The 42035-nt window shown below is 40.3% G+C and carries 52 protein-coding genes and 2 pseudogenes; 22 read left to right on the top strand and 32 right to left on the bottom strand.

The features are described from left to right. Positions 1-919, top strand: a pseudogene (locus CJU60_RS12515) (alpha/beta hydrolase); the annotation flags it as partial. 318 nt (positions 920-1237) lie between these two features. Here CJU60_RS12515 and CJU60_RS12510 read toward each other — a convergent pair. The 3 genes from CJU60_RS12510 to CJU60_RS12500 form a co-directional block, all read right to left on the bottom strand. Further along, positions 1238-1498, bottom strand: a complete 261-nt coding sequence (locus CJU60_RS12510) for a YnfE family protein (protein WP_059291729.1) — start codon at positions 1496-1498, stop codon at positions 1238-1240. A 76-nt stretch (positions 1499-1574) separates the two neighbouring features. Next, positions 1575-3074: a cellulase family glycosylhydrolase gene (locus CJU60_RS12505; RefSeq protein ID WP_024121598.1), complete on the bottom strand. Its 1500-nt coding sequence runs from the start codon at positions 3072-3074 to the stop codon at positions 1575-1577. 333 nt (positions 3075-3407) lie between these two features. Next, on the bottom strand, positions 3408-4805 hold the full coding sequence (locus CJU60_RS12500; protein ID WP_024121597.1) for an alanine/glycine:cation symporter family protein: 1398 nt from the start codon (positions 4803-4805) through the stop codon (positions 3408-3410). 457 nt (positions 4806-5262) lie between these two features. On the opposite strand from CJU60_RS12500, the gene CJU60_RS12495 reads away from it, so the two are divergent. Beyond that, positions 5263-5613, top strand: a complete 351-nt coding sequence (locus CJU60_RS12495; RefSeq protein WP_044155717.1) for a hypothetical protein — start codon at positions 5263-5265, stop codon at positions 5611-5613. Positions 5614-5637: 24 nt separating this feature from the next. Next, the gene (locus CJU60_RS21865; protein WP_010334426.1) at positions 5638-5763 is read left to right on the top strand and encodes a hypothetical protein; all 126 of its coding nucleotides are present in this window, start codon (positions 5638-5640) and stop codon (positions 5761-5763) included. Positions 5764-5813: 50 nt separating this feature from the next. On the opposite strand, the gene parC is transcribed toward CJU60_RS21865, so the two are convergent. From parC to CJU60_RS12475, 3 genes are all read right to left on the bottom strand, one after another. Continuing rightward, the gene (parC, locus tag CJU60_RS12490; protein ID WP_095713929.1) at positions 5814-8231 is read right to left on the bottom strand and encodes a DNA topoisomerase IV subunit A; all 2418 of its coding nucleotides are present in this window, start codon (positions 8229-8231) and stop codon (positions 5814-5816) included. Between the two features lie 3 nt (positions 8232-8234). Next, on the bottom strand, positions 8235-10202 hold the full coding sequence (gene parE, locus CJU60_RS12485; protein ID WP_095713928.1) for a DNA topoisomerase IV subunit B: 1968 nt from the start codon (positions 10200-10202) through the stop codon (positions 8235-8237). A 390-nt stretch (positions 10203-10592) separates the two neighbouring features. Further along, positions 10593-11000, bottom strand: a complete 408-nt coding sequence (locus CJU60_RS12475; RefSeq protein WP_024121592.1) for a CoA-binding protein — start codon at positions 10998-11000, stop codon at positions 10593-10595. Positions 11001-11168: 168 nt separating this feature from the next. Between CJU60_RS12475 and plsY the strand changes: the two genes are divergently transcribed. Both plsY and CJU60_RS12465 read left to right on the top strand, forming a co-directional pair. Further along, complete coding sequence (gene plsY / locus CJU60_RS12470) at positions 11169-11750, top strand: glycerol-3-phosphate 1-O-acyltransferase PlsY (protein ID WP_024121591.1); 582 nt, start codon at positions 11169-11171, stop codon at positions 11748-11750. 93 nt (positions 11751-11843) lie between these two features. Continuing rightward, positions 11844-12131 carry a HesB/YadR/YfhF family protein gene (locus CJU60_RS12465; RefSeq protein WP_024121590.1) on the top strand — a complete coding sequence of 96 codons (288 nt, stop codon included), beginning with the start codon at positions 11844-11846 and terminating at the stop codon, positions 12129-12131. A 31-nt stretch (positions 12132-12162) separates the two neighbouring features. Here the strand turns inward: CJU60_RS12465 and CJU60_RS12460 are convergent, their stop codons facing one another. The 7 genes from CJU60_RS12460 to acnA form a co-directional block, all read right to left on the bottom strand. Then, on the bottom strand, positions 12163-12462 hold the full coding sequence (locus CJU60_RS12460) for a hypothetical protein (protein ID WP_010334420.1): 300 nt from the start codon (positions 12460-12462) through the stop codon (positions 12163-12165). A gap of 14 nt (positions 12463-12476) precedes the next feature. Continuing rightward, the gene (locus tag CJU60_RS12455) at positions 12477-12893 is read right to left on the bottom strand and encodes a YbgC/FadM family acyl-CoA thioesterase (RefSeq protein ID WP_024121588.1); all 417 of its coding nucleotides are present in this window, start codon (positions 12891-12893) and stop codon (positions 12477-12479) included. 80 nt (positions 12894-12973) lie between these two features. After that, positions 12974-13225: a small acid-soluble spore protein Tlp gene (tlp, locus tag CJU60_RS12450; protein WP_024121587.1), complete on the bottom strand. Its 252-nt coding sequence runs from the start codon at positions 13223-13225 to the stop codon at positions 12974-12976. 35 nt (positions 13226-13260) lie between these two features. Further along, on the bottom strand, positions 13261-13407 hold the full coding sequence (gene sspN, locus CJU60_RS12445) for an acid-soluble spore protein SspN (protein WP_024121586.1): 147 nt from the start codon (positions 13405-13407) through the stop codon (positions 13261-13263). A gap of 64 nt (positions 13408-13471) precedes the next feature. After that, the gene (locus CJU60_RS12440) at positions 13472-13597 is read right to left on the bottom strand and encodes an FbpB family small basic protein (RefSeq protein WP_003244964.1); all 126 of its coding nucleotides are present in this window, start codon (positions 13595-13597) and stop codon (positions 13472-13474) included. A gap of 80 nt (positions 13598-13677) precedes the next feature. Next, positions 13678-14187 (bottom strand): redoxin domain-containing protein, encoded by a 510-nt coding sequence (locus CJU60_RS12435; protein WP_024121585.1) that lies wholly within the window; start codon positions 14185-14187, stop codon positions 13678-13680. A 70-nt stretch (positions 14188-14257) separates the two neighbouring features. Next, positions 14258-16987, bottom strand: a complete 2730-nt coding sequence (acnA, locus tag CJU60_RS12430) for an aconitate hydratase AcnA (protein ID WP_095713926.1) — start codon at positions 16985-16987, stop codon at positions 14258-14260. Between the two features lie 227 nt (positions 16988-17214). On the opposite strand from acnA, the gene sspO reads away from it, so the two are divergent. The 4 genes from sspO to CJU60_RS12410 all read left to right on the top strand — a co-directional run bounded on the left by sspO (position 17215) and on the right by CJU60_RS12410 (position 18670). Next, complete coding sequence (gene sspO / locus CJU60_RS12425; protein ID WP_003221239.1) at positions 17215-17361, top strand: acid-soluble spore protein SspO; 147 nt, start codon at positions 17215-17217, stop codon at positions 17359-17361. 31 nt (positions 17362-17392) lie between these two features. Beyond that, the gene (locus tag CJU60_RS12420; protein ID WP_003221237.1) at positions 17393-17539 is read left to right on the top strand and encodes a small acid-soluble spore protein P; all 147 of its coding nucleotides are present in this window, start codon (positions 17393-17395) and stop codon (positions 17537-17539) included. Between the two features lie 78 nt (positions 17540-17617). Continuing rightward, positions 17618-18010, top strand: a complete 393-nt coding sequence (gene cotM / locus CJU60_RS12415) for an outer spore coat protein CotM (RefSeq protein ID WP_095713925.1) — start codon at positions 17618-17620, stop codon at positions 18008-18010. A gap of 231 nt (positions 18011-18241) precedes the next feature. Next, positions 18242-18670 (top strand): DUF2621 domain-containing protein, encoded by a 429-nt coding sequence (locus CJU60_RS12410; protein ID WP_024121582.1) that lies wholly within the window; start codon positions 18242-18244, stop codon positions 18668-18670. Positions 18671-18700: 30 nt separating this feature from the next. Here CJU60_RS12410 and CJU60_RS12405 read toward each other — a convergent pair whose 3' ends face one another. The 3 genes from CJU60_RS12405 to CJU60_RS12395 all read right to left on the bottom strand — a co-directional run bounded on the left by CJU60_RS12405 (position 18701) and on the right by CJU60_RS12395 (position 20432). Further along, a complete protein-coding gene (locus CJU60_RS12405) occupies positions 18701-19192 on the bottom strand; it encodes a CcdC family protein (protein ID WP_082687905.1) in 492 nt (163 codons plus the stop codon). Positions 19193-19272: 80 nt separating this feature from the next. Next, the gene (locus tag CJU60_RS12400; protein ID WP_010334411.1) at positions 19273-19635 is read right to left on the bottom strand and encodes a response regulator; all 363 of its coding nucleotides are present in this window, start codon (positions 19633-19635) and stop codon (positions 19273-19275) included. 89 nt (positions 19636-19724) lie between these two features. Continuing rightward, the gene (locus tag CJU60_RS12395) at positions 19725-20432 is read right to left on the bottom strand and encodes a cytochrome c biogenesis protein CcdA (RefSeq protein ID WP_095713924.1); all 708 of its coding nucleotides are present in this window, start codon (positions 20430-20432) and stop codon (positions 19725-19727) included. Positions 20433-20652: 220 nt separating this feature from the next. Here CJU60_RS12395 and ynzD point away from each other — a divergent pair, with 220 nt between their 5' ends. Beyond that, the gene (gene ynzD, locus CJU60_RS12390) at positions 20653-20826 is read left to right on the top strand and encodes an aspartyl-phosphate phosphatase YnzD (protein WP_024121579.1); all 174 of its coding nucleotides are present in this window, start codon (positions 20653-20655) and stop codon (positions 20824-20826) included. 73 nt (positions 20827-20899) lie between these two features. Here ynzD and CJU60_RS12385 read toward each other — a convergent pair whose 3' ends face one another. The 6 genes from CJU60_RS12385 to yneA form a co-directional block, all read right to left on the bottom strand. After that, positions 20900-21118 (bottom strand): YneF family protein, encoded by a 219-nt coding sequence (locus tag CJU60_RS12385; protein WP_003221221.1) that lies wholly within the window; start codon positions 21116-21118, stop codon positions 20900-20902. Between the two features lie 85 nt (positions 21119-21203). Further along, the gene (gene sirA, locus CJU60_RS12380) at positions 21204-21650 is read right to left on the bottom strand and encodes a sporulation inhibitor of replication protein SirA (RefSeq protein WP_095713923.1); all 447 of its coding nucleotides are present in this window, start codon (positions 21648-21650) and stop codon (positions 21204-21206) included. A gap of 152 nt (positions 21651-21802) precedes the next feature. Beyond that, positions 21803-23806 carry a transketolase gene (tkt, locus tag CJU60_RS12375; RefSeq protein ID WP_024121577.1) on the bottom strand — a complete coding sequence of 668 codons (2004 nt, stop codon included), beginning with the start codon at positions 23804-23806 and terminating at the stop codon, positions 21803-21805. 174 nt (positions 23807-23980) lie between these two features. Then, complete coding sequence (locus CJU60_RS12370; RefSeq protein WP_024121576.1) at positions 23981-24214, bottom strand: DUF896 domain-containing protein; 234 nt, start codon at positions 24212-24214, stop codon at positions 23981-23983. A 63-nt stretch (positions 24215-24277) separates the two neighbouring features. Next, on the bottom strand, positions 24278-24931 hold the full coding sequence (locus CJU60_RS12365; RefSeq protein ID WP_024121575.1) for a YneB family resolvase-like protein: 654 nt from the start codon (positions 24929-24931) through the stop codon (positions 24278-24280). 17 nt (positions 24932-24948) lie between these two features. Next, positions 24949-25260 carry a cell division suppressor protein YneA gene (gene yneA, locus CJU60_RS12360; RefSeq protein WP_059291742.1) on the bottom strand — a complete coding sequence of 104 codons (312 nt, stop codon included), beginning with the start codon at positions 25258-25260 and terminating at the stop codon, positions 24949-24951. 156 nt (positions 25261-25416) lie between these two features. Here yneA and lexA point away from each other — a divergent pair, with 156 nt between their 5' ends. Continuing rightward, on the top strand, positions 25417-26034 hold the full coding sequence (gene lexA, locus CJU60_RS12355) for a transcriptional repressor LexA (RefSeq protein WP_010334405.1): 618 nt from the start codon (positions 25417-25419) through the stop codon (positions 26032-26034). A gap of 393 nt (positions 26035-26427) precedes the next feature. Here the strand turns inward: lexA and CJU60_RS12345 are convergent, their stop codons facing one another. Further along, complete coding sequence (locus CJU60_RS12345) at positions 26428-26856, bottom strand: hypothetical protein (RefSeq protein ID WP_095713922.1); 429 nt, start codon at positions 26854-26856, stop codon at positions 26428-26430. Between the two features lie 81 nt (positions 26857-26937). After that, on the bottom strand, positions 26938-27360 hold the full coding sequence (fosM, locus tag CJU60_RS12340) for a FosM family fosfomycin resistance protein (protein WP_095713921.1): 423 nt from the start codon (positions 27358-27360) through the stop codon (positions 26938-26940). Positions 27361-27556: 196 nt separating this feature from the next. On the opposite strand from fosM, the gene CJU60_RS12335 reads away from it, so the two are divergent. Genes CJU60_RS12335 through CJU60_RS12325 form a run of 3 tightly spaced genes read left to right on the top strand, consistent with a single transcriptional unit; the run spans position 27557 to position 28517 of the window. Next, on the top strand, positions 27557-27760 hold the full coding sequence (locus tag CJU60_RS12335) for a DUF892 family protein (RefSeq protein ID WP_024121571.1): 204 nt from the start codon (positions 27557-27559) through the stop codon (positions 27758-27760). Further along, positions 27757-28056: a spore coat protein gene (locus CJU60_RS12330; protein ID WP_059335692.1), complete on the top strand. Its 300-nt coding sequence runs from the start codon at positions 27757-27759 to the stop codon at positions 28054-28056. Before CJU60_RS12335 ends, CJU60_RS12330 begins: the two co-directional genes overlap by 4 nt. An 8-nt stretch (positions 28057-28064) precedes the next feature. Then, complete coding sequence (locus tag CJU60_RS12325) at positions 28065-28517, top strand: YndM family protein (RefSeq protein ID WP_095713920.1); 453 nt, start codon at positions 28065-28067, stop codon at positions 28515-28517. A 22-nt stretch (positions 28518-28539) separates the two neighbouring features. On the opposite strand, the gene CJU60_RS12320 is transcribed toward CJU60_RS12325, so the two are convergent. The 6 genes and pseudogenes from CJU60_RS12320 to CJU60_RS12295 form a co-directional block, all read right to left on the bottom strand. Beyond that, positions 28540-29298 (bottom strand): poly-gamma-glutamate hydrolase family protein, encoded by a 759-nt coding sequence (locus CJU60_RS12320; protein WP_095713919.1) that lies wholly within the window; start codon positions 29296-29298, stop codon positions 28540-28542. A gap of 239 nt (positions 29299-29537) precedes the next feature. Further along, a complete protein-coding gene (locus tag CJU60_RS12315; RefSeq protein ID WP_095713918.1) occupies positions 29538-29849 on the bottom strand; it encodes a hypothetical protein in 312 nt (103 codons plus the stop codon). A 110-nt stretch (positions 29850-29959) separates the two neighbouring features. Next, positions 29960-31591 (bottom strand): YndJ family protein, encoded by a 1632-nt coding sequence (locus CJU60_RS12310; RefSeq protein WP_095713917.1) that lies wholly within the window; start codon positions 31589-31591, stop codon positions 29960-29962. After that, positions 31585-32204, bottom strand: a pseudogene (locus CJU60_RS12305) (DUF4166 domain-containing protein). The gene CJU60_RS12310 and the pseudogene CJU60_RS12305 overlap by 7 nt, the downstream one beginning before the upstream one ends. Positions 32205-32208: 4 nt before the next feature. Further along, the gene (locus CJU60_RS12300; RefSeq protein WP_095713916.1) at positions 32209-33009 is read right to left on the bottom strand and encodes a hypothetical protein; all 801 of its coding nucleotides are present in this window, start codon (positions 33007-33009) and stop codon (positions 32209-32211) included. Positions 33010-33078: 69 nt separating this feature from the next. Continuing rightward, positions 33079-33267 carry a hypothetical protein gene (locus tag CJU60_RS12295; RefSeq protein WP_059335696.1) on the bottom strand — a complete coding sequence of 63 codons (189 nt, stop codon included), beginning with the start codon at positions 33265-33267 and terminating at the stop codon, positions 33079-33081. 367 nt (positions 33268-33634) lie between these two features. Here CJU60_RS12295 and CJU60_RS12290 point away from each other — a divergent pair, with 367 nt between their 5' ends. Further along, the gene (locus CJU60_RS12290) at positions 33635-34069 is read left to right on the top strand and encodes an SRPBCC family protein (RefSeq protein ID WP_095713915.1); all 435 of its coding nucleotides are present in this window, start codon (positions 33635-33637) and stop codon (positions 34067-34069) included. A gap of 91 nt (positions 34070-34160) precedes the next feature. On the opposite strand, the gene CJU60_RS12285 is transcribed toward CJU60_RS12290, so the two are convergent. Further along, positions 34161-34559, bottom strand: coding sequence for a hypothetical protein (locus CJU60_RS12285; RefSeq protein ID WP_059291751.1), 399 nt, complete (start codon positions 34557-34559; stop codon positions 34161-34163). 262 nt (positions 34560-34821) lie between these two features. On the opposite strand from CJU60_RS12285, the gene CJU60_RS12280 reads away from it, so the two are divergent. The 3 genes from CJU60_RS12280 (at position 34822) to CJU60_RS12270 (ending at position 36504) form a co-directional block, all read left to right on the top strand. Continuing rightward, a complete protein-coding gene (locus CJU60_RS12280) occupies positions 34822-35010 on the top strand; it encodes a twin-arginine translocase TatA/TatE family subunit (RefSeq protein WP_024121563.1) in 189 nt (62 codons plus the stop codon). Positions 35011-35204: 194 nt separating this feature from the next. Next, positions 35205-35408 (top strand): spore coat protein CotC, encoded by a 204-nt coding sequence (locus CJU60_RS12275; protein WP_024121562.1) that lies wholly within the window; start codon positions 35205-35207, stop codon positions 35406-35408. A gap of 364 nt (positions 35409-35772) precedes the next feature. After that, the gene (locus CJU60_RS12270; RefSeq protein ID WP_141243781.1) at positions 35773-36504 is read left to right on the top strand and encodes a YrpD family protein; all 732 of its coding nucleotides are present in this window, start codon (positions 35773-35775) and stop codon (positions 36502-36504) included. Positions 36505-36630: 126 nt separating this feature from the next. Here CJU60_RS12270 and CJU60_RS12265 read toward each other — a convergent pair whose 3' ends face one another. Then, positions 36631-36936 carry a hypothetical protein gene (locus CJU60_RS12265; protein ID WP_024121560.1) on the bottom strand — a complete coding sequence of 102 codons (306 nt, stop codon included), beginning with the start codon at positions 36934-36936 and terminating at the stop codon, positions 36631-36633. Between the two features lie 532 nt (positions 36937-37468). On the opposite strand from CJU60_RS12265, the gene CJU60_RS12260 reads away from it, so the two are divergent. The 4 genes from CJU60_RS12260 to CJU60_RS12245 all read left to right on the top strand — a co-directional run. Continuing rightward, complete coding sequence (locus CJU60_RS12260; protein ID WP_095713913.1) at positions 37469-39889, top strand: peptidase G2 autoproteolytic cleavage domain-containing protein; 2421 nt, start codon at positions 37469-37471, stop codon at positions 39887-39889. A 565-nt stretch (positions 39890-40454) separates the two neighbouring features. After that, positions 40455-41129 (top strand): SOS response-associated peptidase, encoded by a 675-nt coding sequence (locus CJU60_RS12255; RefSeq protein WP_095713912.1) that lies wholly within the window; start codon positions 40455-40457, stop codon positions 41127-41129. Between the two features lie 323 nt (positions 41130-41452). After that, complete coding sequence (locus CJU60_RS12250; protein ID WP_095713911.1) at positions 41453-41935, top strand: DUF2975 domain-containing protein; 483 nt, start codon at positions 41453-41455, stop codon at positions 41933-41935. A 10-nt stretch (positions 41936-41945) separates the two neighbouring features. Beyond that, positions 41946-42035 (top strand): helix-turn-helix domain-containing protein (locus CJU60_RS12245; protein WP_176471081.1); only part of this gene is annotated, 90 nt, incomplete at its 3' end.

Below are 42035 nucleotides of genomic sequence, written 5' to 3'. Positions count from 1 at the left end.
GGGAAGGATGTTTTCTCTATAGATATCAAGACCCAGTGTTACGACGACATTGCTCTCTCCGGGAAGGAAAAGCGCTATCCGGTGTTATTCTATGTTTGCTGCGGGGGCGGTTCTCCAGAATGGGGTACAGTGATCTGTACAGACTTGGCAAGCATGGGATATGGTAAGCATCGGCCATCAGAATAGCACGATGTATAAGCGTAAAGATGGGCGCCTGTTTAATGTTTCAAAGGATTTTTCGGATGTCATTATGGCGTTTTCTGAAGATCCAGAGATGCTGGCGTTGGCTGGTAAGATGGAGATGCGGCCTGACGATGAAACTGCCATTGAGATGTGCCATAACTTGCTTACACTGCCGATACTTGCCAAGTTAACAGAGTATAGTGAATTACAGGCAGAAGATGTAAGGTATGTAGCCGATTATCTTTACAAACTGGACTCTGGAGAGCTGAATTCCATCTTTAAGGGCAGATTGTTGCTTGACATCGGCATGGGCATAGTCGGACATTCTTATGGAGGGCCTACGACGGCGATTGTTTGCCGGGACGACGACCGGTTCGCCTGCGGGATTGGCTTGGATAGCGGTGCGTTCGGCCTTCTCGACAGCGACCTTAAGAAACCCTTTTTGCTACTGTTTTGTGAACCTAACTATAACATGAATGCGATAATTGGCGATAACAATAGCATGGAAACCTATTATTTCTCTGTTGATCGTGTTGCGCATTTAGATTACTGCGACATCGTGTTTACCAGTGTTAATGAGGAACTCAGAGGCGAACGGGATGCTATAGAGATGCGAAATCTTGTTACAGACTATACGAAGAACTTTTTTGATCATTACATACTGCAGAAGGCTGCAAGTGTGGAGAGTCTGGCATACGATGGCGTGGACTTGATCAAGAAGACCAGCAACAAGTGACATAACCGAATTGGGCATTGGAAGCGGCAAAACAATTAAAAAAATCAACTGACGAAATAGATTATTATTACAAGCTCAAAGGTGCAATGATTTGTCAAATTTCATTGCACCTAAACAATTTGTGGATTTACGACTTATTTTAGTTAACATAATATATATTCTAGGAAGTAATTAATTTCAAAGAAATTCTGTCTCAATAACAAAGTATACTTAAGTTAGTGAGACAGAATAAGAAAATTACTTGCAGGTTGGCCAATTTCGATTGCTTTTATTTCAAGTGTCAAATGCCTGAGCTTCAGCAAGTCTTATTAAGAAACTTTAAAATGGCGAAGTCAACCCATAATATACGGCTTCCAGCTCTTCCAATGTCATATCACCGTATGCGCATTTGATCACCGAATCAGCAAACTCATCATAATCATAATCGCTGGTAAAGCCTTGCTGCAGAAGTTTTTCGTAGGCTTCAATCTGTTCTTTTTGGTTTTGGATATCTTTTTCCTTTCCTGGATAGTCCGGTCCGTTAACCAAGTCGCTGTTTTGTTTGAACAGCAACATATACTGTTTCAATGTTTCGTCCACAGCTTGTACCTCCTTGTTCTGCCGCTGATTAGATAATGAAAACGGACACCAATTGTGATGTCCGTCAAAACAGTCACTATTTGGGTTCTGTTCCCCAAATCAGTTTTCCGTTATTATATAATGTGATTTTTTTTGTATCTTTAAACGTATTTGACTGGAAAAAAGAATAATCACCGGCTTGTGAATAATTGCTCCAGTCCTCATTGTGAAGACGAATTTGAATTTCTCCGGTGCTTGCTCCCGGTGACAGCGTCCCGTTTCTAAACCCAAGTTCCAGATAGGCATCTGCACCTTTTACAGGTTTATGTAATGTCACAAACTTGTGCGTCACATTGCTGCATCCGATCTTCGCGTAATCACAGTCGAAGTTTTGGCCTTTGTTTTTCGTGTTATACCAGTAGCGGACAGTTACATTTTTTAAGTTAACGGTGGTCTTGCTGTTGTTTTTCACATTGATCTGAGGACGGATTTGGTTGCTGTTCACACTTCCATCCCCTGTTCTGTATTGCACAGAGATGCTGTTTTCCTGTGCGGGTTTCTCTTGCTTTGGCGTCTCAGATCTGTCTTCACTCGAATTTTGGGAGCCGCGGATGTTTTCTCTTACAAATGTCCCTGAAGCGGATAAATCTGATAACGGCCAGCCGCCTGTTTTAGATGCCCCCGGCTTTAAAGCTGAGGATGATTCCTGCTTATCAGAAAGGTTCCAGTTTACCCAGCTGATTTTCTTGCTGTCGAGATAATTCAGCCATTCCCTCGACTGGTCAAGGTATACCCCTCCATTTCCGGAAGCGTCACTCGTCCCCCATTCCGTTACAAAAATCGGAGCTCCTTTGCTGAGCGCATAGTCCGCTTTATCCCTTAAAAACTGGCCGTGTGTACCGGCATAAAAATGAAGCGCGTACATGACGTTTGCATCCTTAAGCTGATCATCCGCAGCATCGTTGACATCCTGGCTCCAAGTGCCTGTTCCGGTAATAATGATGTTATCCGGGTCATTTTTACGGATAACGGAAATCACTTCTTCCGCATACGGTTTGATATCGCGCTTCCAATTTACATCACCGTTCGGTTCATTAGCAATTTCATATATAACGTTTGGTGAGCTTCCGTAAAGGCTTGACATTTCCTTAAAGAATTCTTTTGCCTTCTCTTTATTTTGATTTGGATTGCCATCATTTAAAATATGCCAGTCAATGATGACATATATTCCGAGCTCTTTTGCCGCTTCAACAGCTTCTTTGACTTTATTTTTCACAGACGGATTCTCTATATAACCGCCGTCAGCCGTGTACATTGCCGCCCGGAAGACGGTAATTCCCCAATCGTCTCTTAGCCATTTTAAAGTGTCTTTATTGACATAATCGCCGAACCACTGCAAACCGTGTGAGCTGATTCCTTTTAGCTGCACCGGTTTTCCGTTTTGATTGACTAGCTGAGTACCTTTAATGCTAAGCTGGCCATTAAGGGCTACAGGCGTTTTCGCCCCTGCTGCAGATGCTTCTGGTGCCGCGACACCGCTAATTGTTAATACTGTCATTAATAAACATGCGATAAAGATAGAGACTGAACGTTTCATATAGCATTCTCTCCTCCTTCAAATAATCATGTAAAACGTATGCCTAATAGCTGCCGCTCTCCCTCCCTTTCTTTTTTTAAACACGCACTCATTGTAAAAATCTTTCTCATGATTGTCTATCAACCTAATCTCTTGTTTTTAGGCGGCTTAAAAGCCTGTCTATTGACTCTTTTTGTGTTGCTTCCTATACAGCTGACACGTGTATATCAGGGATAAAAGTGTTTGATCAGGACTTTACACGTTATTTTTTGATGAAATCAAAAGATTCCGCTTTTTTTCCGGCAAATAAAAAGCTGCATTCAAGTCATTGAATGCAGCCGTATTCTTTATAAATTATGCTTCTTGTTTCTCATCTTCCCAAGTTTCAGCGTGTTTCAATCCTGGGATATTTTTTGCTTTAAACACAGGATCAAGTCCTTGTTTGCGCTGTTTCGCGTAATCTTTATAGACTTTGTATGCTACATTTGACAGCAGTGTGATCACAACTAAGTTAATCAGCGCCATGAGCCCCATAAAGAGATCCGCCATGTCCCAAACAAGTTGAAAGTCTGCCATACATCCGTAAACAACCATAAAAATAACCGCGATACGGTAAATATTCAGCCATAGCTTGCTAGTTTTAATAAATTCAATATTTGTCTCACCATAATAATAGTTTCCGACAACTGAACTGAATGCAAACAAGAACATTGCGATGGCTATAAATGTCGGCGTCCAGCTTCCAATATGGTGATTTAATGCAGCCTGTGTTACTTGAATACCGTCACCTTTTGGCGTTACGCTGTAAAGTAATACGATAAACGCAGTGGATGTACAGACAATAAATGTATCGAAAAATACACCCAATGTCTGAATAAGACCCTGTTTTGCCGGGTGCGAAACATGAGCTGTCGCAGCTGCATTCGGCGCGCTTCCCATTCCTGCTTCGTTAGTGAATAGTCCCCGTTTTGCGCCTGTTATAATGATGCCTCCTAAACCGCCGCCGACAATTTGTTCGAAGCCGAAAGCGTTCTTGACAATTGTTGCGATAATTCCTGGGAATGCAGAAATGTTAGTAATCACTACATATAAAGCAATAAGAATATAAATGCCTGCCATTACCGGAACAATTAATTGTGATACCGCCACAATACGTTTTAAACCGCCAAAAATAATAAACGCAGTTAAAACAGCAAGAATGATGGCTACTGCTGTTTTATTCACATGAAAAGCGCCATCTAAGGCACCCGCTATTGTGTTAGTTTGAACAGCGTTAAAGATTAAACCGAACGATACAGTAATTAAAACAGCGAATACAATGCCGAGCCATCTAGCTCCAAGCCCCTTTTGGATATAGTAGGCCGGTCCGCCGCGGAAATCCTCCCCGTCTCTCACCTTATAAAGCTGCGCTAACGTACTCTCAACAAAGCTTGAAGCCATCCCTACAGCAGCTACAACCCACATCCAAAATACAGCTCCTGGTCCGCCTGTCGCAATTGCTAAGGCCACACCAGTCAAATTTCCTGTACCAACTCGGGATGCCGCAGAAATAAAGAACGCCTGCATAGATGAAACGCCTTTATTTCCTTCAGGCTTCTCACCTACTATTCTAAACATTTCAATAAAATATCGGAATTGGATAAAACCAAAGCGAATTGTAAAAAATAATCCAAGTCCTACTAAAATATAGACTAAATAATCCCAAATAAAGGCACTTGGAATATTAATCATTTTGCTGAAAAAAGACTCCATACTTACCTCCCGTTTTTGCAATTCATGCTGAATTCATTTTTGATGTTAGATTTTTTAACACAACGAGTATTATTATATCACAATATGTCGAATTAGAAAGTTTTTTCGGAAGAATATTATGTTAGTTTGATTTTTTATTTTCTATGAATAAAATCATTAGAAATCAATAAAAAGAGTCTCCCTTTCTATTCATTCTCCGCTTGTTTCTCCCTAACCTTAGGGTGTATATCGTGATAATGTTTGAGCTGCAAACATATCTTTAAAATATGTTTTGAATCACACCCTAGATCGGGTATACATATACTAATAAAAGACATTTCACTTTAAAAAGGAACTGAAACGATATATACTTAACAAAGTGAATTTTATTTTTAAATTTAATAAATCAGGTTTACTTTTAAGATGGTCTGGGGTATCATTATAAAAATATTCAGTAATATCGAAGGGGGGAGATCATTTGAAAAAAGTAACGATACTTAAAGCGTCCATCTTATTTTTGGCGATTGCCAGTTTTCATTTGTTCTCAATTCCCCACGCCTTTGATATTGGCCATCATTATAAAGCGGTAGCCGACCAGCAGGAAATGCATGAGATGAAAGCTGGCCAAAATGCAGATGATGAAAAGAAATCCATCACCGGAGCTTTTGCGCTGACTGCCTTCTCAATGGCTGTGCTGCTGATGACCGCGGAAAACAAAGATATATGTTACTCCCGGAGACGGCAGCGAAGAAAAAGCTTTATACTGGCCAAATTTTATCAATCGTCTTATTTCGACAAACTTCATGTTCAACATCACCCGAATATATAACGAAAATATGAGGAGGCTGTTAACATGTTGTTTATCTTAAGAATGGTGATTTTAGGCTTGTTCTCTTTCACAGCGCTGAACTTATTTGTATGGCAAGGTATTGAAGTCATTCATGCCGTGACAGACTTATTCACCAGCCATGAAAGCTGATGAAAAACAAAATATACCCGCTCACGATATGTGGGCGGGTTTTTTAATGATTATTCAGTTGTAAGACGCCAGACAGCTGTGACCTTGCCTGATTCTTCTTCATCAATAAAGAATGAACCATTGCTGTATCTGTCGTTTGTTCGCAGCTCTTTAGCCTGCAGTTCTTTTCTGTCCCCTTTTTCCGTTTCTGCCATAAACCATTCATCTAGTCCGCACGCGAACAGCGAAACGACACGATGCGGATTTTTCTTCAGTTCACGCAGCATAACGACTCCCCGTTTTGCACGGGAGGTCTTTTCAAACTCAGAAAGACTCATACGTTTGACCGCTCCCCGCTGTGTAAACAATACGAGAGAATCAGACTCATTCAGAATTTCTCCTGACACGACAAAGTCTCCATCTTTCAAGTTAATTCCTTTAACGCCAGCTGCACGTGCGCCCACAACATTTACTTCATCTTCTCCAAACCATAGGCCATATCCGAGATGTGTCGCCATCAAGATCTGACTGTCACCATTTGTCACATGTACATCAATCAGCTCGTCTTCACCCTTTAGATTTAACGCCACAAGTGCTTTAGAATAACGCTGTGCTTTGTAATGGGTGAGTTCTGTCTTTTTCACCATGCCGTTTTTCGTGAAGAATAAAAGATAAGCAGATGGATCAAACTCTTTTATCGGTATGGCCTTTACAATCGTTTCGTCACGTTCAATCGTGATTATGTTAGAAAAGTGCTGGCCCATGTCCTTCCATCTGATATCAGGCAGCTGGTGAACCGGACAATAGATATAGCTTCCCTTATTCGTGAACAGCAGCAGCACATCTGTCGTATTCATTTCAAACTGGTGCAGCATCCTGTCTGTGTCCTTCATTCCAAAATCCTGTCCGTTTGAAGCGGCAAAGGAACGCTGGCTTGTGCGCTTTAAGTAGCCATCTTTTGTAACGGTCACGTATACATCCTCAGAGGCAACCATGACTTCAAGATTAATTTTGATTTCCTCAATTTTTTCTTCAATGACAGAGCGTCTCGTGTCCGCATATTTCTTTTTCAGCGCTTTTAAGCTGTTTGTAATGACCTTTAACAGCTTTTTATCATTGCTCAAAATCGATTCAAGCTCTTCAATATTTTTGCTGAGCTCTTCAGCCTCTTCCTTGAGCGCTGTGATATCGGTATTTGTTAAACGATATAGCTGCAAGGACACGATAGCTTCAGCCTGAGGCTCAGTGAATTCATATTTCGCCATTAAATTGTTTTTGGCGTCACGTTTATCGCTTGAGGAGCGAATCGTTGCGATAACTTCATCCAAGATCGATAAAGCTTTCATAAGACCTTCTACAATGTGATGTCTGTCTTTTGCTTTTTGAAGCTCGTAAACGGATCGGTTTGTCACAACTTCTTTTTGGTGGCCGATGTATGCATCTAAAATAGATGGCAGACTCATCAGCATTGGACGGCGGTTGTGGATCGCCACCATATTAAAGTTATACGTAATCTGTAAATCAGTATTTTTATATAAGTAATTCAAAATTCCCTTGGCATCTGCTTCTTTCTTTAGTTCTACGACCACTCTAAGGCCGGTTCGGTCTGTTTCGTCTCGAACCTCGGAGATGCCCTCAACCTTTTTATCAATACGGTACTCGTCCATTTTTTTCACAAGGTTGGCTTTATTGACTTCAAACGGAATTTCTGTAATCACAATTTGCTCACGTCCGCCTCTGATCGTTTCGATCTCAGCTTTTCCGCGGATAATAATTTTCCCTTTTCCGGTTTCGTAGGCTTTTCTAATGCCATCAACGCCCTGGATAATTCCGCCTGTCGGAAAGTCAGGCCCTTTGATCACTTCCATGAGATCGTCTACAGAGCATGACGGCATTTGAATGCGTTTAATAACAGCATCAATGACCTCTCCTAAATGATGAGGCGGTATATCAGTCGCGTATCCTGCAGATATACCGGTAGATCCGTTGACCAGCAAGTTAGGGAACATAGCCGGAAGTACAACAGGCTCCTTGCTTGTATCATCAAAGTTTGGGACAAATTCAACAGTATTTTTGTCAATATCCCGCAGAAGCTCTGATGCAATCGAAGACAACTTCGCTTCTGTGTAACGCATGGCCGCCGGAGGATCTCCATCTATACTTCCGTTATTCCCGTGCATTTCAATTAATACATTCCGCACTTTCCAATCCTGGCTCATCCGCACCATTGCTTCATACACCGAACTGTCACCGTGCGGATGGTAGTTACCGATGACATTACCGACCGTTTTGGCCGCTTTTCTGAAATTTTTATCAAATGTGTTTCCGTCCGTATGCATCGCATACAGAATTCTGCGCTGTACGGGCTTTAAACCGTCGCGCGCATCAGGCAGCGCCCTGTCTTGAATAATATATTTACTATAGCGTCCAAAACGGTCGCCGATCACCTCTTCTAATGGTAAATCATGAAATAATTCTGGCTGTGACAATCATTAAACCTCCTCAGCGACCGATAAGTTTTCATTTTCTAAAATATTGCTTTCTTCATCCAAGCCGAAAGCTACATTTTTCTCAATCCACTTTCTGCGCGGCTCTACTTTATCGCCCATTAATGTCGTCACGCGTCTCTCAACACGTGCCGCGTCGTCAATTTTGACCCTTACAAGCGTACGGGATTCCGGATTCATCGTCGTTTCCCACAGCTGATCTGCGTTCATCTCACCAAGACCCTTGTATCGCTGGATTGTATAGCCCTTGCCGACTTTTTTCAGTACATCATCCATCTCTTCATCAGACCATGCATATTCAATGATTTCTTTTTTCCCGCTGCCTTTGCTGACCTTATATAAAGGAGGCAGTGCAATAAATACCTTTCCATTCTCAATGAGCGGCTTCATATAGCGATAGAAAAAGGTTAAAAGCAGTACTTGAATATGAGCGCCGTCAGTATCGGCATCCGTCATAATGATGATTTTATCGTAGTTAATGTCGTCAACTGAAAAATCAGCCCCGACACCGCCGCCGATGGCATGAATGATCGTATTAATCTCTTCGTTTTTAAAGATATCAGCAAGCTTTGCTTTTTCCGTGTTAATGACTTTACCGCGCAATGGCAGAACCGCTTGGAATCTGCGGTCTCTTCCCTGCTTTGCTGAACCGCCCGCAGAGTCACCCTCAACGAGATACAATTCATTTTTTGCCGGATTTCTCGAACCCGCAGGTGTCAGCTTACCGCTTAATGTCGCTTCTGATTTTTTTCGTTTTTTGCCGCTTCTGGCTTCTTCCCGGGCTTTACGTGCCGCTTCTCGCGCCTGGCTCGCCTTTATTGCTTTTTTCACAAGAAGAGTAGCGGTGTCCCGATTTTCCTCTAAAAAGTAAGCAAGCTGTTCTGATACGATTGCGTCTACAGCAGATCTTGCTTCGCTTGTGCCGAGTTTTCCTTTTGTTTGTCCTTCAAATTGAAGAAGTTCTTCAGGAATACGGACAGAGATAATAGCTGAAAGCCCTTCCCTTATATCTGTGCCTTCCAGGTTTTTATCCTTTTCTTTCAGCAAAGCCACTTTTCTCGCATATTCATTAAAGGCTCTCGTCATCGCTGTCTTTGCACCTGACTCATGAGTTCCGCCGTCTTTTGTTCTGACGTTGTTAACAAACGACAGGATATTTTCTGAATAGCCGTCGTTAAACTGGAACGCAAAATCCACTTCGATGGAATGGTGCTCTCCTTCAAACGAGACCACTTCAGACAGGGCATCCTTTTCCTCATTTAAGTAAGCAACAAACGCTTCTATTCCGTTCTCATAATAAAAGACTTCACGCTGGCCGTTCCGCTCGTCAATCAGTTCAATTTTTAATCCTTTTAATAAAAACGCTGATTCCCGTAAGCGTTCAGAAAGCGTTTCAAAATTATAAGTTGTTGTGCTGAACATTGTCGGATCAGGCTTAAAGTGAGTAAGTGTGCCTGTCTTTTTCGTTTTGCCAATCTTTTCGAGAGATGTGACCGGTTTACCTCCGTTTTCAAAACGCTGCTGATAGACGAAGCCGTCCCGCTCAATCGTAACCGTCAGCCATTCAGATAAAGCATTCACGACAGACGCGCCGACGCCGTGAAGCCCTCCGCTCGTCTTATAACCGCCTTGACCGAATTTTCCGCCTGCGTGAAGCACCGTTAAAATGACCTCAGGGGTTGGTTTGCCGAGTTTATGCATTCCAGTCGGCATGCCGCGGCCTCTATCCTGTACAGAAATACTGTTGTCTTTATGTATTTTAACGATAATGTGATCTCCATGGCCGGCAAGTACCTCATCGACGGAGTTATCTACAATTTCATAAACCAAGTGATGCAAGCCTCTCGCGTCGGTTGAGCCAATATACATACCCGGCCTTTTCCTTACGGCTTCAAGGCCTTCCAGCACCTGTATGGCATCTTCGTTGTAATCAAATTGCTGTTTTCTAGCCAAACGTACAAACCCCTTTCAAAAAACTAACATTCTCTTTTTCATTGTTACTTGTCAATTGTATAAAAGTATTTTTCATAATCCTTGCCCCGGTGCGCTTCTGCCTTGGACTCTTCATTATAACCAATGTCATCCCATTCTCAACATACAGCTAACGAATCATTCCGTAAAACATCCAAAAGTGCTGTTTTTCCGAGATGGGAACGTATGTTTGTTTATTATATATAAAGCAGCGGACCTTCGCAAATCGAACGGCCGGAACCCAGCTTAGCAAGGCATTCAAAAAAATCTGTTCAAGCTTTATTGTATCTGTTTCACAGTAATTCGCAAACAATATCTTTACATGAAAAAGCAAAAATCCTTAAATTCACAAGGATTTTTGCAGCTTTGCACCTATTTTGTTACAGCGTGTGCCACTTTTATGCACAGATCCATGATGACCGTTCTGCCTTCTTCCTTCAGCATCTGATAAGCCTCTTCGTTTACCAGTCCTTGCTGCGCCCAAAATACCGGGGCATCTGTCTCCAGAAACTCTTTAGCGACATCAGGAAGCTGTTCTGAACGTCTGAATACATTTACGATATCAATCGGACCGTCAATTTCTTTTAACGATGATACGGCTTTTACACCAAGCGCCTCTTCGATCGTCGGATTTACTGGTATGATTTCGTATCCCGCATCTTGCATCGCTTTTGATACCATATACGATGTTCTATCGGGACGGTCTGAAAGCCCGACTACAGCAATTCTCTTACTTCCATCAAGAATTTCTTTGATTTCCGCTTTTGAAGGGTTTTGCATGATAGACCACTCCTTTTTGTTTATTCTACACGACCGAAAAGGAAGAAATCAAAATATGATGTATGGCTGATTAGATTTGTAAGCAAACTTTACAAAAAAACTTATCATCAGATCATGACATCTCATGTTAAAATAGAGATTAGGGACATTGAAAAAGGAGAAATGTAGATGTTAATTGCTTTATTGATTATTTTGGCCTACTTGATAGGCAGTATTCCATCTGGCTTAATCGTAGGTAAGCTTGCCAAGGGAATTGATATTCGGGAGCATGGAAGCGGAAACTTAGGCGCTACCAACGCGTTCCGTACACTGGGCGTAAAAGCTGGTTCGGTTGTCATAGCCGGAGATATTTTAAAAGGGACACTGGCAGCTGCATTGCCTTACCTCATGCATGTTGATATTCATCCGCTCCTTGCGGGAGTCATAGCGGTTCTTGGCCATGTGTTTCCTGTGTTCGCCAAATTTAAAGGTGGCAAAGCCGTAGCAACTTCGGGAGGCGTCTTGCTGTTTTATGCACCTCTGTTATTCATTACAATGGTTGCGGTCTTTTTCATCTTTTTATACTTGACTAAATTTGTCTCTCTGTCATCAATGTTAACAGGGATATATACTGTCATATATAGTCTCTTTGTACATGATAAGTATTTATTGATTGTCGTCACGCTGCTCACTGTTTTTGTAATATACAGGCACCGGGCGAATATTAAACGAATTATCAATAAAACAGAACCTAAAGTCAAATGGTTATAAATGTTTAAAAAACTTCTATTTTGACACGAGATAGCCTTATACGTTTATAATAGAGAAAATCAAATGATAACAAAGGGAAAAGGGGGTCCTGTTATGAATATGACAGTTAACGAAGACGCGCTGAACTGGTATAAAGAAGAGCTCGATTTACAAAACGGAGACCAAGTTCGATTTTTCGTCCGCTATGGCGGCTGCAGCAACGTTCAAAAAGGCTTTTCTCTCGGAGTGGCGAAAGATGCTCCTCAAGAAGCAGGAGTCACGGCAGAAGTCGGCGGCATCACCTTCTTTATTGAAGAAAGTGATCTTTGGTACTTTGACAACCATGATCTTCTCGTCAGCTATTCAGAGTCTGCTGATGAGCCTGTATTTGAATACCATTAAGAAAAAGAACGCATATTATATGCGTTCTTTTTTATAAATGAAAACGAGTGAGATGGTCGGTCAGATTTTCTTGTTCTAAGATATATTTTTGCGTCTCGCCCAAAAGATCAAAGTGGGGAAATTCGCTTTTTTTATGTATCCATTCTTCCTTCAAACCGTACGCCGCACCCCATTGAACCAGCTTATCAATATCTGCACAGCCTGCTTTTGTCACGGTTTTAGATTCCGGGAAACGGTCATCCAGCCAATAATGTGTTAAAAATGCGATTTCCCCTCTTTTGACTGCCTTCTTCCAGCGGTTAACTTCCTCCCGTTTCACGCCAAATGCCATATGTCATTCACTTCCTATTTTTTGGCCTTTTCATATGCTGCGTGCCAATCGGGGAAAGCCTTACGAAACTGAATCGGTTTAAAACTTTCTTTATCCACACAAATATGAGATGATTTCGCTTGAATAGATAGCTCACCAGCCGGATTATAAATATGGTAGCCATATATGGTTTTAAAGCCGTTGTATTCCTCAATCCATGTGTGCACCACCGCAGTTTCTCCATAATGGAGGGGTTTTTTGTAGGAAATATTGATATCAACGACTGGAGAAAGCACGCCTTTCTTTTCCATATCACTGTATAAAAAGCCTAGGTCTTTAATGAGTGCCGTCCTTCCGACCTCCATCCAAACAAGATAATTCGCATGATACACGATCCCCATTTGATCTGTTTCGGCGTAACGCACTTCTATTTCTGTTTTTGATACATGCAAGATACTCTGCTCCCTTAATCAGTTTAGCCCCATTTTACCACATCCAAATCAGAAAGAAAAAAACCAGGTTTCCCTGGTTTTTACGAACGGTATCCGTTTTCTCTCGCTTCGGATTCGTCTTGAATTTCATTGCGAAATGCTTCGATGCTCTCTTCCCGTCTTGCGTTTTTTTCTTTGATGCGCTGCTTATCTTCTCCTGAAGCAAACTCCATTGATTCCTCTGCTTCTTCTATATTTTCGATTGTATTTTGGACCATATCCTGCAGTTTCTCTACGTTGTCGGAACGGTCGTCAGGATTAGGCTGCTGATATTGATTTTGGTTTTTTGTCATTGGGATGAACCTCCTAGAATAAAATCAATCCGGCGCTACTCGCCTTTCGTCTGCATGATAATTGGCTGCTGACCAGAAGTATCGTGCATTTTTTCCCCTTTATTGCGTTTATATTTAACAGGCTTTGTACCCAAGTGGCTTGGAGCATATTGAGGCTGACCGTTTTTCTTGTTGTTTCCCATGTTTATCCCTCCTCAACAAATAGGATTCTCAAAAGGAGGGGCAAACATGAATACAAATTAAAGGTTATTTTTGCTTAAATCGCTGTTCAAGCTTTTCCTCAAGCTGATTTAAATATTCCGTATTCGTCATCAGCTCTTTTTTGTTTTCCATGACGAGCTCATGAAAAGATCGTTTTCTCATCTTCTTCACTCTTCTCACCTCCGCGTATTCTTTTATTTTTTCCAATTCTGAAAATTTGTAAGCATGTTTGCAAAATAAAAAAACTGAATCTAATGAAGATCCAGTTTTTCTTTCATCTCTTTTTTTGTCATGGTCCCGATATGTATGTCTTGAATCACGCCTTTTTCATCTAAAATATACGTAGTTGGGTATGAAAACACATTATAGTCAGCATTAATTCCTTTTTTATCAATCAAAATGGGGAAGGTTAAATGATACGTATCAGCAAAGGTTTGCACCTGTTTCTCGCTTTTCTCAGCTGAAGTGAAATTAACTGCAATAACCGCTACATCTGAGTGCTCCTTTTGCAGTTCCTCCATCGCCGGCATTTCCTGTCGGCACGGTTTGCACCAAGTTGCCCAGAAGTTAAGCAGAACTTTTTTACCTTTAACATCTGATAAAGAGGTCCTTTCTCCTGATAGCGTTTTCAGAGTGAAGTCAGGCGCTTGCTGTCCCTCTTCAATGCCTATTTCTTTTTTGCTAAATTGCTGATAGATGTTCCAGCACATGTATCCGGCAAGCCCAATCAACAGGATTCCCGCCACCCATTTTTTCAGCATAATGTCACCCCCGGAGCTATCTTATCTCATAAAAAGAAGAGAAAGCAGGGTGCCTTCTCTTCTTCATACATTATGATTGCTTCATTTTTTCGCGAAGCACCATTTGCAGAATTCCGCCATGGCGGTAATAATCAATTTCAACTTCACTATCGAAGCGCACAAGTGCTTTAAATGTTTTTACATTTCCGTCTTCATCAATTGCTCTTACTGTAACGATATCACGAGGGCGTACGCTTTCATCAACATCCACCTCGATCACTTCTTTACCGCTTAAGCCGAGTGTATCCGCATTTTCACCTTGTTTAAATTGAAGCGGGAGCACACCCATGAATACCAGGTTACTTCTGTGGATTCTTTCAAAGCTCTCAGCAATTACAGTTCTAATGCCGAGCAGGTTTGTTCCTTTTGCAGCCCAGTCACGGGAAGAACCCATACCATAATCTTTGCCCGCTAAGATGGCAAGGCCTGTTTTATCTTCTTTATATTTCATGCAGGCATCATAGATTGATGTCACTTCACCAGTCGGCCAGTACGTTGTAAATCCACCTTCTGTGCCCGGCGCGATTTGGTTTTTGATGCGGATGTTTGCAAATGTTCCTCTCATCATAACCTCATGGTTTCCGCGGCGTGAACCGTAGGAGTTAAAGTCACGAGGTGACACACCTTTTGCTTGCAAGTATTTTCCTGCAGGTGTATCTTTTCCGATTGCCCCTGCAGGAGAGATATGGTCGGTTGTGACTGAATCGCCGAATTTACCGACAACACGAAGGCCTTTTAAAGGTTCAACCTTGCCTGGTTCAACTGACATTTCTTCGAAGAATGGCGGGTTTTGGATATATGTTGACTCATTATCCCATTTGTATAGCGCTTCATCTGTTGTCTCAATCTCATTCCAGCGTTTGTTGTCATCGAATACTGTTTCGTACTCCTTGCGGAAGAGCTCCGGTGTAACAGTTTGTTTAACAAGTGAATTAATTTCGTCCATTGACGGCCAAATATCGTTGAAGTACACTTTTTGTCCGTCTTTTCCGACACCGATCGGATCCGTCTTCAGGTTAATGTTCACTGTTCCAGCCAGCGCATAAGCTACTACAAGCGGCGGAGAAGCAAGATAGTTACCTTTCACAAGCGGATGAATACGTCCTTCGAAGTTACGGTTTCCAGAAAGAACAGACGTAATCAACAGGTCATTTTTCGCAACTGCTTCTTCAATTTCCGGTGAAAGCGGACCTGAGTTTCCGATACATGTTGTACATCCGTATCCGACGAGGTTAAAACCAAGCTCTTTCATGTATGGAAGAAGGCCTGAATTAACAAGATATCCTGTAACAACCTTAGAACCCGGTGCAAGTGATGTTTTCACGTAGTTAGGCACTTTAAGTCCTAATTCAACCGCTTTTTTCGCCACAAGGCCGGCGCCGATTAAGACGTATGGGTTAGATGTATTTGTACAGCTTGTAATCGCAGCAATAGCGATTGCACCTGTTTTCATGACTGTTTCTTCGCCGTTAAGCAATTTAAATGTAATTTCTTTGTCTTCCTCTTCGGCGTTTAATCCGAATCCTTGGTTACCCGCAGGGCTGACTAAGTGCTTTTTAAACGTTTCCTGCATAGCAGAAAGCGGAATCAAATCCTGAGGACGTTTTGGACCAGAAAGGTTTGCTTCAATTTTAGACAAATCAATTTCAACGACATCAGTAAATTGCGGGTCTTCTACATCTGGAGTATAGAACAAGCCGTTGCTTCTGCAGTATGCTTCTACTACGTCAATATGTTCAGCATCGCGGCCTGTCAAACGCAGATAATTTAGAGCTTCTTCATCTACAGGGAAGAATCCGCATGTTGCACCGTATTCCGGAGCCATGTTAGCGATTGTCGCACGGTCTGCCAGCGGCAGTTCAGCAACTCCCGGTCCGAAGAACTCAACAAATTTACCGACTACGCCTTTTTCACGCAGTACTTGTGTCACTTTTAACGCCAAGTCAGTGGCTGTTGTTCCATTCGGAAGCTTTCCGACGAGTTTCGCGCCGATTACCTCAGGAACAGGGAAATAAGAAGGCTGCCCAAGCATTCCGGCTTCCGCTTCAATTCCGCCGACACCCCAGCCGAGAACACCGATTCCGTTAATCATTGTTGTATGCGAGTCGGTTCCTACCAGCGTATCAGGATACGTAATCAGTTCTCCGTCTTCTTCGACTGCGTGGACAACACTTGCCAAGAACTCAAGGTTTACCTGGTGAACGATACCTGTTGCCGGCGGTACTGCCTGGTAGTTATTAAACGCTTTCTTTGCCCAGCTTAAAAATTTGTAACGCTCTGCATTTCTTTCGAATTCCAAGTCCATATTAATAGCCAAAGCATCTTCAGTGCCCGCTTTATCAACCTGTACAGAGTGGTCGATGACAAGATCAACAGGAATCTCAGGGTTGATTTTGTCAGGATCTCCGCCGACAGCTGCCATTGCTTTACGTAATGAAGCAAGGTCAACTACTGCCGGTACCCCAGTGAAATCTTGTAAAATAACGCGAGATGGTTTAAACGGAACATCGATTTCCTTTAACTCGGCAGTTCCCCATTTTGCCAAATTTTCCACGTGTTCTTTTTTGATGACGAATCCGTCCACTTGACGCAATACAGATTCTAAAAGAACTTTAATGGAATAAGGAAGCTTCGACACATTTCCGATCCCCAAATCTTCCAATGCTTTCAAAGAGTAGTAATGATAAGTTTTCCCATTTGTAGTAAACGATTTTCTCGCTTGGAAAACGTCTTGTGCTGCAGTTTTTTGCTCGTTTGCCATTCTCCAAAATCCCCCTTCAGATCAGTTCATTCTCAGATGAACATTACATTCCATCACAATTTTCTCACAATTTCATATTAAAACAAAATCATACATAAGTAAATATCAATGTTTTTATTAAATACAATAAGATCGGCTTATCAGGGCAAAAAAGCGGGAAATTTTACTGTCTGCACTCTCTCATATTCCTCATTGAAAGAAGCCATATTATGATTGAGGTGATAATGATGGTCAAACGAAAAGCAAATCACGTAATAAATGGGATGAATGACGCGAAAAGCCAAGGCAAAGGCGCCGGCTATGTAGAAAACGATCAGCTTGTACTGACTGAAGCAGAACGCCAAAATAACAAAAAAAGAAAAACCAATCAATAACGTTGAACTCTTTTAAGGAGGTTCTCATTTTATGACCAATAAAAATACAAGTAAAGATATGCATAAAAACGCTCCTAAAGGACACAATCCGGGTCAGCCGGAACCCCTCAGCGGAAGCAAGAAAGTGAAAAACAGAAATCACACAAGACAAAAGCACAATTCAAGCCATGATATGTAATAAAAGCAGACCTTAGCGTCTGTTTTTTTATGCGTTCACCCATTTCTGACCAACTGCATAAGCTAAAGCAAGGTTGATATATGGAGGAATGCTTCCATGACCCATTCAAAACGAAACGATGCTAATGATTTCGATGGTATGGAGGAATGGCTTCGGCAATTTTTTGAAGATCCGTTCGCCTGGTACGACGAAACATTACCTATTGATCTATATGAAACAAGTCAGCAATATATTATTGAAGCAGATCTGTCGTCTATACAGCCGACACAAATCACAATTACCTTGTCCGGATGTGAGTTCATCCTGACGGTTAAATCCTCGGAACAGACTCTTGAAAAACAAATGATGCTTCCTTTTTATTTGAATGACAAGTCGATTGAGACTGAATGCGAAAATCAAATTCTCACAGTTGCCGTCAATAAAGAGACGAATGATGGCTCTTCTTTTTCTCTTCAATTCCCTCTCAGCTAAAATCAAAAGTCACTTTCATCCCCTATAATGAAAGTGACTTTTTTTCCGTCCATTTATCGTCAAATACCCTCTAGTGACTCTCCCATGGCCAAATAGCAGATTCACTATACAATAGAATATGATCTACCATCTCTTTTGACTAGACGTCTATCATTTTTTTCTATTTTTTTAAACATTGTTCTTCTATTCTTTCTTCATATACAATATGGTTAGTATAAGGGGGAATGATTGATGCTGGAAGGCTGGTTTTTGTGGTTTATTCTGTTTTGGGTGATCACGATGATTGTCTTGTTATCAATCGGCGGATTTTTTATGTTTCGAAAGTTTTTAAAGCGTTTACCAAAAGAGGACGGCAAATCTGAGCTGGATTGGCAGGATTACTATATTGAAAACAGCAGACATCTATGGAGCAATGAAAACAAACAATTTCTCGATGAATTGGTCACACCTGTTCCGGAGCTGTTCAGAGATATAGCTCGAGCAAAAATTGCCGGAAAAATCGGAGAGCTGGCATTAAAAGAAAACGCAGCAGCGATTGATCAGCGGCTTATTATCAAAGGTTATATTCTGGCTACTCCGAAAAGAGACCATACCTTTTTAAAGAAACATCTAAGAGACAAGAAAATCGATATTGAACCTTATCAGGCCCTTCTTAAATAAAAAACCTTTCCCGCAAGGAGGAAAGGTTTTTTAATTCATTTGAATGTCTGCTGACTGAAGCTCGCTTTGAAGTTTTCGGTATGACAGATACATGGCGATTCTCCACGGCACAATCATACCGAAAGCCAGAATCCAAAACATTCCGCTCAGTGCGCCGTAATCAACCGATGTGCTTAAAATTGATTTCATCACAATTCTGATCACTAAAAGGCCGACTAATATAAAGACAAATGCCTTAGAGCGTTTCATGTAAATTTCATTATTTTTAATTTCAAACTTTGAAGTTTTTATAAGAAAAATAGAGAAAATCACGCCTAAAGTGATCGCTTCTAAAAACTCTTCACCCGTTACCCAAAAAACCGGAAATAAAAACATTAACGCCCCCGTACTCATAAAAATCGGCGGGAGAATGATTTTTTTCGGTGAAACGGGCTTATCGGAAGACTTAATTCTGACCACCATCACAGCTGCAGCCATTAAAACAGCTACAATTGATGAAACTATAATCATCATACTTATCATTCCTTTGTTTTCTCGGAGTGTTGACACTATATACTATACTCCAAAACAATAAAAAAAACCATTTTGAAAAGAAATGACTATCAATTTCCCATAACGCGGTTGACAGCTTCTAATACTTTGGACTCCTCAAACGGTTTGACAATAAAATCTTTGGCCCCAAGTTCAATGGCTTCTGTAACAATTCTTTGCTGGCGCATTGCGGTACACATGATTATCTTTGCTTTAGGGTCAAAGGATATGATCTCACGGAGCGCCTTAATGCCATTTTTCACCGGCATCGTAATATCCATGGTCACTAAGTCAGGTCGAAGTTTTTTATACAGGTCAGCCGCTTGCTCGCCGTCCGCCGCCTCGCCTGCTATTATGTAATTTGCCTCTTCCAAGATCTCTCTGATTTTTACTCTCATGAACTTGGCGTCGTCTACAACTAAAACTCTTGTCATATTCCCCTCCAAAAATCGAATTCCTCAGGTAATAGTCTTATTGTACCAAAAACAAAAGGATTAGTAGTAGTGCAAAAGTAATTTAACAGTCAGAAACCTGTAAATCCACCAAAAAGATCCGACAGCAAAATAATGATCAAGTTCATCCAGTCAAAAAATAGCAAGACCCCAATAACAATCATAAGTACACCGCCCGCTTTCATGATCAAAAGCTGATTCTTCCTGATCCACTTTAGCTTCGTAATGAAGAACGACAATAATACAAACGGAACGGCAAATCCGAGAACATATAGCATCATATACGGTATCGCTGAGCCAGGATTCGTACCTGCTAATGTGATAACAGCCCCCAAAATGGGACCGGTGCAAGGCGTCCATCCGGCCGCAAAAGCCATACCGATTAAAACGGAACCGAAAAAACCGCCTGGCCTATGCTTAAAATGGACTCTGCGTTCTTTCATGATAACTTCAGGCCGAAACACGCCAAGCGTAATAAAACCGAACAGAATAATGAGCAAAGCGCCAACTTGCCGAATGGCATCATGATAATCCCTAAACAGGGTTCCAATAAAAGATGTTCCATATCCTAAAGCTATAAAAATCACTGAAAACCCCAGCAAAAAAAACAGCGTATGGGCCAAGCTTCTTTTTTGCAGCAATAGTTTCTCTGTTTTCACATCATCCATGCTGACTCCTGTAATATATGACAGGAAAGCCGGATAAAGCGGCAGGCAGCAAGGCGAAATAAATGATAAAAATCCCGCGCCGAATGTCAGAAAATAATTCACATCTCCCATGTCATCATCCCTTCATGATTTGACATTCCTTCAAGTTATGACAAAATCATTTCATTTTTTTAACACTTTCACTCGAAGGATTTCTATTTTCAAAAAAAACTTATATAATTTAATTTGACATTGAGACATTGTACTCCTTCTCATTTGAAAATTAGTATAAATATGGATATAATATAAACATTCACTTTTGAAGATCTAATGTATGAAAGGATACATCCCTGTGATTAGAGAGCATCTATTAAATGAAATTGAAAAAAAAAGAGCAGAGCTGCTGCAAATTGTCATGGCGAACGGAATGACATCTCATATTACGATAGAACTCAGTCAGGAGCTTGACCATCTTCTCATACAATATCAAAAGCAGCGCCTTCGAGCAGTAGCGGGTGATGAATGATTGCAAAATAAAAAACCCGATAAAGGGTTTTTTATTTTATAACCATGTTTCTCTATATCATAATCTTTACGTATTATTTCGTTTGATTATTCATGGCTTTCATCATTTGATTGATTTTCTTTTGAGAAGGTTTCATTCCCATTTGCATCATCATCATGCGTAACATTTGTTCATTAATAGGCGGATTCTTTTTAAGGTAGCTCATCATATATTTACGAGCAATAAAAAACCCGAGTGCAACACCTATGAGCAGTGCAACAACGCCCACTAGGATGCCAACCCATAAAGTCATTTTATTTCCTCCTTCATGTTGTCTAGTTTAAAGTGTACTAAACCAAAAGCTATTATACAACATTTACATCTCTTTTTCTTCGGTTTTAGACAAAATTTCTTTCTTTCACCGGATTTAACCACCCATACCGCTTCGTATTGAAATCCATTGCGAGAAAGCAAGGGCTTACTTTGCGAAGAACTTCAAAAAATATCGTTTCCGCCTCGTAATCTCCGTTAGCTACAATTTCAATCATGTGTTCTTTCATCATAAAAGACGCTTGTCCCTTTGCTTTTGGGAGAGATAATCTATAAATATAATCCAGCTGTGTATAGTTTGTATTGTTCAAATTCATTTTTAACCGCTGATGCATATGTAAAATCGGAATGGGTTTCGTAATATATTGAATTTGTTTCTCTGTCATTTCATACTGCTGCCTCGTCAGGCTTGTCCAATGATAGTCTTGAAACAGATCAAACATAACCGATTCCCGCCCGAAATAGTGATTGGCAAATTCCTCTTTGATCAGGTACGTATAGTAGTGACGTTCCATCTTCTCATCCCCTTTTCCAGCAGCATTTCATTTGCATTCTATTATACAAAAGAAGAGAAGAAAGAATTGTCTATTACTGTTAAACAGCCAATACTATTTTTGTCGGATAAACAAGAAAAAGAGGATGATTTGACTCATCCCCTTTGAAAAACTTATTTATTGATTAATGCTTTGACTCGATCCACAACGTTTGCAACTGAGAAGCCGTATTCATTGATAATGGTTTCGCCAGGAGCGGAGGCGCCGAATTTGTCAATGCCAAGCACGTCTCCTTCAAGCCCTGTGTATTTGCCCCAGCCAAATGATGAGCCCATTTCAATCGCAAGACGTTTTCTCACATCTGACGGAAGCACGGAGTTTTTGTATTCATCCGATTGTTTCTCAAAACGATCTACTGAAGGCATGCTGACGACAGAAACATCAATATTTTCTTTCGCCAATTCTGCCTGTGCCTCGATTGCGAGGCCAACCTCTGAGCCCGTAGCGATGAGAAGAGCGTCAGGTGTTTCGTTTTTAGACTTAGAAACAACATAAGCACCTTTTTCTACACCAGCCAATGCCTCTTCAGCTGTTTGGTCGATTGTAGGAAGGTTTTGACGTGTCAATACAAGCGCTGTTGGCTGATTTGTGCTCTGCACCGCAAGCTTCCAAGCCGCTGCTGTCTCATTACCGTCTGCAGGGCGGATTAAAGAAAGGTTAGGCATTGCGCGTAATGAAGCAAGCTGCTCAACCGGCTCGTGAGTCGGTCCATCTTCACCGACCGCGATACTGTCGTGAGTAAAGACATATGTCACAGGAAGACCCATTAATGCAGCAAGGCGAATGGCCGGACGCAAGTAATCAGAGAAGACAAAGAATGTTCCGCCGAATACACGAAGTCCGCCGTGAAGCGCCATACCATTTAAGGCTGCACCCATAGCAAATTCGCGAACACCAAACCAGAAATTTTTGCCTGAGTAATCAAGCGCTGTATAATCACCGGAATTTTTAATCGTCGTTTTGTTTGATCCTGCTAAGTCTGCAGAACCGCCGACAAAGAACGGAATTTTATTCGCAAGACCGTTCAGAACTTCACCTGAAGAGGCACGGGATGCCAGACTGCTTCCTTTTTCATAAACAGGCACCTCTTGATCCCAGTCTTTCGGAAGTTCCCCTTTGATAGCCAGCTCAAGCTGTTCAGCGAGTTCCGGGTAAATTTCTTTATATTTAGCGAATTGGTCATTCCATTCCTGTTCCTTTTTCTCGCCGGATTCTTTTACTGTTTTTGCGAAATGCTCATATACTTCTGACGGAACGTAGAAATCTTCTTCATACGTCCATGCATAAGCTTCTTTTGTTAATTTACTTTCTTCTTTACCAAGCGGAGCACCGTGAACACCGGAAGTGCCGGCACGGTTAGGAGAACCGAAACCGATTGTCGTTTTTACTTCAATCAATGTAGGTTTCTTGTCGTTTTGGCGTGCTTTTTCAATTGCCGCAGATAATTCTTCAATATTGTTTCCATCTTCAACGTAAAGAACTTCCCAATTCATCGCCTCGAAACGCTGTTTCACGTTTTCAGAGAATGAACGATCCAGATCTCCGTCCAAGGAGATGTCATTAGAATCGTATAATACGATCAGACGGCCAAGCTGAAGATGGCCTGCAAGTGAAGCGGCTTCAGAAGAAATACCTTCCATTAAATCGCCGTCACCGCAAATGCTGTATGTATAGTGATCGACTACATTGAATGAATCGCGGTTGTAAGTTTCGGCTAAATGGCGTTCTGCGATAGCCATTCCGACCGCCATTGCGATTCCTTGTCCAAGCGGCCCTGTTGTTGCATCAACACCGGCTGTATGTCCGAATTCCGGATGCCCCGGTGTTTTGCTGCCCCACTGGCGGAATCCCTTAAGATCTTCAATGCTGAGATCATACCCGCTTAAATGAAGCATGCTGTATAAAAGTGCTGATCCGTGTCCCGCAGATAAAACAAAACGGTCGCGGTTAAACCACCCAGGGTTTGCCGGATTTACATTCATAAATTTTGTCCATAGCGTATATGCCATTGGCGCTGCCCCCATAGGCATACCAGGGTGACCAGAGTTTGCTTTTTCAATAGCGTCTATTGATAGTGTGCGAATGGTAGCAACTGATTTCTTTTCAATTGTATCCATAAAAATCCCCTTCCTTATATGTTGTACCCTTTCATCATAAATGTCTGACGACTTTTTCTCAACTGTTTCAGCTTAAATTTGAGAGAAACTTGATGAATTTTGTCGCTTGAAGAAAGCGCTGTTGTTTGTAGTATATACAAAAGAGGAATACGATATTGCCGTATTCCTCTTATATTAGTGAAGTCTGTTATTATTTTTTTCTCTTTTTAACTTTTCAGGTGTTACGTCATTGCCTTCAGGATCAATGATTTTTACACTTTTTAATGTGTTTTTCATAGAAGAACGAAATCCTTTTAGGTACTCTTGACGGAGCTTTTGCTGTTCAGCTTTTTCTTCTTCTGTAATAACGCCAGCTTTAGCTTTTGCGGCAAGTTCATTGATTCTGGCAATTTTTTCGTTTGAAATCATGATAAACTCCTTTATTGCATTTTGTCTATATACTACTAAAACAAGAGGAGTTTTACAACTGATTCACTCGCCTGTCTGCTCATTCTCTATGTATTCCTGAAAACGCCGATGGACTGTCGCCTTTGACACATCATAGCCAAAACCTCTCAACGTAGCCGCGATTTCAGCAAACGTCAGTTTATTCGCTCTCAACCGGACAATCTCCGAGATCGGAACTTCTATTCTTTCTTTTCCGCTGTTTTCATGCTGGTTTTTCAGGTTCTTTTGTGGCTTAAAACCATTTTTCACTGCGCGTTTCATTCCGCGTTTAATTTTCATGTTGTGGATTTTCCGCTGGTATTCCTCCACAATGCTGACGATTTCCAGCACCATAGAGTCAGCCTCTGATAACTCCAGCTCACCTCTGTGAGCGGTCGTATATACTTTCACACCTTCCCTGTAAATACAATGAAGAAGTGCAATTTTCGCGTTTCCCCGGCCGAGTCTTGTTTCATCCTGAACTAAAATCACATCAATATTTGAATTCTTGATATGATCAAGCAAATCAAATACACCATCCCGGTCCATTTCATATCCGCTGGCTTTTTCAGAAATCACTTTGACGACTTCCATGCCGTTCTCGGCAGCAATGGCCGTAAGCTCCTCCTCCTGCCGCTTTAATGAGGTTTCTTGCTGTTCTTTATTTGTGCTTACTCGGGCATAAATGAGTGCTTTCACCTTTCTACCTTTCCTCTCTATTTAACAGTAGCCAGTTCGTATGCAGCCGGGTGTTCCTTTTTTAATGGAATCACCAATTCATCCCCCGGCTGAATCTCAGACGTCTGGAGATTATTTTTTTCAGCTACCCATTCAACAAAATCACTTTTATTTATCTTTTTTGAGTCATCCACCTGATCAGCGAGCGACCAGAGCGTATCCCCAGACTGAACTTTTATTTTAACATATTGATTAAGCTCCTGGTCGCTGCTTGTATATGATAACAGAAGGATAACCACGCTTAGAATCACAGTGAACAGGCCGACAAAAATAATAGATTCTTTATTCATGATAACAACCTCCGACAAGAATGTTTGTTCGCATTTTTATAATTTCAGTATATACGAACAAACGTTTCTGTCAATTGTTTTTTTCGAACCTATGTTTGTACTGTCAGGAAAATCATGCTATAATCTATTTAAAATCGACGTTTAGAGGTGCAAAAAATGACGAAGCTATCAAAAAGGCAACTTGATATCCTCCGTTTTATTAAAGCAGAGGTTAAATCAAAAGGATATCCGCCTTCGGTTAGAGAGATCGGAGAGGCTGTCGGCCTCGCGTCCAGTTCTACTGTCCACGGCCATTTGGCCCGTTTGGAAACAAAAGGGCTGATTAGACGCGATCCGACAAAACCAAGAGCGATAGAAATTCTGGATGAAGAAGTAGAGATTCCAAAAAGCCAAGTCGTTAATGTACCGGTAATCGGAAAAGTAACGGCGGGCTCACCTATTACAGCGGTTGAAAACATTGAAGAATACTTCCCGCTTCCTGACCGTATGGTTCCTCCGGATGAGCATGTGTTTATGCTGGAGATCATGGGTGACAGTATGATTGACGCAGGTATACTTGATAAGGACTATGTTATTGTAAAACAGCAAAACACGGCGAATAACGGTGAAATCGTAGTGGCGATGACAGAAGATGATGAAGCTACGGTAAAACGTTTCTATAAAGAGGATACACACATTCGCTTACAGCCTGAAAATCCAACCATGGCTCCGATCATACTGCAGAATGTCAGCATATTAGGAAAAGTAATTGGTGTGTTCAGAACTGTCCATTAAACTATTGAACTATCAGTTACAAAGAATAAACCCCCTCTTCCTTTGCGGAGTGGGGGTTTTGTTTTAAAAAAAAGCAGGCTCGCCCTGGCTTAGGTGCGAACCTGAATAGGAGGAAAAAGAACATCATGTTTACACCATAATTATCCATCATTCAATTGTTGAAGTCAAGAAATTTTCTTTCCTTAACGAAACTTTTTTTAAAAAAAGTGCTGTTTAAAAAATTAGACGTTCTTTTCTTATAAATGTTTCGATTTTCGGACGTGAAAAGATGAGTTATACTCTCCTCTTTTATATTGAGCGAGGCAAAAGGAAATATACTGAATATTTAGTACATAGTTTATTTAGTTAATTTATTCCGCAAAAAAAGCTCACTTCTTTTCAAAAATGTGAGCATCAATCAAAATTAAAATATTCTACACCATAGCGGCCTTTTACATGAACACTTGAACAGTTTTCTGAATGTTCTTCAGCTAATATTCGATACCGGTGATAAGGTTCAATGGAAACCTTATCGTGAGCGCTAAAGTCAAACCAATTACCGGTGAATTGTTTTGTGCTTAACGTAGTATAATCCCCTGCAAGTCCCATTCGCTGAAGCTTAATGTTAACTGAACAAGTGTTCACTCCTAATATCGTAAATTGGTATCCTAAAAAATAATCCATTGCCGGTACATCACTAATGTTTTCTACATAAAGCGCTTTTGTTCCGTCATTTAGAATAAAGTCGGTTTTATGCTCAAAATGTGAAGTTGCTGCATGAATGGTCCCGGTTCCAAAAACACATAGCAAAACAGCTGTCATGAGCAATATTTTATTTCTCAACTGCAATCCCCCTCCTTTACCATATATTAACCCCATAAGATAAATATGTATATTCCCTGTTGCTCTGTTTCCCGTACTTTTTCAATCGTGAAAATCCATGTGGGTTTTAGCTTGCTTATAATATTGAAGTCTGTCTTGAAGAGTTCCTGTATGGAATTCAAATTTATGGCCGTCAGGATCAGTGAAATAAATTGATTTTCGATCACGTACATCTCGTTCTCTCCCAGACAAAATAGTAACATGAAGGTTTTTTAATTTTGCGGACATTTCTTCAAACTTGCTTTCCTCAATTGTAAAAGCGATATGGGTATAAGAAGCGTTAATATCATTTCTGGGAATGTCACGCTCTTCGTTGAGAGCCAGCCATATGCCGTTTAAATCGAAATATGCAGTGCTCTTTCCTTTAACAAGTAGTTTAGCATCAAAGACATTTTGATAAAACTCGATGGAAGTCAGTAAATCAGAAACAGAAAATAACAAGTGATTGATCCCTTTGATCTCCACTGTGTCTCCTCCTTAGTATTTAAAGATAGATGATTAAAAACCAGTGAATAATTGATTATTTTAACAGAAGCTCACCCCACCCCTTGTGTACGGGCATTGCAGCCAGAAAGTTTCAAACGACCAGCAAAAAATACCAGTGTAAACAAAAACAATTTGTTCAAAATAAACCATATTACTTCAGAAGGGAATGACCATTATGAATGGCTACGGCCTTCATGAAACGTTGGAATTGCACGAATTGCTTACGTTTAAGAATCTTTGTTTGACAAAATCTTCAACCATGACGGGACTTGTACAAGATGAAGAATTAAAGAGTATTCTTGAGCAGGATGCTCAAAAAACAAAACAGCAGGTTGCGCGTTTGCAGGAATTGCTGTCAGTGAGAGGTGAACAAGCGTGAATGAGTTCTTTCAAAAATTAGCCGGAATGGGCAGCATGACCGAACAAGTGATCGCAACGGATTTTTTAATATCGGCAAAGACAGGCGTAAGGAATATTGCAGCTGCCATCACAGAATCTTCTTCCCCAGAAGTCAGGGAAACGCTGCAGCAATATTTACATGACGCGATGAATACCCATGAACAAATTTTTCATTATATGGCTGCAAAGGGTTTTTATCATTCTAAAGATTTAACTCAGCAAATAAGTGTCGATCTTGAGGCTGCAGATACCGCTAAAGATTTGCCACAAATATAGGTGATCAAATGAAACATATTATCGCTCTTGCTTCTAAGACAGCTTTAACTCTTGCCCTATTGTATGTGATTTTGGATAGAGTTTACCATGCTTCCTTTTTAAGTGTGCTGTTTATCGCATTTTTCTTAAGCTTTGTAACATACCTTTCCGGTGACATCCTGATCTTGCCGAGAACCAGCAATATGATAGCTTCACTGGCTGACTTCGGACTTTCACTCGTTATTCTTTGGGTCTTTCTTGAAACGCAAACTAGAAACGGTTTCTCACCGTTTGCAGCCGCTCTGATTGCGTCTGTCTGCCTTACTGTTTTTGAATATTTTTTTCACCGGTATTTACTGAAAAATGTGCTGGATGAAACATTCCGAAACGAACTGACTGTCAAAGATAACACCTTGCAATATCAAACTGAGGCATCAGATGAATTGTTTCCTGAAGCCAATGATCAGAAGGACGAAAAATAAGGAGGCGCAAAGCCTCCTTATTTTAATAGCTGTTTTCTATGAAATGGGTCATCACTTCTGTAAAATCATAAAACCTCTCATTTTGAGTCGTGGATCTGCTTTTTAAAGAAAAGATGCCAAACAAAGATTCTCTGAAACCTGTACTCATCTCTAACTGGATGCTCAAACCGGTTTTTGATTTATTCGCTATATTGTTTGGACTTACGCCTGCATGCGGATGATCCGTACCAAGCAATTCAGCCGGAAAACCGGCTTTTTGCAGTTTTGAAACTAATTCTGCCGCTCTTGATCGGTCTGTTCCGCCGATTTGTATCTGTTGGTCCTCTCCTGCATATCCATGCAATGAAATGACATACTCATGACTTGCTACAAGCTTCAGTGCCTGAGGCTCATCAAAATGTGTGCTTGTTATATGCAGTACTGAATTTCCAGACGTCTTCAAACCTTCAAACAAATACATGGAATATTCTTTGCTGAGCTCTCTCGCTAATTCACTTGTGCCGCCTTCAATACCTCCTCCGTGAATAGCTAAAACAAGCACAGAGCTGCCGGTTTCTTTTGTGGCAATGTTATAATCTGAAGGATCTTCGTGATTCTTTAGTTCCTCGAAATTCTGATAGATATCCTCTGCATATACAGAAGAAACCGGAACAAACAACAAGAAAATTAAAAACAATTTTACATTTTTTAAAGTTGATGGAAAACGTTTGACTATGTTACAATCAACATGCTTCAAGGAATGGAGCAAACGGCGGAGCAGGGATACTTTGGCCGGTTTCATCTACTCCGCCTCAAAACCAAAAACACAGGATGCTGGACTCTTTGAGGCTTTAGCACGAATTATCTCGTCCTCCTTGTTAAATTTTTGTTAAATTCACAATATTATATACCATTAGCCCGGGCGCTGTTCTTCACATTTATGAATTTATACTCCTTAGCAAAAAAGTAAGATCGCACCGGCTTTATTCTCATTCCCCCATTAAATAAAAAAATGCACTCGCCTGCTGGCTTGTGCACCTTTTACTTTCTGTTATTCCTGCGTTTCTTTACTTTATTGAGCTTATTAAGGTCTTTTTCAATTTTTCTTATTCTCTGCTTTTGCGGCATGGCTTTTATTTCACTGTAAACAGCAATAAATCCGCTTAAAGTCACTGCTGCAATATAAATGAAACGGTGTTTGATAAAACGGTCAACAAGATCATAGTCACCTGCTTCTTTTTCAAGCCTTTCGATTACATCTTTATCGAATAGCTGATCGACATAAACTTGCTTCATCCCCACTGCAAATCCCGCAGCCAGCCATACAATCAGAAACAAACTGATATAAAACATAAAAACCCTTCCTTCCCCGTCTGTATGAGGTGCAGCATGAAAATGTGCCGAACCGATTGTTTACCGGACGAGAGACTGTCAGATGAACTATTGTCTTTGTTTTATATTATTCATTTGGACGGGCAATATGTAATGTCATAATCTACAGTTAGAAATTGAATCCCAAACAGCCACATTTCGTGAACAGCTGTTAACCTGCTTGCACCCGCCGGAGCCTTTATAAGAAAGGTTTCAGATAATGGAAGCGGGCAGGTCCCGACTTTTGTTCTAAGATAAATCCCTTCATCCCCAGCACCGCTTTTTCTCCGCCTGCTGGTCAAAATCAGGTTCTCTTTGTGATGATAAGGCTTTAAAATGCCTGTCATGTTACTGAAAGGAAGCGGCAGAGAAATATTCATGTACCCTTCCCCTTTTGAGCGATATACAGAATATAGCGCGGTGAAAATGGTTTCGCTTTTTTCATTTGTTCTGATCCAGGCACGTACCTTTTTTCTTCCGTCTTTTTTTGAATGGACACCTTTTATTGTACTGTGCATCCTATACCAGTCGGGATTCGTTGACAGATGTATTTGTCCGGTTCTTTTGCTGATGTATTCATACATTTTCGCAAAGGGCTGAAACCAAGTGCTCCACGTCACTTTTGCTTTTACCTCATAATCTTTCGTCTGTTCATAAAAAGAAACAATCAACGGTGTCAAATCCTCCGGTGAAAAATCGTTTGAACGAAGGCTTCTCATATCATCCACAAGTCCGCTATATTGAATGTTATTTTCAGCGTGAATGTTGTGCAAAAAGTTCTTTCCGATTGTTCTCTTTCCGTATATACGGCTGAAAACCTTGACACTCGCATCCGATAGCTGAGGATTTTCTTTTCTCCATCCTGCAAGAGCCGGCAAAATAACACCGAATGCGTTCACGACACCGTGTATCCAAATCATTTGGCTGATGGTCAGCGTGACTTCTTGCCGGAATACACCAAAAGAGTAAATGAAAGAGAAACAGATCGTTATCATTAACACGACAGAAGACAGTCGGATAAGCACTTTTCCTGTCTTACTGCGAAAAGCTGTCTTAAATATTAAGTATGAGTTAAGATAAAGTGCCGCCATATAGATACCAACCGCCAAGATATCAAGTGTTTTTGAGTATGTTATTCCGAGTGCGATAAGGAGCGGCGACAGTAAAATAATCCATGTCACCCAACCGTACATAACCCGTTTTTCTCTATTGACTCTGCCAAGTAAACCATTAAAGATCGGGATCAGAAAAGCAGAATAGTGAAAATGAACCGCTGTGAGCAAAATAATAAGAGGACCGAAGTGCAGGATATGTAAATGCGCAGCATAGGCAAAAAACCAAAATCCCCCTCCTCCTAAATAAACGAGTCCAAATAAAATAGATGTTTCTTCGATTCTATGTATTTTTGTTTTCAAGAGCCGCAACAAACCATATAAAGCCAACAAAGCAGTGTATATCCACCAGATCAGTGCAAAATACCCCACGTCGGTCACAAGGGCTAATACCGCGAAAACAGCTGCTGCCGGATAGATGTGCATCAATAATTTTTCCGAAAATTGAATAGTCCTGTGAGCTGATTGATGAAAAACAAAAGGAAAAATTCCCGGCACAAAAAAGAGAATGGAAAACAAGACAAGCGCCTCCGCAACTGATATGTCGGGAGCTTCAGATACAAGAAACCAAATGAAACAAAGCGCACTAATGATGCCGTTTCGTTTTAACATACTTCTCCCTCTGTTTCCTGAAACGTCCCTTTATAATAAAAAAGAGTTCCCAGAATTGCATTTTCCACATGAACTTGAATAGTGAAACAGTTGTTGCTTTCATCAAAAGTTTCGCAAACAGTGGAATTACCGCCCAGCCATTTTGGCAAAGGAATTTTTTTTCGCATATTAATAGCCATTGCTTTCCTGATGTAATGTGGAGAGACCCGTCAGAGAGTGCTTCAAAAGTTAAAACGGACAGCAGAATATGAGGTTGACCGAAAAAATCAAGTATTCGTTTTTCATTTTCGTCGTATACCATAACTGCATCAAAGAAACGCTTTTTATCTTTAAAGAGAAAAGTCCGATTCCATTCAATCCCCGTATGTTCCTGCTTCGTAAGACATGTTCTGTTTTTAATTGTAAAAGGGATGTCCTTTCCTCTTTCTGAAAAGAAACATCTAAAAAACACTCCGCACTTCAGCAGCATTCTGACAAAAAAAGAACCTCCGCTTATTTCTGACATCGTTCCTCTTCCGCTGAATGTATGTGACCTGTCTAATTGATAACGTTTCTGCAGCTTGGGATGTAATAGATGATAATTTATAATTGTTTTTTTATATATTGAACTCACCATTTCACTTCTTTCTTTTTCGTTTCGTATGCCGAGCACTTGGAAGCCGGAGACTGATCAAGCCGCTTGCCGCAGTAATCACACTTAACAGTAAAGAATATATTCCAGCATCTAGAAAAGCGAAGACAGCAAAGATACAGGTCTGCACAGCATGAAGTGTCCATTTTCTCTTTAATGGACTCAGCCATAAAATGCCCAATCCTATCTTCGCAGCTCCTGCCATGTTGTTCGTTTCAAGATCTATAAACCCGTGGTAAAACCAAAACAGACTAAAAAACAAGCACGTCAGCATATAGACAAACGCATAACGGATCAATTGTTTCGGATGTTTATTTTGTTCAATCCAAAGTCTCAATGAATCAAAACTCCATGCTGTTGCCCACCCCAACAGCGGCCGAAATAATAAACGGTCAATCCATCTTCCTAGAAAGCCATATGCCGTTTCATATTGATACTGCGTCATAAATGTAAGCTTCCCGTTATCATGCTGTATGTATTTCCAATACCCGCTGCCTTTTTTAATCAGGGATAACGGATGGTTGGAGGAAAAGGCCAGGGAGGATACTCTTTGAGAGGAATGCAATTTCGTTCCCACGGTTTCACCAGCACCTGACACCTTTAATCCAAATCCAATTCTTGTCTCGTAAAGAAACCTCTGCGCTTCATTTACGCTTCTATGTAAATATGTAATGTCAGAAAACCGCAGATCCCATTCCTTATGTAGCGATGGGTTTTGCGTATATTCCCAAAGCTTGTCCAGGTCAGATATCATCTCGATTTCGACATAAATCGGCTTCTGTTTCACAGCCCCTCCTCCCTTCTTTTTCTAGCAGTTCCTATATTAGCATATTTATAGTATTAAAATATATTAACGTTAAAATTTGAGTTCAAAGCCTTCTACATCATCTGAAACCTCCACAGGTATCCCCATAATGGTTTTAGGTTTGGAAACGTAAACAAAACGCATCTCTTCTTTTAACTGCTGAAGTGTGCTTTCATTAACTACAATTTTCGCGGGTTTTCCCGGACTATTATCAATGGCCGCTTTTATTTTTCCGAGCACGCAGAACCCTCCTTCTTTACATTCTTATCACGATAGAAAAAGCAGAGATATCAGCATAATTTCATTAACTACAGCCAAAATGCCTGAGACATATGCTATGCTCTTCTTTTTTTTCAGAAAAACAGCACATTGGCCAATAACACAAAACTGATCAGTGCACAAATACCCGAAATGCTAATTGATTAAAAAGAAATCTATGTTAATAAAAGCATATTGCAGCCAGACAAATCATCAAGATCGTGAAATTTATAGAATGAAACACTTGCCGACAACAGATTCAGCATAATTCATGCTCACTATGGACATGATTTCGTTTGATGATATAAAATTTGCTTGAAAGTATATATTGGATAAAGAGGAGCAATATATGGATAAATATCAAGAAAAAACATTACCGGACATTACGAAACATGTAACATTAGAGGCGCCTATTCAAAAGGTTTGGGAGACAGTCTCAACTTCAGAAGGCATAGCCAAGTGGTTTATGCCGAATGATTTTCAGCTGAAGGAAGAATATAAATTTCATTTACAATCACCATTTGGACCATCACCTTGCAAAGTTTTGACGGTTCATGCTCCCGGAGAGCTTTCTTTTGAATGGGATACTGATGGATGGATTGTTACATTTCAATTAACAGACGTAGGGAACAAAACAGAATTCACTCTCATCCACAGCGGTTGGAAGAAGCCTGATGAAATGATCGGTAAGGCAAACGAGAAAAGCTCAGTCATTCGGGATAAGATGGATGGCGGCTGGACAGGCATTGTGAATGAACGACTTCGCAAGGCTGTTCAAGAGTAAGGTATTTCATTGCTCATACAGTATAAAAAGAGAGAGCTCCCTCTCTCTTTTATTCATGACATAGTTATATTCACTGAACTGTATCTCCGAATCAATCGTAAAACGTAACTGTTTTTGATTTACCAGAGTAATCAGTAACAAAGAACTCTGCCTTGTTATTGCTTCCATCTACAAATTTCCCGATACTGCTAAAGGTATGACATTCTCCGGGTGAAAAATAATTAGAACCCACATATTCATCAGGGTTGTCACCAGCATCATCCTCATATAGATGCAGCGATACGGAGAAAGGTGTACTTCCTGAAAGACAAACTCTAAAATCGCCTCCGCTCGAGTATACCGTCGGACTTGAATAAGTATAGGTGTAAGTCCCAAGCTTATCCCACTCTCCGGCTCCAGCAGTTCCCGCTTTTTCTGCATGTGCAGATAATGGAAAAGCGACAGCGAACATGAAAACAGACAGGCACCCTATTAGCTTATTGCATCTCATTATTAATATCTCCCCCTTATTTTGATCATGGGAACTTACAGTTATATATATCACCCCCCTTTAAATAAAATTGCAGGTATGTGTATGGCATTGGAAGCTTCATACGTTTTATCATCAGCATTTTTTCCTGAAGAAATCACATCATTCTCCCTTCGCCTGTGTTATACAAAATATTCAAAACAGACGTATTCTCATTTGAACCGCCATCTTTTATAATTTGTTAATAAGGGTTCGTACTTCAAACAAGAGGAGGAGAAGCATCATGGAATTAAGCGTCACAAAAATTTTAGTTATTTTATTTGTGGGTTTTTTAGTGTTTGGTCCTGATAAGCTGCCTGCGCTTGGCCGATCTGCCGGAAAAGCCTTATCAGAATTTAAAAAAGCGACCAGCGGATTGACTCAAGACATAAGAAGTAGTGGTTCAGAAAACAAAGAAGACAAGCAAATGTAAGGTAAAATGATTTGGCCGATGCATATCGGCTTTTTTTATATTGTTGTTTCTGCATGATCCCTCAGTTTTCCTCTGATTATTCCTCAACTTCTTTTTTTGGACAGCCCTTTTTTACTTTTGCAATTTAAACTGTCCAATCCGCAAACTCTAACTTCCATATAATAAAGCGTATGATCATAAAAGGAGGGGTATTTATGGGTTATTACAAAAAATATAAAGAAGAGTATTATACGGTTAAGAAAACGTATTACAAGAAGTATTACGACTATGACAAAAAACATTATGATCACCATGACAAAAAAGATTACTACTGTGATTATGACAAAAAACATTATGATCACGACAAAAAAGACTATGACTACGTTGTAGAGTATAAAAAGCGTAAGAAACACTGCTAAAACTCCATTTAATCTCCTCAATTTTGCTTCCCCGGTCAATGGCCGGGGGTTTTTTTGCAGAAAAAACTATGTAACTTCAATGTCTAAACGAATCATAGGTCTAATTTGTTAAAAAAGGATAAAGCTTTTTTACCTTTGGTGAATGTCTTACAATTATTATTTGCTCCTTAATGCCGATTTTTTAATAAAAATTGAACATTTGGTACATAGTTTAATTAGTTTATTTTTAGATCTATGGTGTCAATATATAAACATAACCCCTTCATAAACAAGAGATTTTAACGATTTTGTCGATTTATCTTAATAAAAGAAGTTCCAAAATAAGGTATAATAATTGGCGAAACCACTTTTAAAAGGGGGAATTTTGTTGAAAAAAGTATTAATTGCAGGTGCAGTAGGAACAGCTATTCTTTTCGGAACTATTTCTTCAGGAGTTCCAGGAGTTCCAGGTCTTCCAGGAGCAGACACTCAAGTGGCAAAAGCGGCTTCTCAGCTGCCTAAGGGAATCGGCGGACGCGCCTACCTAAACAGTACAGGCGCTGTATTCACGGCTAAAATTAAGCTTCCCGACACTGTGAACATCCAAGACTCTGTCTCTACCCCTTATATTTATTCAGGCTTTAGCGCAAAAAACGGAACTGAGGCAGATATCGGCCTTCAGTACAGCAAACAATACAACGTCTGGAAACCGCTCATGAAAGTCGGTTCTAAAAATGCTGAAACGTATATCGAAGGAAAAGAGAAATTCACTTATAATAAAGGCTTTCGTCCCGGAAGCACAGTGCAAATGACGATCTACAAAAACTTGAACGGGAATACTCGCATGACCCTCTGGGGAACGAACAATGACGGCTATACCGGACGTATTATCATGGAAATTCAAGAAACAAACATCGGCACTCTGTCGAAATGGAAAACACTTGCCACCGCTGCGGTTTCAGCTGAAAGCCAGCGCTCTGCCATTAAAGCAACTTTTTCAACAACTTTTAACAATATCACAATCGACAATAAAGCAGTGACACCTGTCGTAGATACACAGGATTTTGCAAAAGTCCTCCCTTCTGGAAATAATGTCACGATTTCTGTTAATAAATAAGGAATTGCTGCAAAGGGCGCCGGCAATGCCGGCGTCCTTTTTTATTGTATAACCTAAAAATTCAATCCACTGAATAAAATGATGATTCCAATACTATGATGTCATCATTTACCACATTTTCTCTCTTTACGAATTAATAAATTCCCTCTCTTTTTTCTTGTTTAGCTTAAAAGCTATTAAAATGTTGATTAATGCAGCTGGGAAATATAAAAAACCTACTCCTAGAATACCTAAAATTGTACTTGAACTTATGATAAAACTTTTTGTCATCTCTTGACTGTCAATAAAAATAAGAAGGCTAATCAATCCTACTAATACATCTTCGAACCCTGCGTTACCCACTGCATAAGAATCGTCTAACATTCCATTCAGCTGTCCGATGATTGAGATGACAATAGCAGTAAAACTTGATAACAAGGCAAGTCTTTTTATTCTTCTCTCATCTTTTTCATATATTTAATCCGGTACATATTAACACTTCTTAACGTGCGTCAATGCTTGAATTTCCCCTACTTAAATGTTTTCAATTTCTCTTGCCCCTTAATGACTACTACCATTGAATACACCGCAGAAGCTAATCAGACTCTTTTAATACCTTGGCTCTCTAACGAAACCGAATAGGTAAAGTGTATTCAAGTCTGCTACGGAGTTGGAGTGAATCTTTTCTTAAATTAAAAGGGCTAATGACATCTTTCCTTACATTAATTTTAGTATTTTTTCTTTTGTTATAGTCCCATTTTTTAAATCAGCGCTGGAATCTGAGCCACTGCTTTTATAGACATTAACTAATTTCCCTATTTTCCATCGATTTCTTGTTCAAGACTTACTTATCTTTGAAAACTAATATGGATTTAAAAGGAATTCTAGCAACAAATACAGAATTGGAAAGATAAGCGCAAAAGGCGCTACAGAAACTGCAATACTGAAAACTGCGCTTATATTAAAAGAAAGAGGTGTCTTTAGAATGGTTCATTTTAAAAACTACCCAGATCCTTCTCTAAACGCCAAATCTGAGTCACACCCGGAATATACTTCTGAAATTGAACATGTCAAGGAGAGAATGCAAAACCTTATTAAGCATTCCGTTACAGATCAAAACGTCGAAGTTACTGACGCAAGGGTGACGGCAGAAGGAGAGATCACCTCTCTTTTAAAAGAACGTCTTGACAGAGAATACCATAAGCTTTTAAGTAAAATCACCCGGGAAGTAAATGTGGAAGACTTCGGAGCTGTTCCCGATGGACGAGACAATACAGAAGCTTTTCGAAAAGCAATCGGTAATGGTCGCGTCAAAGTAAATGTTCCTGCCGGAGAATATCTGGTTCAAGGGATTAAACTTCCGTCCTGGACAACAATTGTAGGGCAAGGTAAAGGAATTACCGTAATTAAACTTCATGAAGACACTCCCGCTCATGAATGGGTAATCACAAATGATGATTACCAAAATGGGAACCGCAATATTTTTGTTCAAGGAATGTCATTAGACTGGAATCCTAATAGACAATGCGGTGTGAAAAATCCTGGTGGTCAATTCTCCAGCTGTTTAACTTTTGCTAAAGTTGAATATGGATGGATTAGAGACGTGGAAGCCATTAACGCAGGTCTTCACGGTATTGATATTACATCCCCAACGTACGATCATTTACCTGATACCGACTGGACTAAAGACGGCTCAAAATATATTTGGATTGATAACTGTGTGGCATATGGTTCAGGAGACGACGGCATTACTACCCATTATAGTGAATACATCTTTATTTCAAATTGCCATTCCGGTAATCCGCGAGGAACGGAGTTTGCAGAGGGTGTATCCAACTCCAACGGAATAGAAATCGACGATGGGTCTAAGCATGTGTGGCTTTTGAATAACTTTACAAGCGGAAACATTCGTGGAGTAGAGGTTAAAGCGCATGCAATGTGGCCAGCCTCTCAAAATGTCCATATCATCGGCCATGTTTCTTATCGTGATGTCCGGGCATTTGATCTTCGTCATATTGGTCATCATCAAGCCACGGATCCTGAAAGCACAACGGCTTATGATGTCACACTCATTGATTGTTCAGCAATTGAACCGGTTTTCAACTCTCTTTATGAAGCTGTCACGCCAAGAGCGCTAGTTGTTTCAGCATATAAAAACGTTAATGTAAGCGGATTCACAGCAATTGGTGATCCCGACTATGACTATAAGGAAAATCCTATCGTAGCTTTGCAATACCGCAGTCAGAATATCACCCTTAACGGTATTAAAATTCGCGGATTTAAAAAAGCCGGTGTTGATATTCATTTATCAGGCGGGTCAAATAAAACTGATTATATTAAAATTTCAAACTTTGATATTTATCAATCTGCTCCAAAAGGAATTTCAATCGGTGGCGGTCTCTATAATGTGAATATACTAAACGGTACAATGATTGCTGATAATGGAGCGGTCGGAATTCAGTCGCCTAATAATCAAACCGTCATTCTCGGTGTACAGGCAGAAGGTTATAGTGCGGCGGTCACCATCAAAGGTCAAACATACCAGCATGTACCCATTAATTTAAAAGGCGGCGCACAGCTTGCAACAACCTCTGGCTTCGCCTTTAACCAAACGAGCGCAGTTATCGCTGGTACCGGAGACATTACGGCGAAGGGAGAAAGAAATGCGGTCATCGGCGCTTCAGGAGGCTCTAGCACAGAAGGCTCCCGGGCATTAATCGCTTCTTCAAACAATGCCCATATTAAAGGAAACAATGTTTCAAGAACAATTTTGTCTTCTGAAAGTATTATACTGGAAGAACCATACACCGTGGCAGGAGGCCATCAATCAATGAAATGGCTTCTTGACTCAGTTGGAGGAAACGGGACATTTGCAGGAGCGATCAGTTCTTCCTTAAATGGATATGGAGAGTATTTTGAGAGTTCAACTGGGCAGTTAATCCAGACAGGTACAATCGTAACTTTAAGAGGTGAAAAAATAGCGCCCGCCCACGTGGGTGATTATATGCTTGGAGTTATTTCGGAAACAGCAGCTTTCATTTCAGGAGCATCCAGCTTCGTCTGGCAGGACCGCTATTTGACTAATGAGTTTGGCGGATTCATTTATGAGGATCTGATCGACAAGGAAACCGGTGAATTGATGCGTGTGCCAAAACAAAATCCAGACTATGATGCAGCGCTGGAGACCGCTTATCATTCACGGGCTGTAAGGGACGAATGGCATGTGGTTGGACTGGCGGGACAGCATTATGTACGTATTGACGAAACTGTGGGCCAAGGAGACTATCTTACTGCGCATAATGGGATAGGAACAAAAGCATCTGAAGGAACCTGGAAAGTAATGAAAATCACTACCATTTACACTCCGGAAAGAGGGTATGGCATCGCACTCACCGTCATTAAATAGTGAGAGTCTGGAACAAGTTCATTATACTGATGAAAGATTAAATGATATCAGTTTTTTTCATTTCCTGTTGGTTTAATATCAAGATATCTCAAGCTATAATAGCCCAAGATTCAGGCTCATTTTCTTGAAACTTGGGCTTCATGACCACTTCATTAGAAATCAAAAATACGTAAACCTAAATCACAATCATTTTATAAACATCCTTGTTTTGATCCCTATTCCCTTCTTCACATTTCCGGGAAGGTTAACATTAACCAACATTGCATTTTTACATCAGTATTTAAAAATTCCGTGCATTCCGATTAAGGTGCTAATACTATCCAATACAAGGTACTCACCTTTTTTATACATATCATTTTATAACTCTTAAATCTTTGGAACGACTTTTATATCTTTAGCCTTAAAGCTTTCTTGCTACGCATAACGTTGAATGTTTCCGCATCTTTGATTTCCCCTATGTTTTTTATTCAAATAATTCGTTCTTCACTTGCTGCATCATACTCCCCTTTTTGATTTTCATATACCAACCCTGTACAATATTCAAAAAACCAAAAGGATGATGAACATGTGTGGCAGATTCACTTTATTCTCAGAATTTGACGACATCATTGAGCAATTCAACATAGGTCACTTCCTGCCTGAAGACGAATATCACCCCAGCTATAATGTCGCGCCATCACAAAACATCCTTACCATTATTAATGATGGATCAAGCAACCGCCTTGGAAAATTAAGATGGGGTCTCATTCCTCCTTGGGCTAAAGATGAAAAGATCGGTTATAAAATGATCAATGCTCGTGCTGAAACATTGGCCGAGAAACCCAGCTTTCGAAAACCGCTTGTCAGCAAACGCTGCATCATTCCGGCCGACAGTTTTTATGAATGGAAACGCCTTGATCCAAAAACTAAGATTCCTATGAGAATCAAGCTGAAATCATCCAATCTGTTCGCTTTTGCCGGCTTATACGAAAAGTGGAATACGCCTGAAGGTTACCCGCTCTACACTTGCACAATCATTACGACAAAACCTAATGCGCTTATGGAAAATATCCATGATCGAATGCCGGTTATATTGAGTCACGATCATGAAAAAGAATGGCTGAACCCTAAAAATACAGATCCCGATTTTCTCAAAAGCTTGCTTTTGCCATATGATGCTGATGACATGGAAGCATACCAGGTTTCATCATTAGTTAACTCACCTAAAAACAATTCACCTGAGCTTATTGAAGCCCATTAAGTACCCTGCCAGATTGCTTTATATATCACCTTCGCCTAAGCAAAATAAACGAACGTGTACATGATTCAAAAACAACCCCTTATGTGCCATGCGTTATTTTTAAACCATAGTTACTCAATGATTCAGTCGGCTGCCCAATTTTTAAATTGAATCGATTAAAGATATAGAGCGTTTCTCTGTTATGAGGAGTGCTTTTTTCTTGTTCAAAGTGAAAAGGATAGTTTTAAAACAACAAGAAAATAATCTATATCAATACTTTTTTATTGTGAAACGATAAATAATATGTTAAATTCAAATCGACAATATTAGGTGAGGTGCTTTTTATGAAACGAGGATCAACACTTTTTTTAAAGATAGCTGTTATTCTTATTGGAATTCCAGTTCTTGCTCTGTGCATATTTTTAGTGCCGGAGATAGCGAACTTTGCAGAGGAATTGTATCCAGATATTTCTTATCTGAAATATCTTGTTTATATCGATTTGTATGCAGCGGCGATACCTTTTTATTTCGCTCTGTATCAAGCCTTTACACTTTTAAGCTATATTGACCGGAATAAAGCTTTCTCGAAATTATCAGTAAGAGCTTTAAAGAAAATAAAATACTGTGCAATCACCATCAGTTTTTTACTTGTGGCAGGCATGCCACTCTTCTATCTCATCGCGGAGATGGACGACGCTCCAGGTATTATACTAATCGGATTGGTCCTTATTTTTGCCTCAATGGTTATCGCAGTCTTTGCTGCTGTTCTCCAAAGGCTTTTGCAAGAAGCTATAGATATAAAATCAGAAAATGATTTAACAGTCTGAGGTGAAAACAATGGCAATTATAATCAATATTGATGTGATGCTGGCTAAAAGGAAAATGAGCGTAACGGAACTGTCTGAGAAGGTTGGAATCACGATGGCT

It is taken from the genome of Bacillus sp. 7705b (assembly GCF_002289525.1).
GTDB classification, from domain to species: Bacteria; Bacillota; Bacilli; order Bacillales; family Bacillaceae; genus Bacillus; species Bacillus halotolerans.
This window is presented reverse-complemented; position numbering and strand designations above follow the sequence as displayed.

What these genes read in the sequence shown, in the direction of transcription:
- CJU60_RS12505 (WP_024121598.1), bottom strand. Translation starts at nt 3,074, where the DNA reads ATGAAACGTTCAGTCTCTATCTTTATCGCATGTTTATTAATGACAGTA.
- CJU60_RS12500 (WP_024121597.1), bottom strand. Translation starts at nt 4,805, where the DNA reads ATGGAGTCTTTTTTCAGCAAAATGATTAATATTCCAAGTGCCTTTATT.
- CJU60_RS21865 (WP_010334426.1), top strand. Translation starts at nt 5,638, where the DNA reads ATGTTGTTTATCTTAAGAATGGTGATTTTAGGCTTGTTCTCTTTCACA.
- CJU60_RS12475 (WP_024121592.1), bottom strand. Translation starts at nt 11,000, where the DNA reads ATGCAAAACCCTTCAAAAGCGGAAATCAAAGAAATTCTTGATGGAAGT.
- plsY (WP_024121591.1), top strand. Translation starts at nt 11,169, where the DNA reads ATGTTAATTGCTTTATTGATTATTTTGGCCTACTTGATAGGCAGTATT.
- CJU60_RS12465 (WP_024121590.1), top strand. Translation starts at nt 11,844, where the DNA reads ATGAATATGACAGTTAACGAAGACGCGCTGAACTGGTATAAAGAAGAG.
- CJU60_RS12460 (WP_010334420.1), bottom strand. Translation starts at nt 12,462, where the DNA reads ATGGCATTTGGCGTGAAACGGGAGGAAGTTAACCGCTGGAAGAAGGCA.
- tlp (WP_024121587.1), bottom strand. Translation starts at nt 13,225, where the DNA reads ATGACAAAAAACCAAAATCAATATCAGCAGCCTAATCCTGACGACCGT.
- sspN (WP_024121586.1), bottom strand. Translation starts at nt 13,407, where the DNA reads ATGGGAAACAACAAGAAAAACGGTCAGCCTCAATATGCTCCAAGCCAC.
- CJU60_RS12435 (WP_024121585.1), bottom strand. Translation starts at nt 14,187, where the DNA reads ATGCTGAAAAAATGGGTGGCGGGAATCCTGTTGATTGGGCTTGCCGGA.
- acnA (WP_095713926.1), bottom strand. Translation starts at nt 16,987, where the DNA reads ATGGCAAACGAGCAAAAAACTGCAGCACAAGACGTTTTCCAAGCGAGA.
- sspO (WP_003221239.1), top strand. Translation starts at nt 17,215, where the DNA reads ATGGTCAAACGAAAAGCAAATCACGTAATAAATGGGATGAATGACGCG.
- CJU60_RS12420 (WP_003221237.1), top strand. Translation starts at nt 17,393, where the DNA reads ATGACCAATAAAAATACAAGTAAAGATATGCATAAAAACGCTCCTAAA.
- CJU60_RS12410 (WP_024121582.1), top strand. Translation starts at nt 18,242, where the DNA reads ATGCTGGAAGGCTGGTTTTTGTGGTTTATTCTGTTTTGGGTGATCACG.
- CJU60_RS12405 (WP_082687905.1), bottom strand. Translation starts at nt 19,192, where the DNA reads ATGATAAGTATGATGATTATAGTTTCATCAATTGTAGCTGTTTTAATG.
- CJU60_RS12400 (WP_010334411.1), bottom strand. Translation starts at nt 19,635, where the DNA reads ATGACAAGAGTTTTAGTTGTAGACGACGCCAAGTTCATGAGAGTAAAA.
- CJU60_RS12395 (WP_095713924.1), bottom strand. Translation starts at nt 20,432, where the DNA reads ATGGGAGATGTGAATTATTTTCTGACATTCGGCGCGGGATTTTTATCA.
- CJU60_RS12385 (WP_003221221.1), bottom strand. Translation starts at nt 21,118, where the DNA reads ATGACTTTATGGGTTGGCATCCTAGTGGGCGTTGTTGCACTGCTCATA.
- sirA (WP_095713923.1), bottom strand. Translation starts at nt 21,650, where the DNA reads ATGGAACGTCACTACTATACGTACCTGATCAAAGAGGAATTTGCCAAT.
- tkt (WP_024121577.1), bottom strand. Translation starts at nt 23,806, where the DNA reads ATGGATACAATTGAAAAGAAATCAGTTGCTACCATTCGCACACTATCA.
- CJU60_RS12370 (WP_024121576.1), bottom strand. Translation starts at nt 24,214, where the DNA reads ATGATTTCAAACGAAAAAATTGCCAGAATCAATGAACTTGCCGCAAAA.
- yneA (WP_059291742.1), bottom strand. Translation starts at nt 25,260, where the DNA reads ATGAATAAAGAATCTATTATTTTTGTCGGCCTGTTCACTGTGATTCTA.
- lexA (WP_010334405.1), top strand. Translation starts at nt 25,417, where the DNA reads ATGACGAAGCTATCAAAAAGGCAACTTGATATCCTCCGTTTTATTAAA.
- CJU60_RS12335 (WP_024121571.1), top strand. Translation starts at nt 27,557, where the DNA reads ATGAATGGCTACGGCCTTCATGAAACGTTGGAATTGCACGAATTGCTT.
- CJU60_RS12325 (WP_095713920.1), top strand. Translation starts at nt 28,065, where the DNA reads ATGAAACATATTATCGCTCTTGCTTCTAAGACAGCTTTAACTCTTGCC.
- CJU60_RS12320 (WP_095713919.1), bottom strand. Translation starts at nt 29,298, where the DNA reads ATGAAACCGGCCAAAGTATCCCTGCTCCGCCGTTTGCTCCATTCCTTG.
- CJU60_RS12315 (WP_095713918.1), bottom strand. Translation starts at nt 29,849, where the DNA reads ATGTTTTATATCAGTTTGTTTCTGATTGTATGGCTGGCTGCGGGATTT.
- CJU60_RS12310 (WP_095713917.1), bottom strand. Translation starts at nt 31,591, where the DNA reads ATGTTAAAACGAAACGGCATCATTAGTGCGCTTTGTTTCATTTGGTTT.
- CJU60_RS12290 (WP_095713915.1), top strand. Translation starts at nt 33,635, where the DNA reads ATGGATAAATATCAAGAAAAAACATTACCGGACATTACGAAACATGTA.
- CJU60_RS12285 (WP_059291751.1), bottom strand. Translation starts at nt 34,559, where the DNA reads ATGAGATGCAATAAGCTAATAGGGTGCCTGTCTGTTTTCATGTTCGCT.
- CJU60_RS12280 (WP_024121563.1), top strand. Translation starts at nt 34,822, where the DNA reads ATGGAATTAAGCGTCACAAAAATTTTAGTTATTTTATTTGTGGGTTTT.
- CJU60_RS12275 (WP_024121562.1), top strand. Translation starts at nt 35,205, where the DNA reads ATGGGTTATTACAAAAAATATAAAGAAGAGTATTATACGGTTAAGAAA.
- CJU60_RS12260 (WP_095713913.1), top strand. Translation starts at nt 37,469, where the DNA reads ATGGTTCATTTTAAAAACTACCCAGATCCTTCTCTAAACGCCAAATCT.
- CJU60_RS12255 (WP_095713912.1), top strand. Translation starts at nt 40,455, where the DNA reads ATGTGTGGCAGATTCACTTTATTCTCAGAATTTGACGACATCATTGAG.
- CJU60_RS12250 (WP_095713911.1), top strand. Translation starts at nt 41,453, where the DNA reads ATGAAACGAGGATCAACACTTTTTTTAAAGATAGCTGTTATTCTTATT.